Below are 56,832 nucleotides of genomic sequence, written 5' to 3'. Positions count from 1 at the left end.
GCCGGGGGCCGGCGCCGCCGCCGGCCGCGGTGGGGCGGCGGCGGGTCCCGCGCCGGTCGTCGCGCCGGCGGCCAGCACGGCCAGGGACAGGCCGACGGCCGCCCGCCCGCGCAGACGGCCTATTCGGTTGACGCGCATGAAGAGGTGACTCCTTTGCAGGAGGTGCATGGATGGGAAGGCGACCGCGGGCCGGCTCAGCCGAGCGCGAGAACCCGGTGGTCACTCAGGTCGATCACGAACTTGCGCGCATCGATCCAGGGCCCGTTCCGCACCTTCGGGAACAGCCGGGTGCAGCGGTGCGCGCCGCACTTGTCGACCGAGGCCGGCCCACCCGGGGCGGCCCGGTACACCATGCTGCTGAGCTGCAACTGGTCCGGAGAGGTGAGCTGTTGCCCGGTGGCGTCCTTGTAGTCCGCCTTCAGTCCCGCGCCCGGCGGGGCGGCGATCAGCAATCTGGCGGCCTCGGTCTGCTCGGCGAGGCTCAGCGGCGGCTGGACGCCGTGCTGTGCGGCGGTGTGCTCGACCTTTCCCGTGTCGAGGTCGACGGTCCTGGTGACGAGCGTGTCGTCCCGGTAGTCGTAGAGCGTCACATCGGCCCGCCGGGGCGCGTTCGCGGCGTCGGCCTCGTCGGCCTCCGGCTCGGCGAGCTCGACGTCGAGCCGCTGCGGGCCGCGCGCGCCGGTGACGTTCTCGCCGGAGTCGGACAGCTGCCGGCTCACCGCCAGCTTCTCGGCCCGCGCGATCTCGTCGTCGGTCAGCGGGTCGAGGCCCCTGCCCTTGGCGCCCTCGGACGGAGCCCCTTCGACGACGGCGGGCCGGATCGCGTCCGGACCCTGCCCGGACCGCGTCCCACCGCCCCGCGCACCTCCCGACGCGTCCGCCCCCGCCGTGCCCGGCAGGGTGATCGCGACCATCGCGGCGGTCCCCACCGTCGCGAGGGCGGCTCCTGCCACTAACTTCCCCAGATGCCGGTGCACCGACTCACGCACATTTCCCCCTGCTCCCCGTGGTCCACGGGAGTACGTGTTGCCCCACTGGTTCGGCACACGGCGGGTACGCGAGCCGTCGTGTGCGCTGGTCGGTGGGTAAGAGGGACGCAAGAGGCAGGAGGTTCCCTCACTTTCGGGAGACTCGGGGGCCAACGCGCCCCCGGCGCGACGGCACACCTGGGAGAGTCGTATCCATGCAGGTCTGGCCTGGAGAGGCGTATCCGCTCGGCGCCACCTACGACGGCGCCGGAACCAACTTCGCGGTCTTCACGGAGGCCGCGGACCGAGTAGAGCTGTGTCTGCTGCACGACGACGGCTCGGAGACGGCGGTGGAACTGCGCGAGAGCGACGCGTTCGTGCGGCACGCGTACCTGCCGGGCGTGATGCCGGGACAGCGGTACGGGTTCCGGGTGCACGGCCCGTACGAGCCCGGGCGCGGGCTGCGCTGCAACTCCGCGAAGCTGCTGCTCGACCCGTACGCGAAGGCGATCAGCGGCGCGATCCGCTGGGGCGAGGAGGTCTACGGCTACCACTTCGACGCACCGGACAGCCGCAACGACCTGGACTCGGCGCCGCACACCATGGCCTCGGTGGTGATCAACCCGTACTTCGACTGGGGCGACGACCGGCGGCCACGCACCGAGTACCACCGCACGGTGATCTACGAGGCCCACGTCAAGGGCCTGAGCATGCGCCACCCGGGGCTGCCGGATGAACTGCGCGGCACGTACGCGGCGCTCGCGCACCCGGCGCTCATCGAACACCTGACCAAGCTCGGCGTCACGGCCCTGGAGCTGATGCCCGTGCACCAGTTCGTGAACGACCACCGGCTGGCCGACATGGAGCTGAGCAACTACTGGGGCTACAACACCATCGGCTTCTTCGCCCCGCACAACGCGTACGCCTCCTGGGGCGACCGCGGCCAGCAGGTGCTGGAGTTCAAGTCGGCGGTCCGGGCGCTGCACGAGGCCGGTATCGAGGTCATCCTGGACGTCGTCTACAACCACACGGCCGAGGGCAACCATCTGGGCCCGACGCTGTCCTTCAAGGGCATCGACAACCCGTCGTACTACCGGCTCGCCCACGATCCCCGCTACTACATGGACACCACGGGCACCGGGAACTCGCTGCTCATGCGGTCCCCGCACGTGCTCCAGCTGATCATGGACTCCCTGCGGTACTGGGTCACCGAGATGCACGTCGACGGCTTCCGCTTCGACCTCGCGGCGACACTCGCCCGGCAGTTCCACGAGGTGGACCGGCTGTCGTCGTTCTTCGACCTGGTGCAGCAGGACCCGGTGGTCTCGCAGGTGAAGCTGATCGCCGAGCCGTGGGACGTGGGCGAGGGAGGCTACCAGGTGGGCAACTTCCCGCCGCTGTGGACCGAGTGGAACGGCAAGTACCGCGACACGGTGCGCGACATGTGGCGGGGCGAACCGCGGGCGCTCGCGGAGTTCGCCTCCCGGCTGACCGGCTCCTCGGACCTCTACCAGATCGACGGCCGCCGCCCGCTGGCCTCGATCAACTTCGTCACCTGCCACGACGGCTTCACGCTGCACGACCTCGTCTCGTACAACGACAAGCACAACACGGCCAACGGCGAGGACAACCGGGACGGCGAGAGCCACAACCGGTCCTGGAACTGCGGAACGGAGGGGGAGACCGACGACCCCGACGTGCTCCGGCTGCGCGCCCGCCAGATGCGCAACTTCCTGGCCACGCTGATGCTGTCCCAGGGCGTGCCGATGATCAGCCACGGGGACGAGTTCGCCCGCACCCAGCGCGGCAACAACAACGCCTACTGCCAGGACAACGAGATCTCCTGGGTGGAGTGGCCGGAGTCCCTGGAGGGCGACCTGCTGGAGTTCGTCCGCGCGATGGTGTGGCTGCGCCGTGACCACCCCGTCTTCCGCCGGCGCCGCTTCTTCCACGGCCGGCCCGTCGAGGGCACTCATGACGAGCTGTCCGACATCGCGTGGTTCACCCCGGAGGGCGCCGAGATGACCCAGCGGGACTGGGACTCGGCGCGGGCGTCCGCGCTGGCGGTGTTCCTGAACGGCAACGCGATCTCCGAGCCGGGTCCGCGCGGGGAGCGCATCACCGACGACTCGTTCCTGCTGATGTTCAACGCCTCCCCGGCGCCGCTGGACTTCCTGGTGCCGGTCGACCACGGCCGGCAGTGGCAGGTGGTCGTCGACACGGCCCGTCCGGACGGGGTGCCGCCGGGGTCCGGCGCGAAGGTCGGTGCGGGCGACCGGATCACCCTGCCCGACCGCAGCATGACGGTCCTGCAGCGGCCGACGTAGGGCCGGGCGAGCCGGTGCCGGCAGCCCCCTGGCGGGGCTCCCGGTCCGGCACGCGCGCGTGGAGGCGGCTTCGGGGTCCGGTCCCCGCCGCCCACCGGCCGCCGCCCGTCGCGCGAAACCGTGCACGCGTGCGTGGGTCCGTGCCGGGTCCGGTGACACGAAAGACGGCAGGCTGGGTACGTAGGTTTCCATGACTTCTGCGCGCCCCGGCCCGGAGGTGCCCACGGCCACCTACCGGCTGCAGCTCCAGCCCGCGTTCCCGTTCGCCGCCGCCGCCGCGGCCGCACCGTACCTGGCGTCGCTCGGCGTCTCGCACCTGCACCTGTCACCGGTCCTGGAGGCCGTGCCCGGCTCCCCGCACGGCTACGACGTGGTGGACCACGCGCGCGTGCGCGAGGAACTGGGCGGCGAGGAGGGCCTGCGGGAGCTGGCGCGGACCGCGCGGGAGCACGGGCTCGGCCTGGTGGTGGACATCGTGCCGAACCACATGGCCATGGTCCCCCGGCACAACCACGCCCTGTGGGAGGTGCTGCGCGAGGGGCCCGGTTCGCCGTACGCGCGCTGGTTCGACATCGACTGGGAGGCGCACGGAGGGCGGGTGCTGCTGCCGGTGCTCGGCGGACCGGTCGGCTCCCAGCTGGAGCACCTCGTGGTCGACGGCGACGTGCTGCGCTATCACGAGCACGCTTTCCCGCTGCGCTCCGGCACCGCGGAGCTGCCGCTGCCGGAACTGCTGGACGCCCAGTGGTACCGCCCGGTGTGGTGGCGGCTCGCCCGTACCGAGCTGAACTACCGCAGGTTTTTCAGCATCTCGGAGCTGATCGGGCTGCGCGTGGAGGACCCGGAGGTGTTCGACGCCACCCACGCCAAGATCCTGCAGCTGCTCCATGAGGGCGTGATCGAGGGGCTGCGCGTCGACCACCCCGACGGACTCGCGGACCCCGACGGCTACCTCGCGCGACTGCACGAGGCGGCCGGCGGCCGCTGGACGGTGGTGGAGAAGATCCTGGCCGACGGCGAGCGGCTGCCGGCGTCCTGGCCCGTCGCGGGCACCACCGGCTACGACGCCCTGCGCCAGGTCGACGGCCTGTTCACGGACCAGACCGGGGCGTACGAACTGCTCGGCCGCTACCGGGCGTTCGCGGCGCCGCAGACGGACCGGGGCGGGAACTGGGACGCCACCGTGCGGCGGGCCGCCTACAAGGTGCTCACGCACGAGCTGGCGGCCGAGACCGACCGGCTCACCCGGGTGGCGACCCGGGTGTGCGCGTCCTCGCCGGACCTCGCGCTGCGCGACCGGGCTCCCTGGGCACTGCGTACGGCGGTGGAGGAGCTGCTGGTGCGGATGCGGGTGTACCGGCCGTACTCCTCCGGTGACGCGGCCGCCGTCGTCACGGAGGAGGCCGCCGACGAGGCGCGGCTGGCCTTCGTGGTGCCCGAGGAGGCCGAGGCCGTCGGCATCGTGCGCCGGCTGCTGGTCGAGCCGCCCGGTGACCCGTCGGCGCCGGACCACGCGGACCGGGTGGAGTTCCGTACCCGGTTCGCGCAGACCGCGTCGGCGCTGCGCGCCAAGTCGGTGGAGGACACGGCGTTCTACCGCTATGTGCCCCTGCTGTCGGCGACCGAGGTGGGCGGCGACCCGGGCCGGCCGGGGGTGTCCCCGGAGGACTTCCACGCGTACTGCGCGCGCGTGCAGCGCGACTGGCCGGTCACCGGCACGGTGGTCTCCACGCACGACACCAAGCGCAGTGCCGACGTGCGCGCCGCACTGGCCGTGCTCACCGAGTGCCCCGGCCGGTGGGCGGAGTTGCTGGCCGAGGTGAACCGGCCCGAGGAGGGCGTGGGCGTGCCGGACGGGCAGCTGGCCTGGGCTGCCTGGCAGACGGTGTTCGGGCTGGGTCCCGCCGAGGAGGAGCGGGTCCGGCAGGCGCTGCTGAAGCATGTGCGCGAGGCGGGCATGTACACCAGCTGGACGGAGCAGGAGCCGCCGTACGAGGAGGCGGTGGCCGCGTTCGTCGCCGCGGGGCCGTGCGGGGCGCCCGGCGAGCGGGTGGCCGCGTTCCGCAAGGCGCTGGACCCGCATGTGCGGGCCAACGTGCTCGGCACCGCACTGGTGCATCTGACGATGCCGGGGGTGCCGGACGTGTACCAGGGCACGGAGGGCGAGTACCGGGCGCTGGTCGACCCGGACAACCGGCGTCCGGTGTCGTTCCCGCCCGAGGTGCCCGGCGAGAAGGACGCGCTGACGGCGGCGGCCCTGCGGCTGCGGGCCCGGCGGTCCGGGGCCTTCGGCGCGGCCGCGTCGTACGACCCGCTCGCCGCCGAAGGCCCGGCGGCGGAGCACTGTGTGGCGTTCACCCGCTCCGGCGAGGTGGTCACGGCGGTGACCCGGCTGTCGCTGCGGCTCGCGGAGGGGGGCGGCTGGCGGGAGACACGGCTGCCGCTGCCGCCGGGACGCTGGGCGGACGTGCTGACCGAGGGGCGGGAGTTCACGGGGGACGTCCAGGCGGCCGACCTCTTCGACCGGTTGCCGGTGGCGTTGCTGGAGCGGGTCGCGCAGGGGTGAGACGGTTCAGCGGACGGGTGCGCCGGGGCAGTCCTCGTACGGCTGTTCCGGCAGGTGGGTGAGAGCGGGCCAGGTGGTGCGCAGAAGGTCCCCGAAGGCTTCGGCGGCCCCGGTGGGCGGCACGCGCGCGTAGAGCGTCAGCGGGCGCTTCCAGGCCGGGTCGGGGCTGAGGACCATGCAGTCCTCACCGACGGCACCGCGCACGAGGGGGGCGGGCGCGGCGCACACCCCGACGCCGGCCGCGGCCATGCGCACGGCTGTCGAGGTGTGTTCGGTCCACACGGCGGTCCGGGGCGCGAACCCGGCGCGTCCGCACGCCCAGTCGAGGAAGCGTGCGCCGTGCACGACGGGTTCCATGGCGCAGCGGATCCAGGCGTGGTCGGCGAGTTCGGGCAGTGTCACGGTCGTACGGCCCGCGAGCCGGTCGTCGAAGGGGACGACGAGGACGAGTTCCTCCTCGCCGACCGGTATGACGATACCGGGCGGTTCCGCGGGCTCCGGACCGAACGCGAGGTCGGCGATGCCGCGCTGCAGGGCGTCCTCCAGCGCCTCGGGGGTCGCGTACTCGTGCAGGCGCAGCAGGACCCGGGGGTGGGCACCGCGCCAGCGGGCGAAGACGTCGGGAAGGACGCCCACCGCCAGCGAGTGCAGGGTGGCGATGTGCAGTTCGCCGCCCTCGGCTCCGGCGGCGGCACGTGCCGCGCGGCGGGCCTGCGCGGCGCTGCGGACGGCGAGTTCGGCGTGCGGCAGATAGGCCCGCCCCATGGCGGTGAGGCGCACCCCGCGGGGCATGCGCTCCAGCAGGGCACCGCCGACCGATCGCTCCAGTGCCTTGATCTGGTGCGAGAGCGCGGGCTGTGTGACGTGCAGGGCCTCCGCCGCGCGGGTGAAGGACGCCTCGTGGACGACCGTCACGAAGTACTCCATCTGCCGCAGGCTCAACTCCCCCGCCTCCCATGAACATCCTGCATGACGTCCACAACAACATTGCCTTGGACTCATGGCAAGGGGTGGACGGAGGGTGGATGTCATGACCATCAACACACCGGATGTCCTCGTCATCGGCGGCGGAACGGGCGGGTACGCCACCGCCCTGCGCGCCGCCGCCCTCGGGCTGGACGTCGTCCTCGTCGAACGCGACAAGGTCGGCGGAACCTGTCTGCACCGGGGGTGCATTCCGAGCAAGGCGATGCTGCACGCCGCCGAGCTGGTCGACGGCATCGCGGAGGCACGCGAGCGGTGGGGCGTGAAGGCCACGCTGGACTCGGTCGACTGGGCGGCGCTGGTGGCCACGCGGGACGACATCGTGGCGCGCAACCACAAGGGGGTGGAGGCGCATCTCGCGCACGCCGGCGTACGGGTGGTGCGGGGCAGCGCGCGGCTGACGGGGGCGCGCACGGTGCGGGTGGAGGGCGTGCGTACGGATACCGCGCCGGGCACGCCGGACACACGCACGTCCGGCGTGTGCGACTTCACCGTGCGCCGTGGCATCGTCCTCGCCACCGGCTCGCGTCCGCGCACGCTCCCGGGGCTCGTGCCGGACGGGCGGCGTGTGGTGACCAGTGACGACGCGCTGTTCGCGCCGGGACTGCCGGCGTCCGTCCTGGTGCTGGGCGGGGGCGCGATCGGGGTGGAGTACGCCTCCTTCCACCGGTCGATGGGCGCGGAGGTCACCCTGGTCGAGGCCGCGGACCGGATCGTGCCGCTGGAGGACGCGGAGGTGAGCCGGCATCTGACGCGCGGCCTGAAGAAGCGCGGGATCGATGTGCGGGCGGGCGCCCGGCTGCTGGACGCGGAGGTGCTGGAGAACGGCGTACGCGCGCGCGTGCGCACCGCGCGGGGTGAGACCCGGACCGTCGAGGCGGAGCGGCTGCTGGTGGCCGTCGGCCGGGCGCCGGTCACCGAGGGGCTGGGCCTTCAGGCGGCCGGCCTGACGACGGACGAGCGGGGTTTCGTCGTGCCGGCGGACTGGAACCGGCTGGAGACGGCCGTGCCGGGCATCCACGTCGTCGGGGACCTGCTGCCGCCGCCTTCCCTTGGCCTCGCGCACGCCTCGTTCGCGGAGGCCCTGCTGGTCGCCGAGACTCTGGCCGGGCTGCCGTCGGCCCCGGTGGACTACGCGGCCGTGCCCCGGGTGACGTACTCCTCGCCGCAGACCGCCGCGGTGGGGCTGAGCGAGTCCGAGGCACGCGCGCGTGGTCACGAGGTCGACGTCAACACGATGCCGCTGACCGCGGTGGCCAAGGGCATGGTGCACGGCCGGGGCGGCATGGTGAAGGTCGTCACCGCGGCCGGTGGCGGCCAGGTGCTCGGGGTGCACCTGGTCGGCCCGCAGGTGTCGGAGATGATCGCCGAGAGCCAGCTGATCGTCGGCTGGGACGCCGAGCCCGTGGACGTGGCCCGGCACGTCCACGCGCATCCGACGCTGTCGGAGGGGGTGGGCGAGGTGTTCCTGACGCTCGCGGGGCGTGGCCTGCACCAGCAGTGAGCGCACGGCACGCACCGGCCGCCCCGCGCCCCCGGGACTCCGTCCGGGCGCCCCCGGTAGCCTCCCCCGCCGTATGCTTGACAGTTCACCCTTCGCGTGCGGGACTTGGAGGGCGAAGCCGGGCGGGAACAAGTCGGGGGTGAGTCCTCTGCCGGAGCTGCGCTATCCCAGCGTTCCCGAACTGATCGCCTCCGCTCAGGCGTTGGCCGCTCAGGAACCCGGGCTGTGCTCGCTCAGGCAGGTCGGCGTCTCCCGCGCGGGAAGACCCCTGCACCTGTTGTCGGTGGGGCACGCCCGGCGGACGGTGCTGGTGGTCGCCGGCGCCCACGCCAACGAGCCGACCGGGGGCTCCACCCTGCGGGTGCTTGCCGAAAGGGTCCTGGCCGAGCGGGAGTTGCGGGCGGACACGTCCTGGCACTTCCTGCTGTGCGCGGATCCGGACGGCGCGAGCCTCCACGTGACGCCGGCTCCGCGCAGCCTGCTCGACTACCACCTGGGCTTCTACCGGCCGACGGGCGCCGAGCAGCCGGAGTGGTCGCCGTCCGTGCTGCCACCGGACCGGCTGCCGCCCGAGACCCGGGCGCTGACCGGGGTGATCGACGAGCTGCGGCCCTACCTCCAGGTGACCTTGCACGGCACCGATCTGGGCGGCAGCTGGGTACAGCTGACCAGGGACGTGCCGGGGCTCGCCGAACCGTTCGCCAAGTCGGCGGCGCAACTGCACATCCCGGTGGAGACGGGTGCCTCGGACGCCGCCGGCTGGCCCGCCTCCGGCCCAGGTGTTCATGTCATGCCCGGCCCGGAGACGGGCGCCGCCTACCCGAGCATGCCGGACGACGCTCGGCACAGCACCTGGTACCACGCGCACCGCTACGGCGGTCTGACGGCCGTGGTGGAGGTGCCGATGTGGGCCAGCGACCTGGTCGACGACCCGGCACCGCACCCCGCCCCGGCGGCGGCGATGCGGCGCCTGGCGCAGCGGCTGCAGCGGGACGCGCTGGAGGTGGAGCGCGTCCTCACCGACGCGCTGCCGCGCCTCGACGGCGTGGACGGCCCGCTGCTGCGGGCGGCGCGCTGGGCGCTGGAACTGATCCCCGGTCTGGCCGAGGACTGGATCCACACCCCTCCCGCCGGTACGACGATGGCGTACGTCGGCAGCGTGGACGCCTTCGGGCGGCGGCTGCCGCTGCGCGCGGCGGCGATGCTGCTGCGGGTGCTGCGGGAGACGGACGACCGGGCGGCGCCGCGACTGGAACGGCTCGTCACCGCCTGGTGCGATGCCTTCGCGGCGCGCTTCCGGGCCCGCTGGGTGCCGGTGGAGCACCAGGTGGAGCACCAGTCCCGGACGGTGCTCGTGGCGGCACAGCAGGCCCGTGAGCGGGTGGTGTGAGGCCACCCGGCCGCCCCGCCGGCCCGGCTCAGTGGTCCACGGCGAACACCGCTCCCGTGCGCGCCTCCATGACGCACTTGCTGGAGTAGGTCTGCTGGTAGTCGACCGGCCGGCCGTTCCACTGCCCGTGCGCATGGACGGTCACGGGCGCGAAGATCATCGGACAGAAGACCTTCTTCTGCGACATGCGGGCGATGTCACCGTCGACGTCCTTGAGTTCGGCACAGGCCTCGGCCGCGCGCGCGTACCCCAGCGGCAGCGGGTCGCACAGCAGCAGCGTGCCGTGCTTGTCGCCGGACGCCGCGGTCTCACCGCGGGTGACGGTGAGGTAGAGCCAGTTGTCGGTCAGCGGGAACGTGCTGCGGGGTGCCGCCTGGGCCGGGGCCGCGGCGAGGAGCCCGGCGGCCGCCAGCAGGGCGCCGGCCGTGGCTGTGAGTCGCGTGATGTACGTCATGCCCCATGCATCGGCACGCCGGCGCGCGTTCCGCAGCCCGGCTCACCCGATCGGGAGGGCACACCCGCGCGTGCGCGTGCCGCGCGCACACGATTGGCCCCCGCCGCTCAGCTCGCGGCGAGCCGGAACGCCATCCGGCCGAAGGCGACCTGGTCACCCTCACGGACGACGACCGATCCGATCACCCGGCGTCCGTTGACGGTGGTGCCGTTGGTGGAGCCGAGGTCCCTGAGGACCCACATGTCCGCCTGGCGGCTGAGTTCGGCGTGCACGCGCGAGACGGTCTCGTGGTTCAGGCGCAGCCCGCTCGCGGGGTCGCGCCCGATGCGCAGCGGGTGGGCACGCGCGGGGTGCGGCAGCAGCAGCTTGGGCAGCCGCTCGGCCTGCCAGGCGCGGCGCAGCCGTACGGTGAACCCGGAGACGGCCTCGACGGTGCCGAGGACCGCGCGGGAGAGACGGTTCTCGCGGGGCAGGTCGGCGACGAGCGCGGCCAGTTCGTCGGCCCGGCGGGCGGCGAGCGCCAGCTCCATGCGGCGTACGAACGTGTCGTGCGAGAGCCGGCCCAGGGCGACGCCGTCCCGCAGCGCCCGCAGCGCCTTGTCGCGCTCCGCGTCGGACAGCCGCGCGGGATACGTGGAGAACTCGAAGGACGACGTCACGCAGGTGATTGTCGGACAGGGAGCCCCGGGTGTCCAGAAACCGGGGAATCGCCCCCGGTCCGCGCGTACTTCCACGACACCCACCGGGAAACGGTGGATTCGAAAGCGGATTGATCGCCCGGGCGGGCACGATGGGGACGCGGGACATCACGGTGAGCAGGCGAGAGACCACAGACGAAGGGGAACCGTCCGTGCAGTTCGAGGTGTGGGCACCGCAGGCAGACCGAGTGACGCTCCACTGCGGGGGCGGCACGCGCGCGTTGAGGCGCGATCCCGGACGCGCGGGATGGTGGAGCGGGGAGGCGGAGGCCGCGGACGGGACCCGGTACGGGTTCGCGCTGGACGACGGTCCCGTGCGGCCCGACCCGCGTTCGCGACGCCAGCCGGACGGCCCGGACGGGCTGAGCGCCGTCGTGGACCACGGGCGCTACCGGTGGCGTACGCGGTGGGCGGGGCGCGGGCTGCCGGGTGCGGTGCTGTACGAGCTGCACGTGGGCACGTACACCGCCGAGGGCACGCTGGACGCGGCGGCCGCCCGGCTGGAACATCTGGTGGAACTGGGCGTCACCCACGTGGAGTTGATGCCGCTGTGTCCGTTCCCGGGGCGGCACGGGTGGGGTTACGAGGGGGTGTCGTTGTGGGCGGTGCACGAGCCGTACGGCGGTCCCGAGGCGCTGAAACGCTTCGTCGACCGGGCGCACGAACTCGGCCTCGGTGTCGTCCTCGACGTCGTGCACAACCACTTGGGCCCGTCGGGCAACCATCTTCCCGCCTTCGGGCCGTACTTCACCGACACGCACCACACGCCGTGGGGCTCGGCGGTGAACCTGGACGCGCCGGGCTCCGACGAGGTGCGGGCGTTCCTCATCGGCAGTGCGCTGGCGTGGCTGCGGGACTACCGGGCCGACGGGCTGCGCCTGGACGCGGTGCACGCGCTGTACGACACGCGCGCGTGCCACTTCCTGGAGGAGCTGTCGGCGGCCGTGGACGCACTGGCCGAGGAGCTGGGCCGGCCGCTGTCCCTGATCGCCGAGTCGGACCTGAACAACCCGCGGTTCGTCACCCCGCGCGCGGAGCACGGCCTCGGGTTGCACGCGCAGTGGAACGACGACTTCCACCACGCCCTTCATGTCGCCCTGACCGGCGAGTCCCAGGGCTACTACGCCGACTTCGCGCGGGCTCCCTTCGCCGCGCTCGCCAAGACGCTCACCGGCGGCTACTTCCACGACGGCACGTACTCGTCCTTCCGGGGCCGGCACCACGGCCGTCCGCTGGACCGCGCGCGGGTGTCCGGGCACCGGCTGCTCGGCTACAGCCAGACCCACGACCAGGTCGGCAACCGCGCCCAGGGCGACCGGCTCTCCGCCCGCCTCTCCCCCGGTCTGCTGGCCTGCGCGGCGACGCTTACGCTGACCTCGCCGTTCACACCGATGCTGTTCATGGGCGAGGAGTGGGCCGCGGGCACGCCGTGGCAGTTCTTCACCGACCACACCGATCCGGAGCTGGCCGAGGCGGTACGGCGGGGCCGGCGGCGGGAGTTCGCGGCGCACGGCTGGGCCGAGGAGGAGGTACCGGACCCGCAGGACCCGGCGACCCGGGAGCGGTCCTGCCTCGACTGGTCGGAGCCGGAACGTGAGCCCCACGCGCGCGTGCTCGCCTGGTACCGCCGGCTGATCGCACTGCGCCGCGACCAGCCCGACCTCACCGACCCCGACCTGGCCGACACGAAGGTGGCCTACGACGAGCAGGCCCGCTGGCTGGCCTTCCGGCGCGGCGACGTACGGGTGGTGGTGAACCTCGGCAAGGAGCCGGCGTCGATCCCGCTGGGCACGCGCCGGGCAGTCGTCCTGGCGGCGTGGGAGCCGGTGGAGCTTCCGGGACCGGACGGGATGCTCCAGGTACCCGGGGAGTCGTGCGTGGTGCTGGCCCAGCCGTGAGAAGCGCGCGGACGGTACGCGGGCAACGGCGCGCGGCCCCGCGGCGGACCCGTGGCCGCCCACGGTCCCGAGCCGCCCGGCGGACGGGCGCTACGGCTCCGGCTCCTCCTCCTTGAAGTCCGACAGCCGCTCCAGCAGGATCGGCTCCCAGGCCCGCCGCAGCTGGGCGCGGAGCAGGGGGAGGGCGCCGGGCGCACGGCCTTCCAGACGGCCGGCGAGCCGGACGACCGTGTCGCACCGGGCGAGCCACAGGCCGCGCAGACAGGGGCGGGCGCCGTAGCCGGCCAGGGTGGCGGCGCGGACGGCGGCCGGGGAGCCGACGGCGACGGCGAGCCCGGCGATGTCCTCGGCGGGATCGCCCAGGGCCGCCCGGGTCCAGTCCAGGATGCCGCGGACCCGCCCGTCGGCGCTGACCACCACGTGCTCGCCGGTCAGGCCGTGGTGGGTGAGGACGGTGGTGCCGGGCTGCGCGGCCAGCTGCACCGCGCCGGGCGGGGTCAGCTGCTGGAGCCGGGCGGCGTCGAACTCGTCGGCGGCGGCGAGCCGTTCGGCGGCGTGCACGGCCATGCGGCGCAGCGCCTCCAGGGAGCGCGGGGCGGTGCGTGACACGCCGAGCGTCTCGGCCTGCCGTGCGGGCACCGCGCGCAGCCCGGTGAGCAGCCCCGCGAGGTCGGCCTCGCCGACGGCGGAGACGTCGTGCTCGTCGGCCGTACCGCCGGGCACCTTGGTGTCCAGGGTGTAGGCGAGGCCGGGCGCCCAGTCGCCGTGCGCGACGCTGGTGGGGACGGCGACCGGCAGATGCGGGCGCACCAGGTCGCGCAGGCGCAGTTCCCGGCGGCGGGCCGCGGAGGACTCGCGGTCGGGTGCGAGGCGCAGCACATGGCGGGTGCCGACCCACCACGTGTGCGCGCGGCCCTCGGTCACAGGCCGCACATCGGGTCCCGCGGTGCCGTTGCCGCCCTCATCGAGCAGCGAGCGGACCAGCCTGCGGACGGTGTCCTCGGTGGGTGTCGGTGCCTGGGTCATGGATCGCGCGTCGCCGTTCCTGGATGTCCTGGATGCCGTCGAGGGTGTCTTCCCCTGGGTCGCTCGGTGGTGTCTCAGTCCACTATGACCATGTCGCGCGTGGTGTTGTTGAGGCGCCGGCCGCCGCCCTCGGTCACCGTGACGATGTCCTCGATGCGCACCCCGAAGCGGCCGGGCAGGTAGATGCCGGGCTCCACGGAGAAGCACATGCCGGGCACCAGGGGCTGTTCCTCGCCCTCGATCATGTACGGCGGTTCGTGCGTGGTGACGCCGATGCCGTGCCCGGTGCGGTGGATGAAGTTCGCGCCGTACCCGGCGTCGCTGATCACCGCACGTGCGGCGCGGTCGACCTCCTGGCAGGCCACGCCGGGGCGTACGGCCTGGTAGCCCGCTTCCTGGGCCTCGCGCACGACGTCGTGCACCCGGCGCTCCTCCTCGGTGGGCTCACCGACGTGGACCGTGCGGGTGGTGTCGGAGCCGTAGCCGTCCTTCAGGCCGCCGAAGTCCAGGACGACCATGTCGCCGTGCCGGATGACGCGGTCGCCGACCTCGTGGTGCGGGTTCGCGCCGTTGGGGCCCGAGCCGACGATGGTGAAGTCGACCTGGGAGTGGCCGAAGCGGCGCAGCAGCCCGGCGAGGTCCTGGCCGAGCTCGGACTCGCGGCGGCCGGCGAAGGGAACTTTGCGGATCTCCTCGAACGTTGCATCGGCAGCCGCTCCGGCGGCGGCGAGGAGTTCCAGTTCCGCGGCGTCCTTGACGGCGCGCAGCATGGGGAGGGCGTCGGTGAGAGAGGCGTAGGAGGTGTCGGGCAGGGCCCGCTGCAGGCCCAGCAGGTGCATGGCCCAGGTGTTGTCGCTGATACCGAACCGGCCGTGGTCGTCGAGGAGGGCGGCGGTGACGGCGTAGGGGTCCTTGCCGTCGGTCCAGTCGCGCAGGGTGAGCGCGGACCCGCCGGTGGCGTGTTCGGCGTCCGGTGCCTCCAGCGTGGGCACGACGAGCACGGGGTCGTGGCCGGGGGTGAGGACCAGCACGGTGAGCCGCTCGGTGACGGCGGTCGGTGTGTAGCCGGTGAGCCAGACCATGTCCGGTCCCGGTGCCACGAGCAGTCCCGCGAGGCCGGCCTCGGCCGCCGAGCGCGCGGCGCGCTCCATGCGGGCCCTGTGGTCGGCGGCGGTGAAGGGCGCGGGCGTACTACCGGTCATCCGGGCCTCCGGGCGCGGGTGGGAAAACGGGCGACGGCGTCTCGGGCAGCATCCTGCCCGGCCGGACAGGGTCGCGCGAGCCGGTCGCCGGTACTCCCCGCGGGGCGGTCGGCGCAGAAAGGACTCGGCATGGGGCCATCATGGCGCGTGGTGCGGATGGTGACCAGCGGGTTTCCCGGAGTGACCGAGAGGGAGCGCGGGGCGGGGCTCGCACCGCCCCCGCTCAGATCACCGTTCCGGGAAGGACCGTCAACTGCTGGTAGCCCCCGGCCCTGTGACGCACGGTGAGGAGTACCGGCTTTCCGGGCCTGGTCCGGGCGACGGCCCGGGCGAGGTCGGCGGCGGTGTCCACGCGGGCCGAGCCGAACTGCAGCAGGACGTCCCCGCGGACCAGGCCCGCCGCGTAGCCGGGTCCGGGCACGTGCACGCCGACGACCAGCGCGCCCGCCTTCTCGGCGTCGACGGCCTCGACGCCGAGGGTCGCCCCGGGCGTGGCGGCGGCCGGAGCGGGGCTCGGGGCGGCGGAGGGCGTGACCCGGGCCGGCGGTGCGGCGGGCGGGGCCTGGCGCTGCAGCTCCGCGAGCCGGCTCATGCCGATCACCGTGGCGCCGACCGTGCCGATACCGACGCCGGACAGCACCAGCAGGGTGCCGGTGCACAGGCCGAACAGCACGGTCCGCAACCGCCGTCGGCGGCGGCGCGCGGCGTGCGGGCGGTGGGCCGGTCGGGGGGTGCCGCCGTCCTGCCGTGGGTCCCGACCGGGCATCGGCTTGGGACGCAACGCAGTGTGTTCCATGGTTCGCTCGCCTCCGGCTGTGCTCTACCCGGAGCGCCGGGCCGCGACGAGACTCGAACGAGTGAGAATGGCCGGAGGGTGGCGCAGGGTAGCCATACCGCACGGGGATGCCCACCCGTCAGTGCGTGTGGAACCACCAGGCCGACGCGAGGTGAAGCACACCGAGGAGGCCGGCGGAGACGGTCATGCCCCTGTTGCGCTGCTGTACGCCGATCGCGGAGTCGCCGATCTGGGCCAGGCCGGCGACGGTGAGAACGGGGGCGACGGCGGACCGGTCCCCCAGGGCGAACAGGGCGAGGGTGACGGCGGCGAGGGGGAGCACCCGGGCTCCGTAGGCGTGCGCGTAGAGACGCGTGCCCCCGTTGACGGCCGTGCCCTCGGGCAGGGCGAGGCCAGGCCTGACCATTCCGGCGATGCAGAAGCCGGCCGAGGCGAGGGAGGCGAGGACGTTGGCGGCGATGAGGACGGCCTGGGCGGTGGACGAGTTCAACGGTCACGTCTCCCCGTGAATCATTCTTACTGTGAATGGTTTTTTAAAGCTACCATTCTCGGCATGAGCGATGTCAACGGGGCGAAGGCCGGCGACGCCTCGGGCCTGACCTCGACCGTGGTGTTCAGGCTCGGCACTCTCGGCACGGTGGCCACCGACCGGTTCACGCGGGAGATCGAGGGACTGGGTCTCAAACCGAAGCACGTCGGCCTGATGGCCGCGCTCGGCCTCGCCGCCGTGGCGTCCCAGCAGGAACTGGCCGCGCGGATGGGGGTCGCGCCCAGCCTGATGGTGTCGCTGGCCGACCACCTGGAGGGTCTCGGCGCGGTCCAGCGGGTCCGGGACCCGCTGGACCGCCGACGGCAGGTGCTGACACTCACCGAGGAGGGGCAGCGCCTGCTGGACCGCTGCACATCCCTGGCGCGGATCCTGGACGAGGAGTTGGTGGCCGGGTTGACGGAGGAGCACCGCAAGGCGCTGGACGAGGCGATGCGCGTGATGGCGCACCGCGCCGGCCTCACCCTCTGATCCGCCCGGTGCCCCTTGAGGAACGGCCCGGCCGGCTCAGCCCGTGTGCCCCTCCCCGTGGCCGCCGTGGGCCGCGCCGTGGTCGAACTTCAGGGCCTCGGCCGGCATGACGACGAAGGGCCGCATCATGCCCATGTCCTCGTGCTCGAGGAGGTGGCAGTGGTACATGAAACGGCCGTACGCCCCGTCGAGCCGGCCCATCACCCGCAGCAGCTGGCTGCCCGGCACCCGGAAGACGTCCTTGTGGCCCCGCTCGTTGGGGGCGAGCGGGATCGCCCGGCCGGCGTCGTACCGCAGCGGCGTATGCGTGCCGCCGACGGCCGGGTCGAAGCCCGAGACGTCGTAGGCGTCCCGGCCGAGCAGCTGGAAGTCGGCCAGATGGATGTGCATGGGGTGCACGATGGGCGCGAGGTTCAGGAAGCTCCACTGTTCGTAGCCGCCCTCGGCGATGGTGAAGCCGAGGGCGTCGTTGAACGTCCGGGAGGTGCGCCGGTAGGTCTTCGTGGCGCCGTCGGGCCCGGCGACCTGCACGATGCCGTCGGCCGGGAGCCGCAGGCCGCTCGGGTCCTCGACCTCGGTCATCTCCCAGATCTCGGGGTGGCCGCCGGCGCCCTTGGTGGCGGGCGGGGTGAGCAGGATCAGGCGGTGGCCGTGCGGGAGGTCGTGGGTGAGCCGGCGGAAGGAGCCGGAGAGCACCTCGGGCAGTTCGAAGGTGTCCTCCTGCGCGCACGTCTCGCCGATCCGGAACTCCAGCACGTCCGGGTGGCGCACGTCGCCGGCCGCGTCGGGCACGCCCGCCGGCTGGTTCGGGCCCTTGTTCACCAGGCGCAGGGTCCGGCCCGCCAGCCCGCGGAAGTCGGCCAGCAGGTCGAATCGCTCGGCCGGTGCGGCGGTCAGCGTGGGCAGGTCCCCGTCGAAGTCGATGGGCACCGGGCGGGGCAGCAGCCCGCCGTCGCTGCCGATCTGGTGCACCACGCCCGGCACCGGGTCTCCGTCCTCGTCGATCAGGACCAGCTCGAAGATGCGCGCGTTCGAGGCGTTGAGCAGCCGGAAGCGGTACCAGGCGGCGTCCACCTCGGCGTAGGGCCAGATGCGGCCGTTGACCGTGGTGTACGGGCCGGTGAAGGGGACCGAGACGGGCTTTCCGGTCTCCGGGTTGCGCTGCTGGACGATCACCGTCTTGTGCAGCAGCCGGCCGTTGAGGCGGCCGTCCTCGTCGGTGTCGAGATTGCGGTCGGCGAGGAGCAGGGGTATCTCCCGCTCCCCGGACGGCAGGCGGAGGGCGTCCTCCTCGTCGTCGCGGACGAGGTAGGTTCCGTACAGGCCCGTCATCACGTTCCACCGGGTGATGTTCATGGCGTGGTCGTGGTACCACCACTGGACCGCCTGGTGGTCGTTCGGGTACTCGGACAGCTGGGCGTCGCCGTGGCCGACGGCGTTGTCCGCCCAGCCGTCGTTGCCGCCGCCGGTCTGCGCTCCGTGCAGATGGGTCACCGTCCAGGCGGGCAGGGCGGCGACGTCCTTGTTCGGCTCGACGCCCGCACGGCCCGGCTCGGTGGAGGCGGGCGGCGTGCCGGGTGCACCGGCGGGCACCTCGACCGATGTGACCGGGTACTCGCCGTCCCTGGGTATGCGGTTGGTCCAGGCGATGCGGACCCGCCGGCCGCGCCGCACCTCGATGGTCGGGCCCGGCACCTGCCCGTCGTACCCCCACATCAGGGTCGGCGGCAGCTGCGGGTGGAGGCGCACCCAGGTCGGGCGCAGGGCGATCTCGGTCTCGCGCAGGACGTCGTCCGCGGCGGGACGCAGGACCGGCGGAACGCTCAACGGCGCCATGTAGGGCGTCAGTTCGTCCACCGCCGGAGCCGGTGCCCCGGCCGTCTCCTCGGTGGACCTGTCGATCACATCGGTCAAGGTCGAACACCCCCGTGTGTTCGTGGTCTGTTGTTCCCCTTACTCCACAAGACTCCCAAGGACTCACTGAAGTTCCCAGAATGCCCGGTTCCGTACGCGAAGATTCCGCGACCGCGACCCCGACCCCGACCCCGACCGTCAGCCGAGCGCCAGGACCGGACCGGACGACAGCGCCGGTACGGCGGGCGCCCGGTCGGGCAGGAAGCCGTGCGACCGGCGGCCCAGCCACCCGGCCTTGTAGCGGTCGACCTCGCGGTGCCAGTGCAGGATCCCGGCGAGCCAGTTCTGCAGGTCGAGGACGTAGGCGTCCATGGCGGCCCGCACCTGCCCCGGCAGCCCGAAGTCGTCGTACAGCACCGGCAGTTCGTGCGCGATGACGTGTTCGAACTGCTGCATGCGCTGGGTCGTCAGGTCATGTACGACACCGAGCGCGGTCGGGTAGTCGACGCCGAAGAAGTTCTGCACCACCAGGACGGCGTTGTGGATCTCGCCCTCGTACTCGATCTCCTTCTGGTACGAGAAGATGTCGTTGACGAGACAGGCGTAGTCGATGGCGGCGTTCTCCAGTGAGCGCACCGGGCCGCTGCGGTACACCTCCGGCGGCACGGCGGGTCCATGGCCACCCCGGCACAGGCTCAGGGTGAGGTCCGAGCCGAAGGTGGCGCGCCGCATCTCCAGGTAGTCGACCGGGTCGGGGACGCGGTTCTGCAGCTGGTTGGACAGCTCCCACACCCAGCTCCCGGTCATCGTGTCCACGGCTGCCCTCAGGGTGTGCCGCTGGCCGGCGGTCATGCCGGCCGTGGTACGCGCCCACAGGTCGGCGAGCCCCCGCTCCAGCGCGCATGCCGGGACGGTCGCCGGCTCGCCCTCGACGGGCATGCACCGCGACAGCCGCTCCGTGGCCAGCCGGGCCGCGGCCAGGTCCCTGCGGTGGCCGTACACCAGCGGGTAGTAGTCGTCGCCGTACGTCCCCCAGGCGAGCCACTGGGCACTGAGGTCGAGGGCCTCGGGCGTGGCGTCCGGGTCCAGGCCGGCGGAGCACAGCGCAGCGTCGTAGGCGGCGAGTTTGTCCTCGTCCCAGACACCCTCCTCGAGGATGCCCATGCGGTGCGACCAGGTGAGGAGGTTGCGCCGGGCGCCGTCCAGATGGGGGCTCAGGGTCAGCGCGTACGGCATGTGGAAGTCGGGCAGGAGGGACGGGCCGACCTGCTGGTACGGCACGTGGGTGTAGGCGCGCAGGCGTTCCTGGGCGGCCGAGGCGAGGAGCGCGCCGACGTCGGCGGCCGAGATGCCGGGGCCGCTCGGCAGCTGCCAGGGCGAACCGGGGCGGGCGCCCTTGTTCATGTAGCGGCTGGAGCGCATGTGCCATTCGTGGCCGCCGGACTGCCAGTCCTGCAGTCCCTTGGTGTAGGCGGCGATCGCGGCGGCCTCGGCCGGGGTGAGGCCCTTCTGCAGGGCGACCGCGGGGACTTCGGTGAGCGCGGTGTGCTCGAACTGGTGCAGGCGCGAGGTGAGGATGTCGTTGACGGTCTCGGCGGCCTCCTGGGTCGTACAGCCGAAGAACGTCTCCAGGACGAGCACGCCGTTGCTGTTCTCGCCCTCGTCCTCGACCTCGCGCTGGTACGAGAACAGGTCGTTGCGCAGGTGGACGGCGTCGGCGAACGTCTCCATGAGGACCCGCAGCGGGCGGGTGCCGGCGACGGGGGCGGGCACCTCGGCGGTCGCGTACTCCACGAGCCCGGCCGACCAGGGGGCGCCGCCGACCTTGCGGCGCATCTCGATGTACTCGACCGGGTTGGCGATCCGCCCCTCGTTGATGTTCGACAGCTCCCACATCGACTCGTTGAGCAGGTGCTCGGTGGCCACGGAGAAGCGGCGGCGCCAGTCCACGGACATCGACGGCACCGTGCGCGCCCACAGGTCCTTCAGGCCCGCCTCGACCGGATTCTCCGGCTCGGGCACGGGGGTTGCGGCGTCGAGCGGCATGAACAGCGGCAGGCGGTCCAGGTGGGCCTTTCCGGCGGCGCGGTCCTGGGTGCGCTTGTACATGTCGAGGAAGTGGTCGTCGAAGAAGAACACCCACACGTACCAGTCGGTGATCAGGGAGAGGGCCGGTCCGTCGCAGTCGGGGTGGGTGTAGGCGCACAGGAGGCCGTAGTCGTGCGCCTCCAGGTCGGCCTGCTCCCAGACCCCGGAACCCTCCAGCATGCCCATGTCGCGTGCCCAGCCGGTGGAGTGCGCACGCGCCTCTTCGAGGTGCGGGTTGAGCCGCGCGGGATACGGCATGTAGAAGTGCGGGAGTTCGAACGGCTGCGTCATGGCCGGGGCCTTACCCGTGGCCCCCAACGCGCATCCGCCGCACGGGACATGATCACACCATCGCGTGAACCGCCCCCGCACCGCACCCCTGCCCTTGCCGTGCTCCCGCGCGCAGGCCACGGTAGGCGCATGACCCCCTTCGTGCTGCCCCATGAACTGCACGGCGACGGCGCCCACAAGGTGTTCGCCGTGCACGGCTGGTTCGCCGACCGGTCCGCCTACGCGGGCGTCCTGCCGGACCTCGACCGCGCCCACTTCACCTACGCACTCGTCGACCTGCGGGGCTACGGCGAGGCCCGGGACGCGGCGGGCTCGTACACGACGGGCGAGGCGGCCACGGACCTGCTGGAGTTGGCCGACCGGCTGGGATGGGAGCGGTTCTCGGTGCTCGGGCACTCCATGGGCGGCGCGGTGGCACAGCGGCTGCTCGGGCTCGCCCCGCACCGGCTGCGCAGGATCGTCGGAGTCTCCCCGGTGCCCGCGGCGGGCCTGCCGCTGGCCGGGGAGCAGGCCGTGCTGTTCACGGAGGCCGCGCACCGGCCGGAGAACCGGCGCGCGATCATCGACTTCACCACCGGGGGCCGGCGCCCCGCCGCCTGGCTGGACCGGATGGTCGCCCGCTCGCTGGAGCGCAGCGACGCGAAGGCGTTCCGGGCCTGGCTGGACTCGTGGGCGGGCGAGGACTTCCACGCCGAGGTCGAGGGCAGCGAGGTCCCCGCCCTGGCCGTGGCCGGCGCCCTCGACCCGGCCCTCTCGCCCGAGGTCGTGCGGCAGACCTGGATGTCCTGGTACCCACGGTCCGAGCTCGTGGCCCTGACGTCCGCGGGGCACTACGCCATGGACGAGTGTCCCCTGGAACTCGTCCGCGTGGTGGAGGACTTCCTGCGGGCCGACGCGGGTGAACCGGAAGCGGGCGAGGAACGCACGGCCGCTGACGGCCGGCCTGCCCCCTCGGGGCCTCGGGGCGGCGCGGGGCACCCGGTCGGCAGGGACCGTGCGGCCGGCGAAGGCGACGGGGCCGAGGAAGAGCGCGCGGGCAGCCGCCCGCCCGGCGAAGGCCGGGGGGCCGACGGAGATCGCGTGGTCGCCGGAGGCCAGGGGACCGGCGGAGATCGCGCGGGCGCCGGAGCCCACCGGGCCGACGAGGATCACGCAGTCAGCGGAGGCCGCCCGCCCGGCGAAGGGCGGAGCGCCCGTGGGGATCGGTCGGACGGCGCGGGGCGCACGGGTGGTGCAGGGCCGGTGGGTGCGGTGGGCGGCGGTGCTGTCCTGGGCGGGGAGGGCGGGCCGGCGTGACGGTGGGTGAGGCGCTGCCGGTGCCGGACGTGTTCGATCCGCTCCGGTATGCCGCCGGTGTGCCGCACGACGACTACCGCGTGCTGCGCGACCACCATCCGGTCGCCTGGCAGGAGGAGCCGGAGGTGCTGGGCTGGTCGGCCGGGCCGGGGTTCTGGGCGGTGACCCGGCACGCGGACGTCGTCCGGGTGCTGAAGGACTCCGCCACGTACTCCTCCCACCTCGGCGCCACCCAGATCCGCGACCCGGATCCGGAGGACCTGCCGTTCATCCGCGGCATGATGCTCAATCAGGACCCGCCGGGACACGGACGGTTGCGCCGCCTGGTCAGCAGGGCGTTCACACCGGGCCGCGTCGACCGGTTCGCGGCGCTCGCCCGGGAGCGGGCCCGCACCCTGCTCGCCGGGGCGCTGCGACAGGCGCGGGAGGGGGACGGCACGGTCGATCTGGTGGCCTCCGTCACCGACGAGTACGCCCTGCTCAACCTGGCGGATCTGCTGGGCGTTCCGGAGAGCGACCGGCGGCTGCTGCTGCACTGGACGCAGCGGGTCATCGGCTACCAGGACCCGGACGAGGCCGGTCCACCGGTGCTGGACGAGGCAGGCGAACCGGTCAATCCACGCTCCCCGGCGATGCTGAGGGACATGTTCGCCTACGCGCGGCAGCTGGCCGCGTACAAGCGGCGGCACCCGGCGGACGACGTCATGACCACCCTCGCGGCCGACGCCGAACTCACCGGCGCCGAGCTGGAGATGTTCTTCTTCCTGCTCACCGTCGCCGGCAACGACACCGTGCGCAGCGCTGCCCCCGGCGGTCTGCTGGCCCTGGCGGAACACCCGGCGGCGTACGAGTCACTACGGGCCGGAAAGGCGGAACTCACTGAAGCGGTGGAGGAGTTGCTGCGCTGGCATCCGCCCGTGCTGACCTTCCGCCGGACCGCCGCCCGGGACACCGAGCTGGCGGGGCGGCGGATCCGGGCCGGTGACAAGGTGGTGGTCCTCCACGCCTCGGCCAACCGGGACGAGCGGGTCTTCACCGATCCCGCCCGGCTCGACCTCGCCCGCTCCCCCAACCCGCACGTGTCCTTCGGTGACGGCCCGCACGTGTGCCTGGGCGCCCACTTCGCGCGGCTGCAGCTACGGCTGCTCCACACGGAGGTGCTGCGGGCGCTCCCCGAGCTCCGGCTCGCCGGACCGGCCGAACGGCTCGTGTCGAACTTCATCAACGGCATCAAGGCGCTGCCGTTCCAGGTCACCTGACGTCGACCTGGATGAGTGCGTGCGTGCCGCCGGTACGCCAGCGCCGGCCCTCGGCTGCCACCAGTGCGCTCTCGGCCGCCGCGGACAGTCCGGTGATCACGTCGGACTTCAGGGTGCGCAGCGCTGCGACCGGGCCGGGGAAGTAGGCGGTGGTCTCCTGGAAGGGGGTGGCCGGCGGCCACAGCCGGTCGCCCACCAGACGCCGGTAGTTGAGGTCACCCTTGAACACGGTCAGTGTGGCCGCCGCGAATTCGGCGCGCAGGTCGTCCGGCATCTCCGCATACGGCAGCGGGGCGCAGGAGAAGGGATGCGCGCGCACGGCGAGGCGGCCGTCGGCCATGGCCGACCAGAGCACGCGCGCGTACGCGGCGGCCGCGCCGGAGGCGGCGCGCAGCCGGTGCAGCGCGTCGACGACGTCGGCGGTCGTGGCGTCGGAGACGTAGTACGGGTACGGCTTGACGTGCAGCACCGCCCGCGCGGCCCGGCCCTCGGTGAGGAGATGGGCGATCAGCAGCAGATCGGGGACGAGTTCGCGGCCCGCGTTGTCCGCGACCAGGACGAGCGTGGCCGAGCCGCCGGGCGGCAGCAGCGACCACAGGGCCTCGCTGTCGTCGGCCACCAGCGCGGGGGCCGGTTCCCTGGCCTCGGCGCCCTCGGTGGAGAGCCGGAAGCCGAGGTCGGCGCGGTTGCCCCACAGCGAGCCGTGCAGCAGGGCGCGCGCCCGCTCCTCCTCGGGCAGGCCGGGCAGGATGTCCAGCGCGGCCAGTTCCTCGTCGGTCTCCGGCGCATCGAGTTCGGCGCGTTTGAACGGGCGGAAGGGGTCGATGCCCCGCCAGGCGCCGGGGCCGAACCAGCCGACGGCGTCGAGCAGCCGGCGGTAGAAGTAGCTCTCGGACCACAGCCACGGCACGTCGTACCAGGAGCGGCCGGCGCAGCCGGTCAGGCCCCACTCCTGCCACCGGTCCGCGTCCGGGGCGGCGGCGGGCAGCGGTTCGACCGTCCCCTCGGTGCAGCTGGTCAGCAGCTCGTCCAGCGCGCGGCGCTGTCCGGGGCCGTACGGGAAGGCGTCCCGTACCTGACCGATGATCGCCGGGTGCCGTTCGGCCAGCACGCTGTGCGGGAACGAGCCGGGTTCGTTGCCGAGGATCACGGGTGCGAACGGGGTGTCGGGCATGTCCGTCACCGTATCGCGGGGGTCAGGCCGTTCTGGCCTCCCGCTCCAGCTGCGTGGCGAGGGTGACGTAGCGGGGGCGGCGGTGCACCGGGACGAGGCCCCGGATCAGGAGGTGCCACATCTCGGCGACCCGGCGCGGAAGCCGACCCACCGGTTCGAGCGAGCGGCCGGCGACCCGGGTGCCGACGAAGAAGGAGACGAGGGAGTGCGCGACGATGCCGACATCGAGATCACCGTGCACATCGGCCTCTCTGACGGCCGCGGTGAACTTCCGGGTGGCGAAGTCCAGCCATTCGGTGAACGGGTGCCGCAGCGGTGGCCGTACGGCGACGTCGGCGGTGGCGAGGCGGAGCGCGGCGCGGGGCACCGGGTCCTCCACGGCGAGCCTGGCGATCCCGAACGTGGTGCGCATCAGGGCCTCCAGTGAGGAGTAGCCACGGCTGTCGACCTCGGTGACGAGCTTCTGCGCGGCCCTGGCGTTGAGTTCGAGTATGGCGTGGGCGAGATCCTCCTTGGCGGCGAAGTGGAAGTACAGCGCACCCTTGGTGACCTTCGCGTGTGCGACGATGTCGCTCAGGCTGGTGGACTCGTAGCCGTGCCGGTCGAACAGATCGGCGGCGGCCGTGATGATCGTTGCCCTGGTCTGCTCGGCGCGTAACTGCCTCGCCATCCTGGAACCCCTCCTCGCGGCTCGAACGAACGGGACATGCGGTTTGTTTTTAACCGCTTGCACACGATAACTCACCGAATGGCAGCGGGAGTCCGCGGGTACGGGCCCGCGGCACGACAGCTGTCACCGGGGGATCCGACGGCGGACGCTTCCCCGGCGGTCCGCGAACGGACGAGACCAGAGCGGCTCCTCCCCTTCGCTTCCCTACTGCCTCTTCGTCGGCCCACCGCCCCCTTCGTCGCCCCACTGCCCTCTTCGTCGCCTGCTGCCCTCGGCTGCCGCCGGGCGGCGGGTGCAGGATCCATGATCGCCACGATACGAGGGTGACGGGCGGCTCCTCAACGGGGTCTTGGAGGAGGCGCGAAACATCCCAACCGGTCGGTGCTTTCACGCCCCCCGGATCACCCGATGCGCCGGTCACTGAACGCGGCGGGCGCCCCCGTCGTACTGGACGCCGCAGACCCCGTTCCCGCGCCGCCGAGGAGACGTCCCGGATGAGTCGGACGACCGCCCGCCTGACCCTCATGGCGGCCGCCGCCGCGGCCCCGATCCCGCTCCTGACATGGGCGGCGGGGTCGGCCCAGGCCCATGGGGCGCCCACGGACCCGGCGAGCCGGGTCTACGCCTGTTCCCCCGAGGGCGGTGCCGCCACCCGCTCGGCCGCCTGCCGGGCAGCGGTCGCGGCGAACGGCGCTCCGTTCACGGCGTGGGACAACCTGCGCGTTGCGGGGGTGAACGGCCGTGACCGGCAGGTGATTCCGGACGGCAGACTGTGCAGCGGGAACCTGCCGGCGTACCGGGGCCTGGACCTGGCCCGGCGGGACTGGCCGGCGACCCGGCTCACGCCCGGCGGCAGGCTGACGATGACGTACACCTCGACGATCGCGCACACCGGGACGTTCAGGCTGTACCTCACCAAGCCCGGGTACGACCCGGCGAAACCGCTTACCTGGAACGATCTGCCGGAGCGACCCCTCGCCCAGGTCACCGATCCGCCGCTGCGGAGCGGGGCGTATCACATCGACGCGGCACTGCCGGCCGACCGGACGGGACGTCAGGTCCTGTACACCGTCTGGCAGAACAGCAGCACGCCGGACACCTACTACTCGTGTTCCGACGTGGTGTTCCCGGAGAAGGGAAGCAAGGAGAGCACGGGGGCGGGGAACGCCACGGCGGGGCCGGCGGCGCGGACGACACGGCCGGCTCCCGCCGTGGGCGGGCGCGCCGCCCGGGGCGCGGGTGGCGCGGACACCGGCACACCGGTGCCCTCCACCGCCGGCACGCCGGTGGCGGAGGGCACGCGGGCGGGTTCGGGTCCCTCGACGCCCCTGCTGGCGGGCGGCGCCGCCGCGGTGCTGGTGGTCACCGGGGGCGCCGCCCTCACCCTGTGGCTACGGCGTCGCTGAACCTGCCTGTCTGACGCCTCAGTTGACGTAGACCCGGGCCCCTCCGTCCGTCACGGGCGCGTACCTGGCGGTGAAGTAACCGTTTGCGAAACACAGCGACGAGCCCGAGGACTTGGTGAACTGCTGGTTGGTGAAGCTGATGCTGCTGTCGGTGTTGTCGGCCTTCCCGGTCAGACCGGGCGCCTGGTACACGCAGGTGATGGTGCCCAGCAGGGTGCGCAGCTTCACCGTGGTCTGGACGGTGGAGCCGCTGGCCGGCGAGACCGTGAGGGTGCCGTCGGAGGCGACGGTCGCGGTGTAGGGCAGGTTGTCGACGGTGATGCCGCTGACCCCGAGGACGCCGGTGACGTTGCTGGTGCAGGAGCTGCTGTCGAAGGAGTGACCGGTCACGGACTCGGTGGCCGTGCCGGGGGCGGCCGGGTTGCCGGTGACCGCGGCGGTGAACTGGGACGACGTGCACCTGACACCGCTGGTACCGGTCGCGCTGGAGTAGAGGGTGGCGGACGTGCCGGAGGCCAGCGGCGCGGTGACGGTGTCGCCGGTCGCGACGGCGGCACCGCCCGCGCTGCCCGTGGTGAGGACGGCACTGCCGTCGGCGGAGGCCGGGGCGGCCACCGCGAGGGCGAGTGCCGTGGCGGTACCGGTGAGGGCGAGGAGGGATCGCGTACGCATGCGGGTGCCTCTTTCCTGGGTGGGGTCCGGGTGAGGTGGAAGGGGGGTGGGCGCGCCGTGAAGCATGGCGCGAGGTGAGGTGGGGCGCGTGGTGCCGCCGGCGCAGGTACGTGGCGTCTTCTCCGTACGCGACGGACCGGCGACGGCGGCGGCCCGGGCACCGGCCGAAGGCCTCGGGGGAAGGACCTTCGGCCGGTCCGGCAGGGAACGGCCGGAAACGACCGGGCACGGCCGGGGGGATGACCGTGCGCGGCCGCACCGGTGTGAATCGGTTTCCCTGGGCTGAGGTGAGCGACCGGCTGAGAGGGCCGGGAAGCGCGGCCGGTGCCGCTCGGCGGATCCGGCGCCACGGATCCGTGAAACAGAGGAAGTTGTAGACCTGATCAACCGTCAACGTCAAGGAGTTCAGGGGGAGTTGCGGCCCGCAAACGCGTCCCGCGCACATCCGACACCCTTTTTTCACAACTCCCTTGACCCCTCAAAGTAACCGGCGGTAACTTCCTCGCAGGCTACTGTCGCGTAACGAGAAAGCCCTTGCTCCGCCGGGGTGCGAGGAGGCGTACGCGGCAGTCGCTGTCCGCGCCAGGACACCGCGCCGCTGAAGCCCGACCCGCACTGATCCATGCCCCTGGGAGCAGACATGGCCTTGTCCCCGGACGTCCCGTCCGCCGGCAACACCCCCGAGAACCCGGGAAACGGTTCACCGTCCGACACACCGCACGCCGCCGGGACCGCCGGCGGTCAGAGACGGGGCCGGGTCCGGGCCCGCCGGGCCGCGGTGATGGCGGTACCCGCCACGCTCGTCGCCGCCGGTCTCGCGGTGCTCACCGCCCAAGGGGCGCTGGGCGTCCAGTTCGCGGTCTCCGGCATGCCGTTCACGGTCACCGCGACGGAACTCAACGGAACCGGTTTCGAGCAGTTCGGCGGCCTCGACAACATGGCGGACGGCAGCCCGAACGCCGGGGACAGCGGTGGTCAGGTGCTCGTGGTGACCTCCGCGATCAAGCGCGCCACGCTCACCAAGCTGTGCCAGAGCGTCGACCTCGGCGGCACCAACCTGCTGATCACGGCGGGAAGCGGTGCCGACAAGGTGACCGCGCGCGACCTCACCACCGACTCCACGGAGCTGTCCGGCGACGCGGCGTTCAGGAACATCGAGATCGGCAACGACGCCAGCACGCTGAACAAGGCGAACGCCAAGGGTCCGATCGGCGTCTTCAGCCAGCAGGCCGACACCGTGCACATCGGCAATCTGCGGCAGACCAACTACGCGACCACAGCGGGTGTGTTCAGGCTTCCCGACCTCAAGCTCCGCTTCAGCGACTCGGGTTGCTGATCGCGGTGGCCGGCCGTCCACGTCGCCGAGCGCGGGCCGCCTTCCGCGGCTGGAGGGCCCGTCGGCCGTTCTGGGGCGGGCTGCTGCTCGCCCTGGCCGGCGGCGAGATCCTGCTCACCGAGAAGGCCTCACTGAAGGTCGTGACGCACATCGGCATGCAGGGGGTGGCCGGCTATCTGCTGCCGACACTGATGGCACTGCTGGGGCTGCTGATCCTGTTCAACCCCTCGCAGCGGCTCTTCTACTCCATCACCGGCGTCCTGGTCTCCCTCGGCACCTGGGTCACCTCCAACCTGGGCGGCTTCTTCGTCGGCCTCCTGCTGGGCGTCACCGGCAGCTGCCTCACCTTCGGCTGGCTCCCCGACCAGGAGCCACGCGTCAGCCGCCGCACCCGCCGGAAGCAGGCGAGGGCGGATGCCGGTGCGGCGGCGGAACAGGCGGAGAGCACGGCCGCCTGAAAGGTGCGGCGGTGCCGGGGGCACGGTTGCCCGACGGGGTGGCGGTGCCGGGAGCACGGTTGCCCGACGGGGTGGCGGTGCCGGGAGCACGGTTCCCGACGGGGTGGCGGTGTCGGCAGCAGGGTCGTCCGACAGTGTGGCGGTGCCGGCAGCAGGGTGGTCCGACAGCGCGGCGGTGCCGGCGAGCACAGTTGCCCGACGGTGCGAGGCGGCACCGCCAGGCACGGGCCGCATCCGCCGGGCGACCGCGCACCGCGTCGACGGCCCCGCCGGTCCACGGCGCCGCGGGCCCCCATCGACCAGCGCGGCCCCCTCCGTCAGCGTGCAGGCGGCCGCCGGGGGGACGTCGTTCGCCGACAGGACCTTCAACGGCCCCGCACCCCCCCGATCGACCAGCGCGGCGTCGGTCCGTCAGCCGGCGGCTCCGCGGTCGCCACGGGCACCGTCACCGTACGCGCGGCCGCCGCCGGGGGACACCGTTCGCCGACACGACCCCCAACGGCCCACGGCGCCACAGGCCCCCAACGACCAGCGCGGCCCCCTCCGTCAGCGTGCATGCGGCCGCCGGGGGGACGTCGTTCGCCGACAGGACCTTCAACGGCCCCACCGGCCCACGGCCCCGCACCCCCCCCCGATCGACCAGCGCGGCGTCGGTCCGTCAGCCCGCGCTCGTCGGCGGCTCCGTCACCGTGCGCGCGGCCGCCGCCGGGGAGACGTCGTTCGCCGACCGGGCCTCCGACGGCTCCACGACCGGCGTGCCCGCGGAGTCCGGGGCGCCGCTCTCCCCCTTCATCGCTTTCGCCTCGCTCTTGAGGATGCGCATGGACTTGCCCAGCGCCCGCGCGGTGTCCGGGAGTTTCCGGGAACCGAACAACAGCAGGAACACGACGGCGACGATCAACAGGTGCCAGGGCTCGAGTCCGTTGCGGAGCATGAGCGCCCCCCTCTCGGGAATGCTTGCGGTCTTGCGCAACTGTACAACCCGTGTGCGTCGCCAGGGACCCGTGCCACCCGGTCCCCTCACCGAGGCCCGTACTACTGCCCGCGCCGCGCGTGGCGGGTCTTCGCCGCCGTGAGGGCCAGGGCATAGAGGCCGAGCACCGTGGCGAGCAGCAGGTGGTACACGGCGGGCAGGGCGGTCATGCCGAGCGCGGCGCCCAGCGGACTGGGCGGTACGGCGAGCCCTACGGCGGCGAGGAGCGCGGCGGCCCGGCCGACCGGGCCGGGCCGGCCGCCGCACGCGAGGCGCCGGCCGTCGCGCAGGAGCAGCATGACCAGCGCCTGGGTGAGCAGGTTCTCGGTGAACCAGGCCGAGTGGAACACGGCCTGGTCGTCCAGCGCGTCGGGGCCGTGCAGGGCGAGCGCGAGGACGCCGAAGGTGGCGAGGTCGGCGACGGCGTTGAGCACCCCGAAGCCGGTGATGAACCGCAGGAAGGCGGGAGGCCGCAGCACCGTCGGCCGGCGCAGCTCGCGCGGGGTGGGGCGGTCGTGGGCGAAGGCGAGCTGGGCGGCGTCGAAGCACAGGTTCTGCGCGAGCACCTGGACCGGGAGCATCGGCAGGAAGGGCAGCAGCAGTCCGGCGGCGAGCATGGCGAGGACGTTGCCGAGGTTGGAGGAGAGGGTCACGCGCAGATAGGCGGCGATGTTGGCGCTGCCGCGCCGGCCGGCGGTGACGGCGTGTCCGATGGCGGTGAGGTCCTTCTCGGCGAGCACGACGTCGGCGCTCTCCCGGGCCACCGCGACGGCCCCGCGCGGCGCGATGCCGACGTCGGCGGCGAGCAGCGCGGGCACGTCGTTGACACCGTCCCCGAGAAAGCCGACGGTGTGCCCGGCCGCACGCAGCTCGGCGACGACCCGGGCCTTGTCCTCGGGCGTGCAGCGGGCCACGACCGTGGTGGCCCCGGCGGGCGGCGCACCGGGCCCGCCCCGGCGTCCCTGTGCGGCGCCCGGAATCCCGCCGGTACGGTCCGGGCCCTCGTCGACACCCGCAGGACCGGCCGCAGCCCCCGCTCCGGCTCCGCCCCCACCGGTTTGCCCTCCACCAGCCGTGGCGGTCCCTGAACCGGCCGTCCCGGTGCCGGCGCTGCGGGCCCCTCCGACCTCCAGCCCCAGTTCCCGGCAGACACGGGCCGCTGTCGCGGGGTGGTCGCCGGTGAGGACGTGGATGTGGACGCCGAGGGCGGTGAGGGCGCGCAGGGAGTCGGCCGCGCCGGGGGCCGGCTCGTCGTGGAAGGTGACCAGGCCGCGGAAGGTGAGGCCGCGTTCGTCCGCGGGCGTGCAGGGGCGGGTGCGGGCGGGTCGTTCGGCCGTGGCGACGGCCAGCACCCGCTGCCCGGTCTCGGCCTCGCGCGCGGCGAGCGCCAGCAGCCGCTGCCGCTCGGCGTCCGGCAGGGCGCAGCGCTCCAGGACGTCCTCGGCGGCCCCCTTGGTGACCAGCAGGTGATGGCCGAGCCGGCCGGTGAGGACGGCGGTCGCGAGACGCCGGCCGGGGGCGATCGGCAGGGCGGCGATTCCGTCGTACTCCTCCCCCACGGCTCCCGCGACGTCGAGCAGGGCCTCGTCGAGGGCGTCCGGTGCGGGCAGTTCGGCGAGTTGCAGCGTCCACCAGGCGCAGACGGCCGCCCAGCGCAGCACCTCCGGGTCGTCCCGGCCGTCGGGTCCGAGGGAGCGGGCGGCGACGGGCCGGTCCTGGGTGAGGGTGCCGGTCTTGTCCACGCACAGCACGTCGATCGCGCCGAGGTCGTGCAGCGCGGGCAGCCGTCGTACGACGACCCGGCGGGTGCGGGCCAGCAGCGCGGCACTTCGCGCGAGGCACGTGGTGACGATCACCGGGAGCATCTCGGGGGTGAGCCCGACGGCCACCGACACGGCGAACGGCAGGGTCTGCAGGCCCCGGCCGCGCAGCGCCGCGCCCGCCATGAGCACCAGCGGCGGGGTGAGCAGCATGAACCGCACCAGCACCCAGGCGATGCCGTGCACGGACCGGTCGAAGGCGCTGGGCTCGCGAGGCTCGGGTGTGCGCTGGGCGGCGGCGAACCGGGTACGTGCGCCGGTCGCCACGACGACCGCGCCGGCGCTGCCCGCCACGACCGCGCTGCCCTGGAAGCACAGATGGGACTCGGTGTGCGGCTCATGCAGGTCGGCGGCGGCCTTGGGCACGGGCGTGGACTCGCCGGTGAGGGCGTCCTGGCGCACGGTCAGCCCGTGGGCGCGCAGCAGCCGTACGTCGGCGGGGACCAGGTCGCCGGGGCCGAGCCGTACGACGTCGGCGGGGACCAGGTCGGTCACCGGAACCTCCCGGGCGCGCGGCGCGGCGGTGTCGTCGGTGCGGCGCAGCACGGTGACCGTGCCGGCGACCAGTTCACGCAGGGCGGCGAGCGAGCGGTCGGCGCGGCGCTCCCCGGCCGCGCGCAGCGCGCAGCTGACGGCGACCAGGGCGAGGATCACCGTGGCGGTGCCCCAGGAGGCGACGAACGCCGAGACCAGGCCGAGGGTGAGCAGCACGGCGGTGAACGGGTCGCGCAGGCCCCGCAGAAAGCGCCGGAGCGCGGAGGGGGTGCGCGGGCGGGGCGGGGTGTTCTCGCCGTGGGCGGCGAGCCGGGCCGCGGCCTCGGCGTCGGTGAGGCCGCGTGGCCCGGTGTCCAGGCTCCGCAGTACCTGGAGGGGCGTTCCGGACACGGGGTCAGAGGCCCCGGAGGCGGCGGGCCGGGAGCGCGGCGGCCGCGTTCCGTTCGGCGAGCCGGCCGAGGAGCAGGCGTACGACGTCGATGACGGCCGCCTGTCCGGCGGCGTCCACGAAGTACACCTGGCGGCGGCCCTCGCGGCGGGAGCGGACGAGTCCGGCGAGCTTCAGCTTGGTCAGGTGCTGGCTGACGGCGGGCAGCGCGCCGCCGACCCGTTCGGCGAGCCCCGTGACGTCGCTCTCCCCCTGGATCAGCGTCCACACGATGTGCAGCCGGGCGGGCGAGGCCAGCAGTCCGAAGGCGGCGGCCGCCTCGGTCAGCACCTCGGCGGAGGGGTCCTGGTAGCCGGTGCCGGGCGCTGTCGCCACTGTCGCCTTCCTCTGTCTCGTCCTGTGTTCGGTCTCTGTTCGGTCCGTGTGCGGGGACTCAGTCTAGGTCGGCGGGAACTTCCCGGGTGTCCCATGAGTTTCTACGGTGCTGTAGAAGTTGCCGCCGGTGTGCGGGGAGCACCCGGCAGCCCAGGTGACACGAACACGAGTGATACGAGGAGTGCCGCATGGCCCTGTGGGACCGCGTCAAGGAGTCGGCGTCGCAGATGCAGACCCAGTTGGTGGCGAAGAAGAACGACCTGAAGAGCGGCGCGTTCCGCGACGCGAGCATGGCGATGTGCGCGCTCGTGGCCGCCGCCGACGGGACCGTGGACCCCTCGGAGCGGCAGCGGGTCGCCCAGCTCATCGCGACGAACGAGGTGTTGCAGAACTTCCCGGCGGACGACCTGAGGCGCCGTTTCGAGGAGAATCTGAACAAGCTGACGACCGACTTCGCCTTCGGCAAGGTGAGCGTGCTGCAGGAGATCGCGAAGGCGAAGAAGAAGCCGGCCGAGGCGCGGGCCGTGATCCAGATCGGCATCGTGATCGGCGGCGCGGACGGCGACTTCGACAAGACGGAGCAGGCCGTGGTGCGCGAGGCGTGCTACACGCTGGACCTGCCGCCGCACGAGTTCGACCTCTGATCGTGCGCGACCGGGTGAGGATGGGGGCATGCTCGATGCTCTCGACCGTGCCCTCGTCCATGCCCTGCACCTGGACGGCCGGGCGCCGTTCAGCAGGATCGCCGAGGTGCTCGGGGTCTCGGCGCAGACCGTGGCCCGCCGCTACCGCCGGCTGCGCACGGAGGCCGGGCTGCGCGTGGTGGGTCTCGCCGACCCGGACCGTGCGGGCCGCGCCCAGTGGCTGGTCCGGCTGACGGCGACGGCGCGCTCGGCACAGGCCATCGCCGGGGCGCTGGTGCGGCGGCCGGACACGTCCTGGGTGAAGCTGACGTCGGGGGGCACGGAGATCACCGCCGTGATCCACGCCCCGGCCGACGACTCCTCCGCCGGCTCCCTCCTGCTGCACGACGTCCCGCGCACCGGCGGTATCACCGCCGTCTCCGCGCACTGCATGCTGCACACCTACGTGGGCGGACCCGCCAAATGGCGGCGCAGTGTCCAGGCGCTCGACGAGCGGCAGCAGGCGGCCCTGGAGTACCGGGAGAGCGCGGAAGGGGTACGGCAACCGGGTCCGCAGGACGCCGAGTTGCTGGCCGCGCTCGAGCGGGACGGGCGGGCCGGGCAGAGCGAGCTGGCCGGGGCGACCGGCTGGTCGCCCGCGACCGTGGCCCGGCGGCTTGCGGAACTGCGCGCGTCGGGCGCCCTGTTCTTCGACGTGGAGGTGGACGCCGGGCTCTTCGGGGTGCGGACCCAGGCCCTGCTGTGGCTGTCGGTGCGCCCGGCGGACCTGGAGAAGGTCGCCGTCGCGCTGGCCGGCCATGACGAGCTGGCCTTCGTGGCCGCGACCACCGGCCGCACCAACCTGGTCGCCCAGGCGCTGTGCCGCGACCCGGCCGACCTGCACCGCTACCTCACCCGGCGGCTCGGTACGCTCCGCGAGATCGACACGCTGGAAACCAGCCCGGTGCTGCGCACGCTGAAGGCGGCGAGCCCCGTCCTGACGGACCTGGCGAGGGTACGACGCGCACGGCCCGGCACGGCGCCCACCCGTCCGGCCGGTTGAGACCGCAGGCGGCCGCGGCTTCAGCGTGCCTGGTCGCGCAGTTCCGCCCGCGCCCGGGGGGAAGCCGCGGTGCCGTCGGCTTCGAGGGCTCCCTCCCCCGCCCCGACCCTGCCGAGGGCTGCCCAGGCCACTCCCAGCAGCCCCACCGCCACCCAGCACGCATCCTGCGGTGCGCCCGTGCCCGCACCCGCCAGGTAGGCGCTGCCGAGGACCGCGACTCCCAGCGTGGCCCCCAACTGCTGCACCGCGTTGAGCAGTCCGGCCGCCGAGCCGATCTCCTGGGGGCGCAGGGGGCGCAGGGCGAGGGTGAAGAAGGCGGGGGTGAACAGGCCTGCGCCGACGCCTATGAGGGCGAGGGCGGGCAGCAGGGCGACCGGGTAGTGCCCCGGCGCGGTCGTCCGGTACGCGGCCACGGCGGCGAGCAGTCCGGCCAGCAGCACCCCGAGCCCGTACGGCATGACGCGCCGCCCGTACCGCCGTACCAGCCGCGAGCCCGCCCACCAGGAGGCGAGGGCGAGCCCTGCGGACCACGGCAGCAGGCTCAGACCGGAGGACAGCACGCCCGTCCCCGCGCCCAGTTGCAGGTGGAGGACGACCACCACGGTCAGCCCGTTGGTCACCGCGAAGAAGGCGGTGGAGGTGACGAGGGCGGCCGGGAAGCCCCGGTGGGTGAAGAGGCTGAGCTCCAGCAGGGGGCGGGGCGTGCGCCGCTGGTGCCGGGCGAAGGCGAGGAGCACGAGCAGTCCGGCTGTCAGCAGCAGCCAGTCGCGTACGGGGAGCTGCCGGAGGTCGCCGCCGATCAGCGGGTACACCAGGAGTCCGGTGCCGAGTGCGGCCAGTGCCGTGCCGGGCCAGTCGAGGGCCGGGCGGCGCGGGGCGCGGTTCTCCGGGAGGTTCCGCGCGAGGGTCAGCACCACCGCGGCCACCGGCACGTTCACCAGGAACGCCGACCGCCAGGACGAGCCGAACAGGTCGGCGTGCGTCAGCACACCGCCGACGACGGGTCCGCAGACGGCGGCGAGGCCCATCACCGGTCCGATGCTGCCCAGCGCCTTCGCCGTCTCCTCCCCCGTGAACATCGCCTTGATCAGCCCGATGGTCTGCGGAATGATCAGCGCCGCGGCGGCACCCTGCACGGCCCTGAAGGCGATGAGCAGCGCCGGTGACGGCGCCAGGGCACAGGCCACGGACGCGGCCGTGAACACCGTGACGCCGAGGACGAACATCCGGCGCCGGCCCGCGATGTCGCCGAGCCGCCCCCCGGTGATCAGCAGCACGGCGAACGGCAGGGTGTAGGCGGCGCCGTACCACTGCACGTCGGAGACCGGTCCGCCCAGATCGGCGTGGACGGCCGGGGCGGCCACCTGGACGACGGTCGCGTCCAGCAGGTTCATCGCCTCGCCGAGCAGCAGGGCGGCCAGGCCGAGCAGGCGCCCGCGGTGGGGAGTGGCGGTGGCCACCCGCCCGTGTTCCGTTGTCATGGTGTTCCTCTCACGCTCGCTGCGGGACCGGATCCGGCCCCGGGGCCAGCGTGGGAGGGCGGGGGAGGGCGACTCCACCGGGAGCGGTGGGCGTGCGGTTTTCTTCCCTCGACACTGGTGTTTCTGAAGAAATCCCACATGGCTCGGGGAGCTCATGCGGCATCGAGCACGACGCGGGTGCCCCCTGTCGGAGGGGGCACCCGCGTCGGCGTGTTCGCGGTCGTACCGGGGGGCCGGGCGTCAGCCGAGGCCGGCGGACTTCAGCCAGGCCGTGGCCACGTCCAGCGGGTCCTTGTTCTGGGTCTGCACCTGGGTGTCGAGGTCCAGCAGGGTCGCGGTGTCCAGCTTGGCCGAGACCGCGTTGAGCGCGTCGGTGCCCTTCTTGGACAGGGCGCTCTTGTAGCCGAGCGGCTGGACGTTCTCGAAGCCGAAGAGGTTCTTCGGGTCCTGCAGGACGACGAACTTCTCCTTGGGGATGGTCGGGTCGGTGGTGAAGATGTCCGCGGCCTGTACGGCGTCCTTCTTCAGCGCGGCCTGGGTGAGCGGGCCGCCCGCGTCCAGCGCCCGGAACGACTTGAACTGGAGGCCGTAGACGGACTTCAGGCCCACGAGGCCCTGCTGCCGGGTCTGGAACTCCGGCGAGGCGCCCATGACCAGGTCCTTCGCGATGTCCTTCAGGTCGGCGATGGACGACTTCCCGGTGAGGCCGTACTTCTTCGCGGTGGCCGCGTTGACCGTGACCGAGTCCTTGTTCTGGGCGGCCGAGGGCTTGAGCAAGGTCAGCTTGGAGTCCAGCTTGGCCTCGATGGCCGCGGTGGTGGCCTCGGCCGTCTTGGGCGCCGCCTTCGGGTCGAGGTAGGCCAGCAGCGCGCCGTTGTACTCGGGCAGCACCGAGATGGAGCCGTTCTTGATCAGCCCGTAGGTGGTCTCGCGGCTGCCGATGTTCGGCTTGTACGTGACCTTGATTCCCTTGGCCTTGAGGGCCTCGCCGTAGATGTCGGCGAGCAGGGTGCTCTCGGGGAAGTTGTTGGAGCCGACGACGACGGTGTCGCCGCTCGCCTTGCTGTCGTCCGCCAGGGGGTTGCCGGAGTTGTCGTCCTTGGAGGAACAGCCCGCCAGCAGAGCCGTCGCCGCCGCGAGGGCGACCACCGCCGCGCCTCGATTCCTCCGGATGGACCTGCTGATGCGGTTGGTGGAAGTCACGCGCTGATCCAATCCAGCCAGTTCTCCCTCAGTCAAGGGCCACGGATCACCGATTGGCCTCGATCTGCGGTCACTTGTGCACGCAGAGCAGCCACCTTGTAACGGATTCTTGATGAAAGGCGCGCCGATCAGCACCTCAAGAGGACGTAGTCTCGGGGAAGTTGCCATCGGCCACAGCGGTGTACGGGGCCCGCTCCGGTGTCGTGTCGCAGGTGTTCCGGAGGCGATGGCGCCTCCCACGTCCAGGGGTGGCGACGATCTCTGGACAAGACACCCACGAAGGAGGCCCGGTGTCCACGACCCGGGTGGACGCACCCGTCCGGCACGCCCCGCCCCGGGGCGGTGCACGGGGTTTCGCCGACCGCTGGCCCTTCCGGCGCAAGCTCAACCTGCTGGTCGGCATCCCGCTGGCGGTCATCGCCGTCCTCCTGTCGTACCTGTTCAGCGACCTCATGCGGGAGTCGGGCAGCGCCGCCTCGGCGGCCCGGCTGGTGCGGGACAGCGGGCAGGTGGCGCGGCTGCTGGACCGGGTCGAGGCCGAGCACCAGCAGGCCATCATGCTGTCCGCGCGCTACGAGTCCGGGAACGCCACGCCCTCGGCGGCCGCCTACCGCGCGGCGCAGCGGGCGGTCGACGCGCAGGTGACGAAGGTGCGCGCGGCCTTCGGCGACCGGCTGCCGGACGGTGAGGCGCAGGCGCTGCGCGAGGTGGAGGGGCTGTCCAGCCTGCGCACCTCGGTGGAGCAGTCGTATCTGCCGGCCGACGACATCGACCCCGCCTACGCGGGCGCCGCCCAGCGGCTGATCGGCGGCCTGGGCCTGGACCGCGACGCGGACCTGGCCGCCACCTTCACCGGCAACCTGCTGGACTCGCTGCTGCGGGCGGACGCCGCCCACGGTGCCTTCGAGACCAACGTGTTCGCCGCGACGACGGGGGACACCAACGCGCTGATCGAGTTCACCAACGCGGTCGGCGCCTACGACCAGTACACCCAGCAGGCCGACCGCTTCACCCGGTTCGCCTCCGAGGCGCAGGCCGAGCGGCTGGGCGGGATCGAGCACACGGCGGCGCAGCGCCGTATCGCCGACTCCTACGCCGCGTTGCAGGTCGACGCGGGCCGGCTGCAGGCGGACACCCAGGCGGAGATCGAGCGGGCGGTGCAGGACGCGCTGGGCGACTACCCCGACTATGCCGAACAGGCCGCCGCACGGCTGAAGATCACCACCGCGCTGATCGGCCGGATCGCCGACCGCGCCGACGACGCCGCCGCCGCCGCACGGTGGCGGGCCGTCCTGCTGCTGAGCGGCGCGCTCGTCGCCTTCGCGCTGTGGATCGCCTTCGCGGTGCTGGTGCGGCGCTCGGTGATCCGGCCCGTGCAGGCGCTCACCGGGGCCGCGCGGGAGGTCGCCGAGGTGGCGGGGCGCGAGCTGGCCCGGGTGGCCGACGACGACGCCGAGGACGACGGGCCTCCCCGGCTGCGGGACATGCCGGTCACCGCGCGCGACGAGATCGGCGACCTGGCCGAGGAGTTCAACCGGGTGCAGACCACCGCCGCGGCGCTGCTGGAACGCCAGGTGCTCAGCCGGCGCAACACGGCCGAGATGTTCGGCAACGTGGGCCGCCGCGTCAGCAACCTGACGTCACGTCAACTCGCTTTGATCGACGCGGTGGAGCGTGGCGAGACGGACCCCGCGCTGCTGGAGCGCCTCTACTCCATCGACCACATCGCCGTACGCCTGCGCCGCAACGCCGACAGTCTGATGCTGCTGGCCGGCATCCGGGAATCCGTGCTGGACGGGGGCCCGACGGAGCTGTCCAACGTGGTACGGGCCGCGCTCGGGCAGATCGAGGGCTATCAGCGGGTACGGCTGTACGCCGCGTCGGACGCCCTGGTCGAGCCCGACATCGTCGGCGACCTCACCCTGATGACGGCCGAACTCCTGGAGAACGCGGTGTCGTTCTCGCCCGAGGGCAGCCCGGTGGAGGTCACCGTCCGCTCCGGTGCCGAGGGCGCCCACGTGGTGATCACCGACCACGGCCTCGGGATGAGCGCGGAGCGGCTCGCCGAGGAGAACGCCCGGCTGATCCGCCGCGAGCGTCTGGACCTGGTGCCGACCAAGGTGCTCGGTCTGTTCGTGGTGGGCGCGCTGGCGCGCCGCTGGTCGATCACCGTCGAACTGACCCGCACCCCTGGCGGTGGCGTGACAGCGGAAGCGACCCTGCCGGCCTCGCTTCTGCGGCCGGTGCGTTCCGCGCGAGGCACGGTGCCGCCTGTACCGGCTATACCGGGCACGGTGCGGGGGAGCAGCACAGCGGCGGCCTCCGGCCCACTCCCCCGCCGCACCCCGGTGCCCGGCACGGCAAGGGCCACCACCGACGCGCACTCCGCAGCACCGGCGGCCGGCCCGGCCCCGGGCCTTCCGGCGGTCCGCACGGCACAGGACCCCGTGGCACACCCCGGCCCAGAACACGGCCCCTCCTCCACACCGGCCGCCGACCCAACCCCGGACACTCCGGCGACCCCTGCCGCACAGGAACCCGTGGCACACACCGGCCCGGCAGGGCCCGGCGGCGTCACCTCGTCACCCGGTGGCCGGCCGGGCGGGGACGGGCCCGCCGGCTCGGGCTCCGGGGCCGCCCGGCCCCTGCGCCGCCGCGTCCGGGGAGCCACCCTGGGCAGCACCGCCGGCGCGGCACAGGCGGTGCCGCTCGCGGTCGGCGCCCGGGACGCGGAGGCGGAGCGCAGTGCGCTGGAGGAGTTCGAGGCGGCCGTGGCCCGCGCCCACCAGGACAGCGACATCGGGACCTTCGCACGCCCCGAGGAGCCGGGCCGGACTCCGGCCGACCGGCGCGACGACCACACACCCCGCGTCCCGTCCCCCACCCGACCACCCCTCCACACGAGTGGGACCACCTCCCGGAAGGAGCCGAGCAGTGAGCATGTCGACCGGTGACACCGCGCCGACCGATCTGCAGGCGGCCGCGGCCGACTTCACCTGGCTGCTGAACCGTTTCGCGACCGAGACCGCCGGCGTCGTGGACGCGATCGCCGTGTCCTCCGACGGTCTGCTGATCGCGGTGTCGCAGCTGCGCGAGCACGCCGACTCCGAGCGGCTCGCGGCGATCGTCTCGGGCATCACCAGCCTGGCCGCCGGCGCCTCCGGCAACTACGGCCTGGGCGGCCTCAACAAGGTCATCATCGACCTCGAGGGCGGCCATGTGATCGTCTCCGCGATCGGCAGCGGCGCCGTGCTCGGCGTCGTCACCGGCAAGGAGGCGAAACTCGGCAACATCGCCTACGAGATGACCGTGTTCGCCAACCGCGCCGGCGCCGCGCTCAGCCCGCAGCTGGTGCTGGAGCTGAAGAACAGCGTTGGCGCGGCGTCGGCCCGCTGAGCGAAGAAGGAAAGAACCGGACCTCATGGCGGACGGCAGCTCGAGCCCCGGCCCCCCGCTCGGGGCCGCCCCCGCCGTACGGCCGTTCCTGGTCACCGCCGGCCGGGTCGCGGACGCGGGCCGGGACCGGGCGATGCCCCTGGAGACCCAGGTGGTGGCCACGGCCGCCGGTCTCGACGCGCTCGGCCGGCTCTCCTTCGAGCGGCACGACATCGTCGCCGCCTGCCGGCTGCCGCAGTCCCTCGCGGAACTCGCGGCCCGCCTGCGGCTGCATCTGAACGTGGTCCGCGTCCTGGCCGAGGACCTGCGCGAGGCGGGGCAGCTGGCGGTGTACGTGCCCGACGCCGAGGCCACCCATGACGCGTCCGTCCTGCGCAGGCTGATCGATGGCCTGAGGGCCATCCCCGACTCCCGAGGGGTATCGAGTGACAGCGAGTGAAACGCTCGCCCGGCGAACGGCCGCCGCCGTACGGCCGCCGCTGCCGGTGAAGATGGTGATCGCGGGCGGCTTCGGCGTGGGCAAGACCACCGCCGTCGGCGCGATCTCGGAGATCGAGCCGCTGACCACGGAGGCGTCGATCACCGAGGTGGCGGCGGGCGTGGACGACCTCACGCACGTCCCGCGCAAGACCACGACGACCGTCGCGATGGACTTCGGGTGCATCACCGTCGACCCGGCGCTGAAGCTGTACCTGTTCGGCACGCCGGGGCAGGAGCGGTTCGGGTTCATGTGGGACGACATCGTGGACGGCGCGGTCGGCGGGCTGGTGATCGTGGACACCCGGCGACTGGACGACTGCCATGCCGCCGTCGACTACTTCGAGCACAGGGGCATACCGTTCGCCGTCGCGGTCAACGCCTTCGACGGGAGGGTGGAGCACTCGCTGGAGGAGGTCCGCTGGGCGCTGGACGTCTCCGCCGGCGTACCGGTCGTGGTCTTCGACGCCCGGGAGCGCGGCTCGGTGCGGGACGCGCTGCTCGTCGTACTCGAACTCGCGCTGGCCCGCACCGGCCAGTAGGCGTCAGCCGCTGCGCCGCACCCCCGGCGAGACCGTGAGCCGGGACGCCGCCCAGAACACCACGAGGGTGGCCAGCGCGAGTCCGGCGACCAGGGTGGCGCCGCCGACGACCTTCTCGTAGTTCCTCTGGTAGAGGCCGTCGATGATGTACCGGCCGAGGCCGCCGAGGCTGACGTAGGCGGCGATCGTGGCGGTGGAGACGATCTGGATGGCCGCCGTGCGCAGGCCGCTCAGGATGAGAGGGAGCGCGACCGGCAGTTCGACCTGGAACAACACCCTCGCCTCGGGCATGCCCATGCCCCGGGCGGCGTCCACCGGGGAGGGGTCCACGGAACGGACGGCCTCGTAGGTGGTGACCAGGATCGGCGGTACGGCGAGCACGACCAGCGGGATCATCACCGGCAGCAGACCGAATCCGATCCAGATGAACATCAGGACCAGGAGCCCGAAGCTGGGCAGCGCCCGGCCGGCGGTGGCGATCAGGGCGAGGGCGTTGCCGCCGCGGCCGTAGTGACCGGTGACCAGGCCGACGGGCAGCCCGATCAGGGCGGCGAACAGCAGTGCTTCCAGGGAGTACTTGATGTGCTCGACGAGCCGGGTGGGGATGCCGTCGTAGCCCTGCCAGTGGGCGCTGTCGCTGAAGAAGGCGTGCGCGAAGTTGAGGATGTTCACCGGGTGGCGCCCTTCGTCGGCATCCAGGGGGTGAGGAGGCGGCGGACGAGGACCAGCAGGGCGTCGGCGAGGATGCCCAGCACCGCGGTGGTCAGTACCGAGTTCACGGCGAGGGCGGGCCGGTGGTAGGTGGTGGCGGCGTAGAGCATGTTGCCGAGGGCGCCCTGGTTGCCGATGAGCATGCCGACGCTGACCAGGGAGAGACTGGACACGGTGGCCACCCTGAGGCCGGCGATGATCGCGGGCACGGCGATGGGCAACTGGACCTGGAGGTAGCGGCGTACGGGGCCGAAGCCCATGGCCTGTGCGGCGGCCAGGGTCTCCTGCGGCACCGAGCGGACGCCGTCCACGATCGCCGGGACCAGCACCACCAGGCTGTAGATCGCGAGCGGGATCATCACCGTGGTCTCGCTCTGCCCGAAGTAGTCGATGAGGACGACGAAGAAGGCCAGCGAGGGGATGGAGTACAGCACGGTGGTGATGCCGAGGACGGGCGGGTAGACCCACCGGAAGCGGACGCAGAGCTGGGCCACGGGCAGCGCGACGAGCAGCCCGGCGAGCACCGGCAGCAGGCCCTCGCGCAGGTGCAGGCCGACGAGGCCGAGGTAGCCGTACTCCAGGTCGCTCGGGAGGTCGAAGAAGCCGTTCACCGGGCGGCCTCGACGTCGGCGGCGCCCGCGGCCCGGCTGTGGGCGGCGCGGATGGCCTCGCCGATGACCTGCTGGGACACGACACCGACCGCGCGTCCGTCACCGTCCACCGCGACGGCCCAGCCGGTCGGGGAGAGCACCGCCCCGTCGAGCGCGGTGCGCAGCGAGTCGGCGCCGGGCACGAACGGCCGTCCGTGGTCGATGAGTTGCTTTCGGTCGATGGCCCGGGCGGTGAGCCGGTCCGGCTCGCTCCAGCCGAGCGGCCTGCCGTCGGAGTCGGTGACGAGGAGGTACGGGGCGTCGGCGCGGGAGGCGAGCTGCGCGGCGTCGGCGTCGATCGCGAGAACCGGCGACGTCTGCAACTCCAGTCCCTCGGAGGGGAAGAAGGACAGCCGGCGGATGCCCCGGTCGGCGCCGAGGAAGTCCTCCACGAAGGCGTCGGCGGGCGCGCTGAGCAGCTCGGCGGGCGGGGCGAACTGGGCGAGCCGGCCACCGGTGCGCAGTACGGCGACCATGGTGCCGAGCTTGATCGCCTCGTCGATGTCATGCGTGACGAAGACGATGGTCTTCCCCAACTCGTCCTGGATGCGCAGGAGTTCGTCCTGCAGTCCCTTGCGGACGACGGGGTCGACGGCGGAGAACGGCTCGTCCATCAGCAGGACCGGCGGATCGGCGGCCAGTGCCCGGGCGACACCGACGCGCTGCTGCTGGCCGCCGGAGAGCTGGTACGGGTACCGCTTGGCGAGCGTGGTGTCCAGCCCGACCCGCTCCATCAGCTCGGCGGCCCGCTCGCGGGCCCGCTGCTTGGTCCAGCCGAGCAGGCGGGGCACGGTGGCGATGTTGTCGAGGATGGTGCGGTGCTGGAAGAGTCCGGCGTTCTGGATGACGTAACCCATCGAGCGGCGCAGGGTGTTGACCGGCTGCTGCCGGATGTCCGTGCCGTCGAGGAGGATGCTGCCCTCGGTGGGCTCCACCATCCGGTTGATCATCCGCAGGGTCGTCGTCTTGCCGCAGCCGGAGGGCCCGACGAGGACGGTGATCGCGCGGTCCGGTATCTCCAGCGACAGCCGGTCGACCGCTACCGTGCCGTCCGGATACCGCTTCGTGACTGAATCTATCCGTATCAAAACGCCGAATGCCCTTCGGGTTTGGCGGACTTCCGCCCACTTCTGGCCACGGTCGTCGTTGCGCAGGCCGTTGCGGGGAGAGTCTAGACCGCGAGTGTTTCAGCGTTTTGGCGGGCGAACGACCGGCTCTACGGCGACACCGCGTCGGCCGAAGCCCCCTGCCGGCTGTGCGGCCGCGCGGCCAGCGCGGCGACGTCGTCCTCCGCGTGCCGCGCGTCCAGCCGGCTGAGGATGGTGTCCAGGACGTCCTCCAGCCCGTCCCCGACGGGAAAACGGACCTCGGACAGCCGGGCCAGGGACCGGTCGATGTCCTCGCCGCGGCGTTCCACGAGCCCGTCGGTGAACAGCACGAGGGTCTGCCCCGGGGCCAGCGAGTGCGTGGTGGACTCGTAGCCGCCGAGCCCGGTCCCCAGCGGCGGTCCGACGGGAACGGGCACGATCGAGGCCTCGCCACCGGCGGTGATGAGCACGGGCGGCAGGTGCCCCGCACTGGCCAGCGTGACCTGACCGCGCCCCGGGTCCACGCGGGCGAGCAGGCACGTCGCGGGGCGTAGCTCCGCCTCCCGGGAGGCCATGTCGTCCATCTGCCGCAGCACCCGGTGCGGGGGCAGATCCGCGGAGGCGATGTACCGCAGGGAGGAGCGGTAGGCGTTCATGTCGACGGCGGCCTCCAGGCCGTGCCCCATGACGTCGCCGACGACCAGCAGGGTCCGTCCGAAGTGCAGCCGCACGGTCTCGCACCAGTCGCCGCCGACCAGGACGCCGCCGCCGGCCGGCAGATAGCGGATGGCGATGTCGAGGTTGGGGTGCGGGCGGCCGGGCTCGGAGAGCAGGGCGCGTTGCAGGTCGCCGGCGGTGCGGTTGACGCTCGCGTAGTCGCGGGCGTGCCGGATGTGGGCGGCGGCGTGCTCGGCGAGCAGGCTGAGCAGCTCGGCCTCCGTCTGACGCAGGGGCGCCCCGTAGCGGGCCCACACCAGGACGCCGTACCCGTCTTCTCCGCTGATCAGCGGGGCGCACAGGGCTTTGCGGTCGCCGCCCGCGTGCTCCAGCCAGGGCTCGGGCTGCATACCGAGCGCCGGTACGCTCGCCTCGCGGGCCACCGCGGCGGCCCACCCGGGCGCGGGCAGCGCGTTGGCGTCCCCGGTGATCGCCTCGTACCCGGAGACGGTGCTGCCGGTCAGGAGCATCACGGCGGCCGTCCCGCCGGCCAGCTCCACGGCGACCCGGGTCAGCTCGGCGCGGGTCGTGGCCTCGTCGAGGGTCGTACCGATCCCGGCCAGCGCCTCCCGCAGCACCCTCAGCCGGGCGCCGGCCGCCGCGTCGTCGTCGGCCGGCCCGCTCTCCGCGACCTCCGCGACCTCCGCGACCTGCGCGGGCTCTACGGGCTCTACGACGTCCGCTGATGCCGCGGCATCCTCGGTCTGCGCGGACGTCATGGTGTCCTCATGGCCGCCCTCGTCCTTGCGGTGGTGGCCGCCGTCGGCAGCCAGAGGCCTGCGACGGGAATGGATCCAGCGCGCCACACCCAACACCCTCACAGAATCTCAAACCGGAGCAAGCAGGGCACCAACCTCATCGTTCACCACGCCCTCGGCAGCCTCGTGCGCGGGTGTGGGCCGTGCTCGCCGCACCGGCCCGGGGCAGCCGCGCGGCCGCCGACGCCGGCGGCGTGTGAGGGGCCACGGGCGGGGCGCGACGGGGCAGCCGGGCGGACGTGGCCCGGCGGGCCCGATCGGAGCGGTCCGGGTGCGCGGCGTGAGCCGGTGCGCGGTGGGCGCGGCGCGGCGCCCGGATCGTCGTCGCCGTCCGTACCCACGCTGCGCCGCTCCTCCCGGTCCCCTGTCCGACGGCGTTCATCTTCGACCGGACGAGCCCTCTCGAGCACGTCTTTTGCAAGATTCAGGCCGTCGGACGGCCCGGTCAGTCCTCGGTGGGTGCCAGCCGCAGGGAGATGGAGTTGATGCAGTACCGCTGGTCGGTCGGGGTCGGGTAGCCCTCGCCCTCGAAGACGTGCCCGAGGTGGGAGCCGCAGCGGGCACAGCGCACCTCGGTGCGGACCATGCCGTGGGTGCGGTCCTCGACCAGTTCCACCGCGTCGGTGTCCTTCGGGTCGTAGAAGGACGGCCAGCCGCAGTGCGACGCGAACTTGGTGTCCGAGGTGAACAGCTCGGCGCCGCAGGCACGGCAGGAGTAGACACCCTCGGTCTTGGTGTCCGTGTACTCACCGGTGAAGGCCGGCTCGGTGGCGGCCTGGCGCAGCACGGCGTACTCGGCCGGGTTCAGCTCCGCCCGCCACTGCTCGTCCGGCTTCTCGACGTCGTACGACATGAGCCTCAGCTCCCTTACTGCGACAGGCGGTCCAGGATCAGCGGGCCCAGGTCGGTGACGTCGCCCGCGCCCATGGTGAGAACCAGATCACCGGGCTTCGCCATTCCCGCGATCACCTCGGGGATCCTGTCCTTGTCGGGTACGGCGGTGACGTCGGCGCCGGCGGCGCGCGCGGCCTGGATGATCAGCTCGCTGGTCACGCCCGGGATCGGGTCCTCACGGGCCGGGTAGATGTCCAGCACGACCGAGGCGTCCGCGAGGGCGAGGGCCTGGCCCATCTCCTTGCCCAGTTCCTGGGTGCGGGAGAACAGGTGCGGCTGGAAGACGACGAGGATCCGGGAGTCGCCGGCGGCGGCGCGCATGGCCTCCAGGTCGGCGGTCATCTCGGTGGGGTGGTGGGCGTAGGAGTCGATCACCTGCACCCCGGCGGCCTCGCCCTTGAGCTGCAGGCGCCGCTTGACGCCGGTGTAGGCGGCCAGCGCGGGCGCGAGCTCCGCGGCGGGGATGCCGAGCGCGGCACCGGCGGTGAGCGCGGCGACGGCGTTGAGCGCGTAGTGCCGGCCCGGCACGGAGACGGTGAAGGTCAGCTCCTGGCCGTCCAGCAGCGCGGTGACCCGGCTCTTCAGTCCCTGCGGCTCGACGGCGGTCACCCGCACGTCGGCGTCCTCGGCCTCGCCGTACGTCACGGTCCGCACCGATCCGGCCAGCCTCCGGGTCAGCTCCCGCGCCCCCTCGTGGTCGGCGGAGATCACCAGGGTGCCGCCGGGGACGATCTTGCCGGCGAAGGTCTCGAAGGACTCGTAGATCTCGTCCATCGAGGCGTAGTTGGCGTGGTGGTCCAGCTCGACGTTGAGGACGATGGCGACCTCGGGCGCGTACTTGTGGAAGCTGCGGTCCGATTCGTCCGCCTCGGCGACGAAGATGTCGCCCTCGCCGTGCAGCGCGTTCGAACCGGGCGCGTCGAGGTCGCCGCCGATGGCGTACGACGGGCTCAGACCCAGTGCGGTGAGGGAGACGGCCAGCATCGAGGTGGTCGTCGTCTTGCCGTGGGTACCGGCCACGGCGATCGGGCGCAGCCCCTCCATCAGGGCGGCGAGCGCGTCGGAGCGGTGCACCACCGGAATCCCCAGCTCGGCGGCGCGGACCAGCTCGGGGTTGTCCGCGCGGATCGCCGACGACACCACGACACAGCTCGCGTCGTCGGCGAGGTGCCCGGCGGCGTGCCCGATGTGCACGGTGGCCCCGAGCGCCCGCAGCGCCTCGGCGGTCGCCGACTCCCTGGCGTCACTCCCGGCGACCTCGGCCCCGCGCTGCGCGAGGATCTTGGCGATGCCCGACATCCCGGCGCCGCCGATGCCGATGAAGTGCGGTCGGTCCATGGCGGCAGGAAGGCCGGGTGCCATGTGGTTCTCCCCAAGGATTACGGTGCGGGCTGGAGCAGGCCTAGCCTATGCGCTGAGGCACCGGGCTCCTCGCAACGCCTAGGCCTTGCTGTGCGAGAACAGCTTCAGCACCGGCACACCGACCTTGTGCCGGGCCCGGGAAGCCCAGTCCCGGTGGAAGAACTCCTCCACGTAGTGCGGATCGGTCAGCACGATCACCTCGTCGGCGGACACCTCCGTGACGAGGGTCTTCAGCGCGTCCAGCGGATGGTCCTCGACCAGCCGCCCCTCCGCCTGGCTTCCCGCGGAGCGCAACGCCTGCAGCGACACGTCGAGGGCCTGCCGGCCGACGCTCTCGGCCTCGGCGCCCTCGGGGGTCTCCCGTTCACGGACCGCCTCGTCCAGTTCGCCAAGCGCGATGTCGTCGATGGCCCGCAGCAGACGGTCCGCCTGGTCGCCGCGCGGCTGGAGGAGCACGTGGAAAGCGACCGGCTCGTCTCCGTGCAAGGTGGTGACGAACTCCACGTCGGCGGACGTCATGGCCTTCTCGATCATCAGAACGCTTGTGAACACCAAACGCCTCTTCTCCTCCGTGGGCCCCGGCAAGGCCCCTGCGGAAACCATCCTGCCCCGCGATCGCACGGGTAGTGCCGGACTAAGTCTGCCCTCCGGAAGCTAAACGGAACGGTACATTCCGACGATTCAGGAGCGACGGTAGCGACCGAACAGGAATCCGGCCTCCTCGAGCAGGGACGCGAGTTCGAAGCGGTGCGGCACGGCGACCGCCGGCCCCCCGGCGATGCGCTGCGCGCCGCCCGCCGTGAGCATGGGCGAGAGGGTCAGGCACAGCTCGTCCAGGACCTCGTCGGCGATCAGCTGGCCGAGCAGCCGGGGACCGCCCTCGGTGAGCAGCCGGGTGTGGCCGAGGCCGGCCAGGGCGCGTACCGCCCGCGCGGGCTCGACGCCCGAGCCCTCACCGGCGATCACCACCTTGGCGCCGGCCTTCTCGGCGGCCGAGACACGGTCGGGCGCGGCCGCGGCTCCGGTCAGGACCAGCGTGGGCACCAGGGGCGAGGTGAACAGCGGGAGTGAGAAGTCCAGCTCCAGGCTCGCGCTGACGACCGCGATCACCGGGGCCGGGCCCTGTCCGGCGGCCTTCCGGGCATCGGCGAACTCGGCACGCGCGCGTGCGGGGCGGTACCCCTCCTGTCGCACCGTTTCCGCACCCACCACGATCACGTCCGCGAGCGCCCGCAGCGTGCCGAAGATCCGCATGTCGGCCGCGCTGGAGATGGGCTGCGAGCGCCCCTCGTGCTGAGCGGCACCGTCGAGCGAGGAGACCATGTTGGCCCGCAGCCACGGCCGCGGGGCACCCGGCAGGGGCTCCGGGTAGGCGTAGGCGGCTGCCAGCTCGGCGAGACTCCACTCACGGTCGACGAGCGCGCTGCCGGCGTGCACCGCGGGCATCTCGGCCCCACCGGCCCCTGCCGCCCCTCTCGCCCCCTGCCCCTCGCTCGTCCCACCGAAGGCGTGGGCTGCTGTTTCGTCGGTCACAGGGAACAGGCGTCGCATGTCGTGCAGTGTGACACGGCGCTTAGCATGGATAACCGTGTCGTCCTCCACCGCCGCCCCCGGATCCAGCCCTCTGACCGACGCGGGCCCCCTCTCCCTGTGCGCCCGTGAGCCGCATGTCCCCGCGGACCGGCTGGTCGCCGAGATGGTGCCGCCCCCACGCTTCGACTCGGTCCGCTTCTCGACCTACATACCCGACCCGAACCAGCCCAGCCAGACCGAGGCCGTGCAGGTGCTCGAGGGCTTCGCGGCCGGGCTCGGCGGGGCGCACGCCTCCGGCGCCGGAAGGCGCGGCTTCTTCGGCTTCGGCCGGGGCAGGACGCCCAAGACCCCGGCCGGCCCGCGCGGGGTCTACCTGGACGGCGGCTACGGCGTCGGCAAGACCCATCTGCTCGCCTCCCTGTGGCACGCCACCCCCGCCGAGCCCGCCCTCAAGGCCTTCGGCACCTTCGTGGAGCTGACCAACCTGGTCGGCGCCCTCGGTTTCCAGCAGACCGTGCAGACCCTCTCCGGCCACCGCCTGCTGTGCATCGACGAGTTCGAACTGGACGACCCGGGCGACACGGTCCTCGTGTCGACGCTGCTCGGCAAGCTGGTCGAGGCGGGCGTGGCGCTGGCCGCCACCTCCAACACGCTGCCGGGCAAGCTGGGCGAGGGCCGGTTCGCGGCCGCCGACTTCCTGCGCGAGATCCAGGGCCTGTCCGCCCGTTTCCGCACCCTGCGCATCGACGGCGAGGACTACCGCCACCGCGGCCTGCCCGAGGCGCCGAAACCGTTCACCGACGAAGAGGTGACGAAGGCGGCCTACGCCACCGCGGGCGCCTCGCTCGACGACTTCCCGCACCTGCTGGACCACCTGGCCAGGGTGCACCCGAGCCGGTACGGCGCGCTGACCGGCGACCTGCGGGCGGTGTGCCTCACCGACGTGCGGCCGGTGCCGGACCAGTCGACCGCGCTGCGGCTCGTGGTGCTCGCCGACCGGCTCTACGACCGCGAGGTCCCGGTGCTGGCCTCGGGGCTGCCGTTCGACAAGCTGTTCAGCGAGGAGATGCTGAACGGCGGCTACCGCAAGAAGTACTTCCGCGCGATATCCCGGCTCACCGCGCTGGCCCGCGACGCGAAGGGGCTCGTCACCTCTTAGGGCCTGTCAAGAGCCGGATCCAGCCACGCGACCGGCACTTTCCACGCTCTCTCACGCTCGTAACGCGCCGTTAACCCTGCAAAGGCCTTTGCAGGGTTAATGTGCTTCTTGACCATCCATTGACCAAGACTTGGTCTGGACAAGAAGTGTGACGCAGCGGAGGGGGGCGCATGTTCCGAGGCAGGACGACCCGGACCCGCTTCACCCTGCTCGCCGCGCTCCTGCTCGCGCTCCAGCTCTTCGCTCCGACGGGAACCTTCGCACCCGCGCATACGCTCAGTCAGGCACAGGCCAAGGCTGAGTCCGGAATGCCGTCCTCCGTACCGCCGGTGCGCGAGGAGAAGGACTCGGTCCGCGTCCCGAACCGCTCGGGCGCCCCCCTGACCACCCCGCACCTGCGCGACCGCCGGCGCGGCTCGGCCTCCGGCAGGGCCCAGCAGCCCGAGCCGATAGCCGGCCGTGGGGCGGGTGCCGATGCGCCGGACGAACCCGGCGCGGTGTACCACCACGCCGCGAGAACCCCCAGAGCCCACACCCCGGCAGCGCTTCAGGTCCTCCGCTGCTGACAGGCGTTCGCGCTCGCTCTGCACCTCCCTTGCTTCCCCCCACAAACCGTCGTTCAAGTCCGACGCGCCCGTGCAGGCGCGCCAGGAGGAACTCACGCATATGCAGCCCCTCATCGACAACGCCCGTACCTTCGGACAGCGCCCTGAGGAGTTCGCCAAGCTCGCCGAAGGCCAGTCCCCACAGGTGCTGTTCATCACCTGCTCCGATTCCCGGGTCGTCCCGGCCCTGATCACGGGCGCCCGCCCCGGCGAGCTGTTCGAGCTGCGCACCGCGGGCAACATCGTGCCGCCCTACGCCTCGCAGCACCCCACGAGCGAGGCGGCCACCATCGAGTACGCCGTGGAGGTGCTCGGCGTCCGCGACATCGTCGTCTGCGGGCACTCGCACTGCGGTGCCGTCGGCGCGCTGGTGCGCGGCGACGACCTGACCGCCGTACCCGCCGTGCGCGACTGGCTCGCGCACGCCACCCCGCGTCCGGCCGGCGCCGCCGAGGATCCGGAGGTCGCCGAGGGCGTGCAGGCCCACGTCCTGACCCAGCTGCTGCGGCTGCGCTCGTACCCGTGCGTCGAGCGCAGGCTCGCGGCGGGTCAACTGGGGCTGCACGCCTGGTACTACGAGGTGCACACCGGCGCCGTACGGACGCACCGCCCGCAGACCGACACCTTCGAGTCCCTGTGAGCGCGCCGATGACCAGCAAGAACCTGATATCCCGGTTCCCGTATCTGCGGCAGGACTTCGCCGCCTCCCTCGTCGTCTTCCTGGTCGCGCTGCCGCTGTGCGTGGGCGTGGCCGTCGCCTCCGGGGTCCCGGCCGAACTCGGCCTGGTCACCGGAATCGTGGGCGGACTCGTCACCGGGCTGATGCGTGGCAGCAGCCTGCAGGTGTCGGGTCCAGCGGCCGGAATGACCGTGCTCGTCTTCGAGGCGGTCCAGGAGTTCGGTCTGCCGGCGCTCGGCGCGATCGTGCTCGCCACCGGACTCCTCCAGGTCGGCATGGGCCTGCTGCGGCTGGGCCGCTACTTCCGCGCCATCTCGGTCTCCGTCGTCGAGGGCATGCTGGCCGGGATCGGGCTCGTGCTCATCGCCGGGCAGTTGTACCCGGCGCTGGCGGCCAAGGCTCCCGGCTCCGGACTGGGCAAGATCACCGGGTTGCCCGGGGCGTTCCGGGACGCCCTCGGCGACGGCACGGCGGTGGCCTCGCTCGCGGTGTGCGCGGGCACGATCGCCGTACTGCCGCTGTGGAAGCACGCCCCCGCGAAGCTGCGTACGCTGCCCGGCCCGCTGGCCGCGGTCGGCCTCGCCACGGTGGCCGCGTTCGCACTGGACCTGCCGGTGGCCACGGTCGAGGTGCAGGGCCTGCTGGGGGCCGTCCAGCCGCCGCCGCTGAGCGCCTTCGGCGAGCTGGCGGGCCTCGGGATGCTCGGCACGGTCGTCGCCTTCACGCTGATCGCGTCCGCCGAGTCGCTGTTCAGCGCGGCGGCCGTGGACCGGCTGCACTCGGGGCCGCGCACCGAGTACGACAGGGAGCTGCTCGCCCAGGGCGCGGGCAACACGGTGTGCGGGCTGCTGGGCGCGCTGCCGATGACCGCGGTGATCGTGCGCAGCGCGGCCAACGTCCAGGCGGGCGCCCGCACGAAGGCCTCCCGGGTCCTGCACGGCGTGTGGCTGCTGCTGTTCGCCGCGCTGCTGCCCGGCATGCTCGCCCACATCCCTGTCCCGGCGCTCGCGGGCATCCTGATCCACTCCGGCGCCAAGCTGGTCCCGGTCCGGGCGCTGGCCGTGCTGTGGCGCGAGCACCGGGGCGAGGCGCTGGTCCTGTCCGTCACGGCGGTCTCGATCGTGGCGGTCAGCATGTTCGAGGGCGTGCTGATCGGCCTGGCGCTGGCCGTGGTCAAGACCGCCTGGGAGGCCTCGCACAGCAAGCTGGAGGTCGTCGACAAGGGCGCGGGCGCGGTCGACGCCCACCTGACGGGCAACGCGACCTTCCTGCGGCTGCCGAAGATCCTGGACAGCCTGGAGTCGCTGCCCCAGGACCGGCCGGTCCGCCTCGACCTGTCCGGCCTGCACCACCTGGACCACGCGTGCCGTACGGCCCTGGAGAACTGGGCCGAACGGCACAGTGCGGCGGGGACGGAGCCGGTGAGACTGACGGTGCCGGTGGGCTGAGTCCGCCCGCCGTGTCCGTACCGGGGCGGGCGTCCCGCGGTACGGACACCTCGCCCACCCGCGACCCGGCTCGATCGGCCGAGAAGTGGCATATCGTTACAGCAGCGGACAAACACCAGACCTCTCGGTGAGGAGGTCATCATGCTCCAGGAGCTGCTGGGAGCGATCGCCGCGGCCGGTGGCGCCGGCATCGTGTACCTGGCGATGGCGGCCCGCGTGGTCAAGCAGTACGAACGGGGCGTGCTGTTCCGGCTCGGGCGCGTCGCGGGTGAGGCACGGCCGCCGGGCCTGACCCTGATCATCCCCTTCGTGGACCGGCTGCAGAAGGTCAACATGCAGATCGTGACGCTGCCGATCCCCGCCCAGGAGGGCATCACCCGCGACAACGTCACCGTTCGCGTGGACGCGGTCGTCTACTTCCGGGTGGTCGACCCGGAGAGCGCGCTGGTGAAGGTGGAGGACTACAAGTTCGCGGTCTCGCAGATGGCCCAGACGTCCCTGAGGTCCATCATCGGCAAGAGCGACCTGGACGACCTCCTCTCCAACCGCGAGAAGCTCAACCAGGGCCTGGAGCTGATGATCGACAGTCCTGCCGTCGGCTGGGGCGTCCAGGTCGACCGGGTGGAGATCAAGGACGTGTCCCTGCCGGACACGATGAAGCGTTCCATGGCCCGCCAGGCCGAGGCCGACCGGGAGCGCCGGGCCCGGATCATCAACGCGGACGCCGAGTACCAGGCCTCCAAGAAGCTGGCCGAGGCCGCCCAGCAGATGGCCGACACACCCGCCGCGCTCCAGCTGAGGCTGCTGCAGACGGTGATGGCGGTGTCGGCAGAGAAGAACTCCACGCTGGTCCTGCCCATCCCGGTGGAGCTGCTGCACTTCCTGGAGCGGGGCAACCGGCAGCAACTCGCGTCGAACGGTGACGGAGACCTTCGCTCCGGCTAGCGTGCCGCCCATGCGCAGGAGCTGGGTGATCACTGTGGCCGCGATGGCCGTCGTAACGGGCTGCGGGAACGGCGGCGGACCGGCCGCCGTGCCCTCCCCCGACACCTCGCGCCGGCTGACCGTGGCCAGCGCGGCCTACTCCGACGGCGGCACCACCCCGCGCCGGCACACCTGTGACGGCGCGAACGTGTCACCGCCGCTGACCATCGCCGCCGTCCCCGCGGGCACGGCCTCGCTCGCCCTGCTGCTGCGCGACCCGGACGCCCCGCAGGGCCCGTTCACGCACTGGCTGGTGTGGGACATCGATCCGCACACCCGGCGGCTGTCGGCGGGCGAGCATCCGCAGGGGGCGACCGAGGGGCGCAACGACTTCCACAGAACCGGCTACAGCGGCCCCTGCCCGCCGCGCGGGGACCGTCCGCACCACTACGTGCTGATGGTCTACGCCCTCGACCGCCGTCTCTCCCTGTCCCCGGACGCCTCCCCCGCCGACCTGCTGCGCACCCTGTCCGGCCACATCCTCGCGTCGGGGACGCTGACGGGTCGCTACTCCCGTTGAGCACTCAGCTCTGAGCCCGTTCCTCGCGCCCCTGCGGGTCGCGCCCGCTGGCGGAGTCGATGCGCTCGGGCGCACCATCTAGGGACCGGGCGGAAGGGGCGGCCGTGGTGAGGAAGAGCCCGAGGGATCTCAGGGAGCTGCTGCGTCTCGCCCCCGGCGAGGCCGTCGCGCTCGCCGGGTACGACAGCCGGGCCACGCCGGGCGCCGCCGGTGGCAAGCGGGCGGGGCTCGCCGACAGCGCCCGCATGGGCAAGCGCCTGGCGAACCTTCAGGAGCGGCTGTGGGCGGCGGGCACGGCCGGCGACCACCGGCGGGTGCTGCTGGTGCTCCAGGGCATGGACACCAGCGGCAAGGGCGGCACGGTCAAGCACGTCATCGGCCATCTCAACCCGTCCGGCTGCCGGATCCAGGCGTTCAAGGCGCCGACCGAGGAGGAACGGCGGCACGACTTCCTGTGGCGGGTGCGGGTGGCCCTGCCCAGGCCGGGCGAGATCGGCATCTTCGACCGCTCGCACTACGAGGACGTCCTCATCGCCCGCGTACGGCATCTCGCCCGGCCCGCCGAGATCGGCAGCCGCTACGGCCTCATCAACGACTTCGAGCGGTCGCTCGCCGAGGACGGCGTGACCGTGATCAAGTGCTTCCTGCACATCTCCCGGGAGGAGCAGCGGCGCCGCCTGCTCCGCCGCCTGGACCGCCCTGACAAGCACTGGAAGTTCGATCCCGGCGACATCGACGACCGCGCGCTGTGGCCCGCCTACCAGGAGGCGTACGAACTGGCCCTGGAGCGCTGCTCGGCGCCGTACGCACCCTGGTACCTGGTGCCGGCGGACCGCAAGTGGTACCGGAACTGGGCGATCAGCCGCCTGCTGCTGGAGCACCTGCGGGAGCTGGACCCGCACTATCCGCAGGGCGACTTCGACGTGGACGAATGCCGGGAACGGCTGCTGAAGGGCGTCTGAGGTCTTCCGGGTTGAGAGCGAAACACCGGCGCGTCGCTGCCCGTTATGGGATATATATTCACATAATCTCCGTGACTGTAAGAGGTCGCTCCGTTACAGACCGCATCCACACTCACGTCATGGAGATGACATGCACAGACTTCGCAGGGCCGCCGTGCTCGTCGCGGCCCTCAGCACCGTCGGGCTCGTCACCGCCGGCGCGGCCCACGCCGACGACCACGACAAGGACAAGGACAAGGGGGGGTGGCACATCATGCAGAGCTCCAACTGCAAGGACCACGACCTGAACCTTGACGTGCTCGGCGAGGTCGGCATCCTCAACGGCCTGGCGGGCAACCTGCTCAACGGCGAGGGCGACCCGGGTGCGCAGGAGACGCACATCGGTTCGACCATGGGCTGCAGCAACAAGGCCGGCTAGGAGGCCGGTCCCGAACCCCTGACGGCGGGAAGCGGCGGCAGGCCAGGCGTCCGGTGGGCCGGCCTGCTCGCCCACCGCCGGCACGGGAGGGGGGGGGGGGGGGGGGGGGGGGGGGGGGGGGGGGGGGGGGGGGGCGGGGGCCGGCTCTGCTTGCATCCAGTGTCGGTGGGAGG

General features: G+C 72.9%; 51 protein-coding genes and 1 pseudogene (1 of these 52 running past the window's edge). 25 read left to right on the top strand and 27 right to left on the bottom strand.

All coding sequences use genetic code 11. The features are described 5' to 3' along the window. Positions 1-138, bottom strand: the beginning of a protein-coding gene (locus ACZ7HQ_RS07475) for a copper amine oxidase (protein WP_470986000.1). 1,179 nt of this gene lie to the left of the window's left edge; only the first 138 of its 1,317 coding nucleotides appear in the window; its start codon is at positions 136-138; the stop codon falls past the left edge of the window. Positions 139-194: 56 nt separating this feature from the next. After that, positions 195-989 carry a Tat pathway signal sequence domain protein gene (locus tag ACZ7HQ_RS07470; RefSeq protein ID WP_470985998.1) on the bottom strand — a complete coding sequence of 265 codons (795 nt, stop codon included), beginning with the start codon at positions 987-989 and terminating at the stop codon, positions 195-197. 194 nt (positions 990-1,183) lie between these two features. Here ACZ7HQ_RS07470 and glgX point away from each other — a divergent pair, with 194 nt between their 5' ends. Beyond that, positions 1,184-3,295, top strand: coding sequence for a glycogen debranching protein GlgX (gene glgX, locus ACZ7HQ_RS07465; protein WP_470985996.1), 2,112 nt, complete (start codon positions 1,184-1,186; stop codon positions 3,293-3,295). A gap of 190 nt (positions 3,296-3,485) precedes the next feature. Then, the gene (treY, locus tag ACZ7HQ_RS07460) at positions 3,486-5,861 is read left to right on the top strand and encodes a malto-oligosyltrehalose synthase (protein ID WP_470985993.1); all 2,376 of its coding nucleotides are present in this window, start codon (positions 3,486-3,488) and stop codon (positions 5,859-5,861) included. A 6-nt stretch (positions 5,862-5,867) separates the two neighbouring features. On the opposite strand, the gene ACZ7HQ_RS07455 is transcribed toward treY, so the two are convergent. Then, positions 5,868-6,803: a LysR family transcriptional regulator gene (locus tag ACZ7HQ_RS07455; RefSeq protein ID WP_470985991.1), complete on the bottom strand. Its 936-nt coding sequence runs from the start codon at positions 6,801-6,803 to the stop codon at positions 5,868-5,870. A gap of 88 nt (positions 6,804-6,891) precedes the next feature. On the opposite strand from ACZ7HQ_RS07455, the gene lpdA reads away from it, so the two are divergent. Together lpdA and ACZ7HQ_RS07445 are read left to right on the top strand one after the other, a co-directional pair. Next, positions 6,892-8,349: a dihydrolipoyl dehydrogenase gene (gene lpdA / locus ACZ7HQ_RS07450; RefSeq protein WP_470985989.1), complete on the top strand. Its 1,458-nt coding sequence runs from the start codon at positions 6,892-6,894 to the stop codon at positions 8,347-8,349. Positions 8,350-8,488: 139 nt separating this feature from the next. Next, positions 8,489-9,739 carry a M14 family zinc carboxypeptidase gene (locus ACZ7HQ_RS07445; protein ID WP_470985987.1) on the top strand — a complete coding sequence of 417 codons (1,251 nt, stop codon included), beginning with the start codon at positions 8,489-8,491 and terminating at the stop codon, positions 9,737-9,739. 28 nt (positions 9,740-9,767) lie between these two features. Here the strand turns inward: ACZ7HQ_RS07445 and ACZ7HQ_RS07440 are convergent, their stop codons facing one another. Continuing rightward, the gene (locus ACZ7HQ_RS07440; RefSeq protein WP_470985984.1) at positions 9,768-10,193 is read right to left on the bottom strand and encodes a subtilase-type protease inhibitor; all 426 of its coding nucleotides are present in this window, start codon (positions 10,191-10,193) and stop codon (positions 9,768-9,770) included. 107 nt (positions 10,194-10,300) lie between these two features. Further along, complete coding sequence (locus ACZ7HQ_RS07435) at positions 10,301-10,852, bottom strand: FHA domain-containing protein (RefSeq protein ID WP_470985982.1); 552 nt, start codon at positions 10,850-10,852, stop codon at positions 10,301-10,303. A gap of 191 nt (positions 10,853-11,043) precedes the next feature. On the opposite strand from ACZ7HQ_RS07435, the gene treZ reads away from it, so the two are divergent. After that, positions 11,044-12,789: a malto-oligosyltrehalose trehalohydrolase gene (treZ, locus tag ACZ7HQ_RS07430; RefSeq protein ID WP_470985979.1), complete on the top strand. Its 1,746-nt coding sequence runs from the start codon at positions 11,044-11,046 to the stop codon at positions 12,787-12,789. A gap of 90 nt (positions 12,790-12,879) precedes the next feature. On the opposite strand, the gene ACZ7HQ_RS07425 is transcribed toward treZ, so the two are convergent. The 4 genes from ACZ7HQ_RS07425 to ACZ7HQ_RS07410 all read right to left on the bottom strand — a co-directional run bounded on the left by ACZ7HQ_RS07425 (position 12,880) and on the right by ACZ7HQ_RS07410 (position 16,303). Continuing rightward, positions 12,880-13,815, bottom strand: coding sequence for an aminoglycoside phosphotransferase family protein (locus ACZ7HQ_RS07425; protein ID WP_470985976.1), 936 nt, complete (start codon positions 13,813-13,815; stop codon positions 12,880-12,882). 74 nt (positions 13,816-13,889) lie between these two features. Then, entirely contained in the window at positions 13,890-15,017 is a 1,128-nt protein-coding gene (locus ACZ7HQ_RS07420) for an aminopeptidase P family protein (protein WP_470985974.1), read from the bottom strand. A gap of 223 nt (positions 15,018-15,240) precedes the next feature. Then, positions 15,241-15,813 carry a PDZ domain-containing protein gene (locus ACZ7HQ_RS07415; RefSeq protein ID WP_470985972.1) on the bottom strand — a complete coding sequence of 191 codons (573 nt, stop codon included), beginning with the start codon at positions 15,811-15,813 and terminating at the stop codon, positions 15,241-15,243. Between the two features lie 118 nt (positions 15,814-15,931). Next, positions 15,932-16,303 (bottom strand): hypothetical protein, encoded by a 372-nt coding sequence (locus ACZ7HQ_RS07410; protein WP_470985969.1) that lies wholly within the window; start codon positions 16,301-16,303, stop codon positions 15,932-15,934. Between the two features lie 63 nt (positions 16,304-16,366). On the opposite strand from ACZ7HQ_RS07410, the gene ACZ7HQ_RS07405 reads away from it, so the two are divergent. After that, the gene (locus tag ACZ7HQ_RS07405) at positions 16,367-16,831 is read left to right on the top strand and encodes a MarR family winged helix-turn-helix transcriptional regulator (protein ID WP_470985966.1); all 465 of its coding nucleotides are present in this window, start codon (positions 16,367-16,369) and stop codon (positions 16,829-16,831) included. A 36-nt stretch (positions 16,832-16,867) separates the two neighbouring features. Here the strand turns inward: ACZ7HQ_RS07405 and phsA are convergent, their stop codons facing one another. Further along, positions 16,868-18,745: an O-aminophenol oxidase PhsA gene (gene phsA, locus ACZ7HQ_RS07400; protein WP_470985964.1), complete on the bottom strand. Its 1,878-nt coding sequence runs from the start codon at positions 18,743-18,745 to the stop codon at positions 16,868-16,870. 138 nt (positions 18,746-18,883) lie between these two features. After that, positions 18,884-21,064 carry a germacradienol/geosmin synthase Cyc2 gene (gene cyc2 / locus ACZ7HQ_RS07395; protein ID WP_470985961.1) on the bottom strand — a complete coding sequence of 727 codons (2,181 nt, stop codon included), beginning with the start codon at positions 21,062-21,064 and terminating at the stop codon, positions 18,884-18,886. A gap of 129 nt (positions 21,065-21,193) precedes the next feature. Here cyc2 and ACZ7HQ_RS07390 point away from each other — a divergent pair. Both ACZ7HQ_RS07390 and ACZ7HQ_RS07385 read left to right on the top strand, forming a co-directional pair. After that, positions 21,194-21,967 (top strand): annotated as a pseudogene (locus ACZ7HQ_RS07390) (alpha/beta fold hydrolase); the annotation flags it as partial. Positions 21,968-22,356: 389 nt separating this feature from the next. Then, the gene (locus ACZ7HQ_RS07385) at positions 22,357-23,619 is read left to right on the top strand and encodes a cytochrome P450 (protein ID WP_470985958.1); all 1,263 of its coding nucleotides are present in this window, start codon (positions 22,357-22,359) and stop codon (positions 23,617-23,619) included. On the opposite strand, the gene ACZ7HQ_RS07380 is transcribed toward ACZ7HQ_RS07385, so the two are convergent. Then, positions 23,612-24,793 (bottom strand): damage-control phosphatase ARMT1 family protein, encoded by a 1,182-nt coding sequence (locus tag ACZ7HQ_RS07380; RefSeq protein WP_470985955.1) that lies wholly within the window; start codon positions 24,791-24,793, stop codon positions 23,612-23,614. The two genes, ACZ7HQ_RS07385 and ACZ7HQ_RS07380, sit on opposite strands and share 8 nt — an antisense overlap. A gap of 22 nt (positions 24,794-24,815) precedes the next feature. Further along, positions 24,816-25,463 carry a ScbR family autoregulator-binding transcription factor gene (locus tag ACZ7HQ_RS07375; protein WP_470985952.1) on the bottom strand — a complete coding sequence of 216 codons (648 nt, stop codon included), beginning with the start codon at positions 25,461-25,463 and terminating at the stop codon, positions 24,816-24,818. Between the two features lie 494 nt (positions 25,464-25,957). Between ACZ7HQ_RS07375 and ACZ7HQ_RS07370 the strand changes: the two genes are divergently transcribed. After that, positions 25,958-26,869: a lytic polysaccharide monooxygenase auxiliary activity family 9 protein gene (locus ACZ7HQ_RS07370; protein WP_470985949.1), complete on the top strand. Its 912-nt coding sequence runs from the start codon at positions 25,958-25,960 to the stop codon at positions 26,867-26,869. Positions 26,870-26,887: 18 nt separating this feature from the next. Here ACZ7HQ_RS07370 and ACZ7HQ_RS07365 read toward each other — a convergent pair whose 3' ends face one another. After that, on the bottom strand, positions 26,888-27,541 hold the full coding sequence (locus ACZ7HQ_RS07365; RefSeq protein WP_470985946.1) for a Tat pathway signal sequence domain protein: 654 nt from the start codon (positions 27,539-27,541) through the stop codon (positions 26,888-26,890). Between the two features lie 640 nt (positions 27,542-28,181). On the opposite strand from ACZ7HQ_RS07365, the gene ACZ7HQ_RS07360 reads away from it, so the two are divergent. Both ACZ7HQ_RS07360 and ACZ7HQ_RS07355 read left to right on the top strand, forming a co-directional pair. Then, positions 28,182-28,877 (top strand): DUF6230 family protein, encoded by a 696-nt coding sequence (locus ACZ7HQ_RS07360; RefSeq protein WP_470985943.1) that lies wholly within the window; start codon positions 28,182-28,184, stop codon positions 28,875-28,877. A 5-nt stretch (positions 28,878-28,882) separates the two neighbouring features. Then, a complete protein-coding gene (locus tag ACZ7HQ_RS07355; protein ID WP_470985940.1) occupies positions 28,883-29,335 on the top strand; it encodes a DUF6114 domain-containing protein in 453 nt (150 codons plus the stop codon). A 658-nt stretch (positions 29,336-29,993) separates the two neighbouring features. On the opposite strand, the gene tatA is transcribed toward ACZ7HQ_RS07355, so the two are convergent. The 3 genes from tatA to ACZ7HQ_RS07340 all read right to left on the bottom strand — a co-directional run bounded on the left by tatA (position 29,994) and on the right by ACZ7HQ_RS07340 (position 33,386). Beyond that, entirely contained in the window at positions 29,994-30,269 is a 276-nt protein-coding gene (tatA, locus tag ACZ7HQ_RS07350; RefSeq protein WP_470985937.1) for a Sec-independent protein translocase subunit TatA, read from the bottom strand. A 101-nt stretch (positions 30,270-30,370) separates the two neighbouring features. Further along, on the bottom strand, positions 30,371-33,013 hold the full coding sequence (locus ACZ7HQ_RS07345; protein ID WP_470985933.1) for an HAD-IC family P-type ATPase: 2,643 nt from the start codon (positions 33,011-33,013) through the stop codon (positions 30,371-30,373). A 4-nt stretch (positions 33,014-33,017) separates the two neighbouring features. Beyond that, positions 33,018-33,386, bottom strand: a complete 369-nt coding sequence (locus tag ACZ7HQ_RS07340; protein ID WP_470985931.1) for an ArsR/SmtB family transcription factor — start codon at positions 33,384-33,386, stop codon at positions 33,018-33,020. Between the two features lie 188 nt (positions 33,387-33,574). Here ACZ7HQ_RS07340 and ACZ7HQ_RS07335 point away from each other — a divergent pair, with 188 nt between their 5' ends. Then, positions 33,575-34,030, top strand: a complete 456-nt coding sequence (locus tag ACZ7HQ_RS07335; RefSeq protein ID WP_470985928.1) for a tellurite resistance TerB family protein — start codon at positions 33,575-33,577, stop codon at positions 34,028-34,030. 28 nt (positions 34,031-34,058) lie between these two features. Further along, positions 34,059-35,072: an Lrp/AsnC family transcriptional regulator gene (locus ACZ7HQ_RS07330; RefSeq protein WP_470985925.1), complete on the top strand. Its 1,014-nt coding sequence runs from the start codon at positions 34,059-34,061 to the stop codon at positions 35,070-35,072. A gap of 20 nt (positions 35,073-35,092) precedes the next feature. On the opposite strand, the gene ACZ7HQ_RS07325 is transcribed toward ACZ7HQ_RS07330, so the two are convergent. Next, positions 35,093-36,553 carry an MFS transporter gene (locus ACZ7HQ_RS07325; protein WP_470985923.1) on the bottom strand — a complete coding sequence of 487 codons (1,461 nt, stop codon included), beginning with the start codon at positions 36,551-36,553 and terminating at the stop codon, positions 35,093-35,095. 240 nt (positions 36,554-36,793) lie between these two features. After that, positions 36,794-37,756, bottom strand: coding sequence for an ABC transporter substrate-binding protein (locus ACZ7HQ_RS07320; protein WP_470985920.1), 963 nt, complete (start codon positions 37,754-37,756; stop codon positions 36,794-36,796). A gap of 290 nt (positions 37,757-38,046) precedes the next feature. Here ACZ7HQ_RS07320 and ACZ7HQ_RS07315 point away from each other — a divergent pair, with 290 nt between their 5' ends. Genes ACZ7HQ_RS07315 through ACZ7HQ_RS07300 form a run of 4 tightly spaced genes read left to right on the top strand, consistent with a single transcriptional unit; the run spans position 38,047 to position 42,171 of the window. Next, complete coding sequence (locus ACZ7HQ_RS07315) at positions 38,047-40,710, top strand: sensor histidine kinase (RefSeq protein ID WP_470985917.1); 2,664 nt, start codon at positions 38,047-38,049, stop codon at positions 40,708-40,710. After that, positions 40,691-41,152 carry a roadblock/LC7 domain-containing protein gene (locus ACZ7HQ_RS07310; RefSeq protein ID WP_470985915.1) on the top strand — a complete coding sequence of 154 codons (462 nt, stop codon included), beginning with the start codon at positions 40,691-40,693 and terminating at the stop codon, positions 41,150-41,152. Before ACZ7HQ_RS07315 ends, ACZ7HQ_RS07310 begins: the two co-directional genes overlap by 20 nt. Positions 41,153-41,177: 25 nt before the next feature. Then, complete coding sequence (locus ACZ7HQ_RS07305; RefSeq protein WP_470985913.1) at positions 41,178-41,591, top strand: DUF742 domain-containing protein; 414 nt, start codon at positions 41,178-41,180, stop codon at positions 41,589-41,591. Beyond that, positions 41,578-42,171, top strand: coding sequence for a GTP-binding protein (locus ACZ7HQ_RS07300; RefSeq protein WP_470985910.1), 594 nt, complete (start codon positions 41,578-41,580; stop codon positions 42,169-42,171). Before ACZ7HQ_RS07305 ends, ACZ7HQ_RS07300 begins: the two co-directional genes overlap by 14 nt. A gap of 3 nt (positions 42,172-42,174) precedes the next feature. On the opposite strand, the gene ACZ7HQ_RS07295 is transcribed toward ACZ7HQ_RS07300, so the two are convergent. From ACZ7HQ_RS07295 to ACZ7HQ_RS07260, 8 genes are all read right to left on the bottom strand, one after another. Continuing rightward, entirely contained in the window at positions 42,175-42,843 is a 669-nt protein-coding gene (locus ACZ7HQ_RS07295; RefSeq protein WP_470985908.1) for an ABC transporter permease, read from the bottom strand. After that, a complete protein-coding gene (locus ACZ7HQ_RS07290) occupies positions 42,840-43,493 on the bottom strand; it encodes an ABC transporter permease (protein WP_470985906.1) in 654 nt (217 codons plus the stop codon). The genes ACZ7HQ_RS07295 and ACZ7HQ_RS07290 overlap by 4 nt, the downstream gene beginning before the upstream one ends. Beyond that, entirely contained in the window at positions 43,490-44,620 is a 1,131-nt protein-coding gene (locus ACZ7HQ_RS07285; RefSeq protein ID WP_470985903.1) for an ABC transporter ATP-binding protein, read from the bottom strand. Before ACZ7HQ_RS07285 ends, ACZ7HQ_RS07290 begins: the two co-directional genes overlap by 4 nt. A 128-nt stretch (positions 44,621-44,748) precedes the next feature. Beyond that, positions 44,749-46,143, bottom strand: a complete 1,395-nt coding sequence (locus ACZ7HQ_RS07280; protein ID WP_470985900.1) for a PP2C family protein-serine/threonine phosphatase — start codon at positions 46,141-46,143, stop codon at positions 44,749-44,751. 397 nt (positions 46,144-46,540) lie between these two features. Further along, complete coding sequence (msrB, locus tag ACZ7HQ_RS07275; protein WP_470985897.1) at positions 46,541-46,948, bottom strand: peptide-methionine (R)-S-oxide reductase MsrB; 408 nt, start codon at positions 46,946-46,948, stop codon at positions 46,541-46,543. Positions 46,949-46,962: 14 nt separating this feature from the next. Next, positions 46,963-48,351, bottom strand: a complete 1,389-nt coding sequence (gene murC, locus ACZ7HQ_RS07270) for a UDP-N-acetylmuramate--L-alanine ligase (protein WP_470985894.1) — start codon at positions 48,349-48,351, stop codon at positions 46,963-46,965. 78 nt (positions 48,352-48,429) lie between these two features. Further along, positions 48,430-48,903: an indole-3-glycerol phosphate synthase gene (locus tag ACZ7HQ_RS07265; RefSeq protein ID WP_470985892.1), complete on the bottom strand. Its 474-nt coding sequence runs from the start codon at positions 48,901-48,903 to the stop codon at positions 48,430-48,432. Positions 48,904-49,032: 129 nt separating this feature from the next. After that, positions 49,033-49,902: a pyrimidine reductase family protein gene (locus ACZ7HQ_RS07260; protein WP_470985890.1), complete on the bottom strand. Its 870-nt coding sequence runs from the start codon at positions 49,900-49,902 to the stop codon at positions 49,033-49,035. A gap of 37 nt (positions 49,903-49,939) precedes the next feature. Here ACZ7HQ_RS07260 and zapE point away from each other — a divergent pair, with 37 nt between their 5' ends. From zapE to ACZ7HQ_RS07220, 8 genes are all read left to right on the top strand, one after another. Further along, positions 49,940-51,043 (top strand): cell division protein ZapE, encoded by a 1,104-nt coding sequence (zapE, locus tag ACZ7HQ_RS07255; protein WP_470985888.1) that lies wholly within the window; start codon positions 49,940-49,942, stop codon positions 51,041-51,043. 170 nt (positions 51,044-51,213) lie between these two features. Next, positions 51,214-51,609 (top strand): hypothetical protein, encoded by a 396-nt coding sequence (locus ACZ7HQ_RS07250; RefSeq protein ID WP_470985885.1) that lies wholly within the window; start codon positions 51,214-51,216, stop codon positions 51,607-51,609. Positions 51,610-51,709: 100 nt separating this feature from the next. Next, positions 51,710-52,288: a carbonic anhydrase gene (locus ACZ7HQ_RS07245; RefSeq protein WP_470985883.1), complete on the top strand. Its 579-nt coding sequence runs from the start codon at positions 51,710-51,712 to the stop codon at positions 52,286-52,288. An 8-nt stretch (positions 52,289-52,296) separates the two neighbouring features. Beyond that, positions 52,297-53,775: a SulP family inorganic anion transporter gene (locus ACZ7HQ_RS07240; protein WP_470985880.1), complete on the top strand. Its 1,479-nt coding sequence runs from the start codon at positions 52,297-52,299 to the stop codon at positions 53,773-53,775. A 141-nt stretch (positions 53,776-53,916) separates the two neighbouring features. Beyond that, the gene (locus tag ACZ7HQ_RS07235) at positions 53,917-54,720 is read left to right on the top strand and encodes a slipin family protein (protein ID WP_470985878.1); all 804 of its coding nucleotides are present in this window, start codon (positions 53,917-53,919) and stop codon (positions 54,718-54,720) included. 10 nt (positions 54,721-54,730) lie between these two features. Continuing rightward, positions 54,731-55,279 (top strand): YbhB/YbcL family Raf kinase inhibitor-like protein, encoded by a 549-nt coding sequence (locus ACZ7HQ_RS07230; RefSeq protein ID WP_470985876.1) that lies wholly within the window; start codon positions 54,731-54,733, stop codon positions 55,277-55,279. Between the two features lie 107 nt (positions 55,280-55,386). Beyond that, complete coding sequence (locus ACZ7HQ_RS07225; protein WP_470987120.1) at positions 55,387-56,241, top strand: PPK2 family polyphosphate kinase; 855 nt, start codon at positions 55,387-55,389, stop codon at positions 56,239-56,241. 130 nt (positions 56,242-56,371) lie between these two features. Then, entirely contained in the window at positions 56,372-56,659 is a 288-nt protein-coding gene (locus ACZ7HQ_RS07220) for a hypothetical protein (protein WP_470985873.1), read from the top strand. Positions 56,660-56,832: the final 173 nt, after the last annotated feature.

It is taken from the genome of Streptomyces sp. NPDC037290 (assembly GCF_055603245.1).
Note: the sequence above shows the minus strand (reverse complement) of the source record. Positions and strands in the feature narration are given on the sequence as shown.

What these genes read in the sequence shown, in the direction of transcription:
- glgX (WP_470985996.1), top strand. Translation starts at nt 1,184, where the DNA reads ATGCAGGTCTGGCCTGGAGAGGCGTATCCGCTCGGCGCCACCTACGAC.
- treY (WP_470985993.1), top strand. Translation starts at nt 3,486, where the DNA reads ATGACTTCTGCGCGCCCCGGCCCGGAGGTGCCCACGGCCACCTACCGG.
- lpdA (WP_470985989.1), top strand. Translation starts at nt 6,892, where the DNA reads ATGACCATCAACACACCGGATGTCCTCGTCATCGGCGGCGGAACGGGC.
- ACZ7HQ_RS07440 (WP_470985984.1), bottom strand. Translation starts at nt 10,193, where the DNA reads ATGACGTACATCACGCGACTCACAGCCACGGCCGGCGCCCTGCTGGCG.
- ACZ7HQ_RS07425 (WP_470985976.1), bottom strand. Translation starts at nt 13,815, where the DNA reads ATGACCCAGGCACCGACACCCACCGAGGACACCGTCCGCAGGCTGGTC.
- ACZ7HQ_RS07420 (WP_470985974.1), bottom strand. Translation starts at nt 15,017, where the DNA reads ATGACCGGTAGTACGCCCGCGCCCTTCACCGCCGCCGACCACAGGGCC.
- ACZ7HQ_RS07415 (WP_470985972.1), bottom strand. Translation starts at nt 15,813, where the DNA reads ATGGAACACACTGCGTTGCGTCCCAAGCCGATGCCCGGTCGGGACCCA.
- ACZ7HQ_RS07405 (WP_470985966.1), top strand. Translation starts at nt 16,367, where the DNA reads ATGAGCGATGTCAACGGGGCGAAGGCCGGCGACGCCTCGGGCCTGACC.
- cyc2 (WP_470985961.1), bottom strand. Translation starts at nt 21,064, where the DNA reads ATGACGCAGCCGTTCGAACTCCCGCACTTCTACATGCCGTATCCCGCG.
- ACZ7HQ_RS07380 (WP_470985955.1), bottom strand. Translation starts at nt 24,793, where the DNA reads ATGCCCGACACCCCGTTCGCACCCGTGATCCTCGGCAACGAACCCGGC.
- ACZ7HQ_RS07375 (WP_470985952.1), bottom strand. Translation starts at nt 25,463, where the DNA reads ATGGCGAGGCAGTTACGCGCCGAGCAGACCAGGGCAACGATCATCACG.
- ACZ7HQ_RS07370 (WP_470985949.1), top strand. Translation starts at nt 25,958, where the DNA reads ATGAGTCGGACGACCGCCCGCCTGACCCTCATGGCGGCCGCCGCCGCG.
- ACZ7HQ_RS07365 (WP_470985946.1), bottom strand. Translation starts at nt 27,541, where the DNA reads ATGCGTACGCGATCCCTCCTCGCCCTCACCGGTACCGCCACGGCACTC.
- ACZ7HQ_RS07360 (WP_470985943.1), top strand. Translation starts at nt 28,182, where the DNA reads ATGGCCTTGTCCCCGGACGTCCCGTCCGCCGGCAACACCCCCGAGAAC.
- tatA (WP_470985937.1), bottom strand. Translation starts at nt 30,269, where the DNA reads ATGCTCCGCAACGGACTCGAGCCCTGGCACCTGTTGATCGTCGCCGTC.
- ACZ7HQ_RS07335 (WP_470985928.1), top strand. Translation starts at nt 33,575, where the DNA reads ATGGCCCTGTGGGACCGCGTCAAGGAGTCGGCGTCGCAGATGCAGACC.
- ACZ7HQ_RS07330 (WP_470985925.1), top strand. Translation starts at nt 34,059, where the DNA reads ATGCTCGATGCTCTCGACCGTGCCCTCGTCCATGCCCTGCACCTGGAC.
- ACZ7HQ_RS07325 (WP_470985923.1), bottom strand. Translation starts at nt 36,553, where the DNA reads ATGACAACGGAACACGGGCGGGTGGCCACCGCCACTCCCCACCGCGGG.
- ACZ7HQ_RS07305 (WP_470985913.1), top strand. Translation starts at nt 41,178, where the DNA reads ATGGCGGACGGCAGCTCGAGCCCCGGCCCCCCGCTCGGGGCCGCCCCC.
- msrB (WP_470985897.1), bottom strand. Translation starts at nt 46,948, where the DNA reads ATGTCGTACGACGTCGAGAAGCCGGACGAGCAGTGGCGGGCGGAGCTG.
- murC (WP_470985894.1), bottom strand. Translation starts at nt 48,351, where the DNA reads ATGGCACCCGGCCTTCCTGCCGCCATGGACCGACCGCACTTCATCGGC.
- ACZ7HQ_RS07260 (WP_470985890.1), bottom strand. Translation starts at nt 49,902, where the DNA reads ATGCGACGCCTGTTCCCTGTGACCGACGAAACAGCAGCCCACGCCTTC.
- ACZ7HQ_RS07250 (WP_470985885.1), top strand. Translation starts at nt 51,214, where the DNA reads ATGTTCCGAGGCAGGACGACCCGGACCCGCTTCACCCTGCTCGCCGCG.
- ACZ7HQ_RS07245 (WP_470985883.1), top strand. Translation starts at nt 51,710, where the DNA reads ATGCAGCCCCTCATCGACAACGCCCGTACCTTCGGACAGCGCCCTGAG.
- ACZ7HQ_RS07240 (WP_470985880.1), top strand. Translation starts at nt 52,297, where the DNA reads ATGACCAGCAAGAACCTGATATCCCGGTTCCCGTATCTGCGGCAGGAC.
- ACZ7HQ_RS07235 (WP_470985878.1), top strand. Translation starts at nt 53,917, where the DNA reads ATGCTCCAGGAGCTGCTGGGAGCGATCGCCGCGGCCGGTGGCGCCGGC.
- ACZ7HQ_RS07230 (WP_470985876.1), top strand. Translation starts at nt 54,731, where the DNA reads ATGCGCAGGAGCTGGGTGATCACTGTGGCCGCGATGGCCGTCGTAACG.
- ACZ7HQ_RS07220 (WP_470985873.1), top strand. Translation starts at nt 56,372, where the DNA reads ATGCACAGACTTCGCAGGGCCGCCGTGCTCGTCGCGGCCCTCAGCACC.